Genomic DNA, 56,366 nt, shown 5'->3' with positions numbered 1-56,366 from the left:
TGGCATGTGGATAGCACGCCGTTTCCTCTTTCCCATCCAGACTATACTGTCGGCTTTGGAATCTCACCAAATCCACCGTTATAATAACGGGTCACGGACTGAAGACAGCTAAGCTGCCTATCACCGCCGGTCGGGAATTTCACCCTGCCCCAAGAGAAAACCTATTCGATTGCTTACAACATTAACATATTCTTTATCGTGTTGTACAGAGAGAAAATTATCTGAAAATTATATTGACTCTATCTGGAAAGATCAGTAAACTGAGTCTGTAAAATAAAGTTGACCGTTTAAAAATTGTTTACAGAGGAGTGTACCGATGAAACAAGTATTGGCATTAACCACTTACGAACAGCTAAAAGCAATTAGTGACCCGCTGCGAGCAGAGATTATTATGAAACTGGTAGAAACCTCTTATACCGGGCAGCAGCTTGCTGCCCTGCTTGAAATCAGCCGGCCAAAAATCCATTACCACTTGAAAGAACTAGAGAAAAATAGCTTAATAGAGGTTATTCGCACCGAGGAGAAAAATGGCATTATGCAGAAATTTTATCGAGCGACAGCCAGAGGGTTTTATCCGTCAGAAGATTTGCTTCCGTACGCAGAAGCATTGAGTGAATCGACGCGGCAGCTATTTGTGCAAATGGCGAATAAAACGAAAACAGCGATACTAAGTGCTCCCGAATCTGCTTTTGCTAAAGCTGCTGGATCTACTGACCCAAAAGATTGGGAAGCAATCGGCAGTATTTGGGAAATTAGTGCTACAGAAGCGGATTTTAAAGCGTTCACGCAAGGTTTATTTGATTTGATGCAAGAGCTTCGTCAAAAAAGCGATGCAGCCGAAAAAGACCCAAATGGGAAACTTTATTACTTTTCTGCCTTTGGATTTGAAATTGATGAACCGTCATTTGATCAGGTAGATTTAAACGGGGAGGAGTAAGAGGTATGCACGCTATCTTGAAACAACGAAACTATGGTTTGCTTTTCTCTGGTCGAATTGTCACGAACATTGGTGACAGCATCTACTTTATTGCTGCCATGTGGCTTGTCTATGAACTGAGCGGCAGTGCTTTTTACACAGGGCTGGCCGGATTTCTGACACAAATTCCGAATGTGCTGCAATTCTTAATTGGTCCGCTCGTCGACCGATGGCCGATACGCGCGACCCTGCTGTGGACCCAGGCGCTCCAAGCTGTCCTTGTTCTGCTGATTCCGCTTGCTGCTTGGTTTGATTTCCTATCGGTCACTCTCGTTCTCATTCTCATGCCGATACTAACTTGCATCGACGCTTTTGCTTACCCGACAGAGGTAAAAGCTTTGCCGATGGTCTTGAAAAAAGAAGAGCTTCCTTCGGGAAATGCTTTATTCTCTTTTGCTTACCAAGGTGTAGATTTAATCTTCAATGCTATTGCCGGCATACTGACTGCCGCTTTTGGCGCTGCTTTATTATTCATCATCGATTCTTTCACTTTTTGTATTGCTTTCCTTTTGTTCAGCTTCCTTAGAATCCCACACCAAAAAGCGCAATCCCAAAATACTGAAAATACGCGTACTGTGCTGCACACCTACTTTACAGAATTAAAAGAAGGTTTGTCTATTTTATTTAGCACAATTATGGCTGCCACGCTGCTGGGTGCTATTCTTTGTAACTTAGCAATAGGGGCAGCATTGGCAGTTATGCCAGCATTTGCAGATGAGCGGCAAGGAGCGGCTGTTTATGGTTTTTATCTTGCAGCCATGTCCTGCGGTGCGTTAATAGGGGCATTACTCGCTTCTTCCTTTAGCAAGCTGCCAATCGGAAAAGCAACAATTGTAACTGTCTTATTAGCCTCTGCAAGTTGGGCTGCTGCTGCTTTTGTTCCATGGACGTGGCTGAGCATCACCCTTTACGGTCTGGCTTGGGTGCCGATCGGCTGTATTAATGTCACCTTTGCCACTATCATACAGACTTTGCTCCCTGTTTCGCTAATCGGCCGAGTTACGAGTGCCAGTGCAAGCTTCAGCACCATCGCCATGCCTATTGGTTCCTTGGCCGGCGGCTATGCTGCTACCTTCATCCCCGTTGTCTGGGTATTTTGCTGTGCGGGCATAGGTGTAGCGCTGCTTTCCGTGACATGGCTGCTTCACCCGAAATTACGCAGTCTGGGGCCATTAGCATCTCTTTCACCTGAATTGCTTGGTTTCAAAGATTATAAGGAGAAGGAAACAAGCTGATTACGGCTTGTTTCTCCGGAGCACGGGACGCAGCGCGACCCAATAAAATGCATAACCTAACATCGCGCCTAACACATTTAAAATCACATCATCGATATCTACCGACCTATAATTATAACCGACAAAGTAGTTTAATAAGCCTTGGGTAGATTCGATGGCTGTACTAAAAAGCAAGCCGCAGAAAACTACCACAAAAAAGGATCTCGTTTTCCGAATAAGCAGCGGCAAATAAAAGCCGAGCGGAGCAAACAACAGAATATTCCCCCCGAGATTTTTCAGAGCTAGTCCATAACCGAAGCCCTCGATTTGCGTTGTATGCCAGATTTGCATGATAGAAGCAAGCGGTGATGTATTCCAGCGATAACTTGTTTCGAGTTGCTGATTCTCTTCGATGAGGTTTTGATCAACAGGCAGCGGGAAAAATGTGAGACAAATGACCGCAATCACATAAATTGCGAAAGATGCCATTAACAAATGCTGTTTCTTGGTAATACCAAATGTCTGGTGAAACGGAATGATAGACAATAAATAGACAAACGCCAGAAAGACAGCCGGCGCTACGTAATTTAACATAATAATTATTCTCTCCTGTATTCTAAAAGTCCCTTACGTGGAGTAAGTGGACATATACTCTTTAGTCTACATGATTTTTTGTATATTGTGAACGAATAGATAAAGAAAAGAAACCGCCTATTTCGGGCGGTTTCTCCTGTTTCAGCTTATTTCTTCATTACAGCAAGCATTAACGCTTTCTGAGCATGAAGTCTATTCTCGGCTTCCTGAAAGACTGCCGATTGCGGGCCATCAATAACAGCCGTTGTCACTTCTTCACCTCGGTGTGCAGGAAGGCAATGCAAAAAGATGGCTGCAGAATCAGCAGCTTGCATAAGTGCCTCGTTTACCTGATAACCTTGGAAGGCACTTAATCTAGCCTGCGTCTCCTGTTCCTGGCCCATACTAGTCCAGACATCCGTGTAGATAACATCCGCACCAGCAGCCGCTTCTTCCGGACTTTCGGTAATGAGCAGGAACGCGGGATCCGCACTGATTGCTTTTGCTTTTTCTGCAATTTCGGGGATTGGCTGATAACCGGCAGGCGATGCAATACGAATTTGCATGCCCGTCTTTGCCGCAGCAATCATCAGACTGTTAGACACATTATTGGCATCACCAATATAAGCAAGTTTAACACCTTCCAGCGTGCCCTTATGTTCCAAAATTGTCTGCAAATCTGCCAGTGCCTGACATGGATGATACAAATCTGTCAGACCATTAATGACTGGAATTGTCGCATGAGCTGCCAACTCCTCCACCATCTTATGTGAATTGGCACGAATCATAATCGCATCCAGATAACCCGAGAGCACTTTCGCAGTATCCGCTACCGGTTCTCCGCGTCCCAGCTGCAGGTCATTTGCATTTAAGTAGAGTCCCATTCCGCCAAGTTGGTAAATACCTGTTTCAAAGGAAACGCGGGTACGTGTGGATGATTTTTCGAAAATCATCCCGAGCGTTTTTCCTGCCAGCGGCTGGCTTAGCTCGCCTTTTTGATGCTGGCTCTTCAGCTCTGCTGCCAGCTCTAGAATCGATAGAATTTCTTCCTTTGTTAAGTCTTGAAGAGATAGAAAATGCTTCCCTGCTAATGTGTTTTTATCTGCTAACTGTTTCATTAAACACGCTCCTTCTTCGCTTGCTCCAAATAGTCCGACATCGACCGGCATGCAGCCAAATTATCTTGACTTGCCAGCCAATAGCTCTCCATCGTAGCCAGACTTGTCATACACGGTGTTTCTGTCTTCCAAGCTGCTTCGCGAATACCTTGGAAACCTTTCCGAGTACTGCATACTGCTGTTATCTTTTGATCTTCAATCAACGTGATTGCTTGCTCATACGATACAGTCTCATACGCTGTACTGCCTGGCAGAAGCGCTGCTGTCTCATGCGTCAGTACAACAGATGTTTGCAGCTGCTCTAGGAGACTTTCAAGCTTCGGTATATCTGACGCGTCTAAGTCTAGGAGTACTTGTGTCTCTGCTGTAAGCTTGCGGAGTGTCTTCTCTTTCCAGCCAAACGCTTTTTGAAGTGCTTCTGCAACGGTCTCGCCGATACCGATTGCCTCTCCTGTTGATTGCATATCCGGACCGAGAAGCGGATCAACACCTGCTAATTTTGTTGTTGAGAAAACGGGCAGTTTCACCGCATAAAAAGGCATTTCCTTTTGTAATCCTAGCGGGTAGCCCAGATTTTGCAGGCTCTCTCCCATTTGTATTTTTGTCGCTAAGTCTACTAACGGAATACCCGTTACTTTGCTGGAAATCGGAACTGTACGCGACGCACGCGGGTTCACTTCCAGTACATACAGCAGCTCCCGATTTTCACTAAATACGAATTGAATGTTCATGATGCCCTTCATATTCAGAGCGGCTGATATTTTTTGGGCATAGGAGACAATCTGTTTCTTCTCTGTTTCATTCAAGCTTGGTGCTGGGAAGATAGCTGTACTATCTCCGCTATGAATACCTGCTGGTTCAATATGTTCATAGATTCCTGGAATAAGAATGTCCGCACCATCGCACACAACATCCACTTCCACTTCCATACCTGGTACATATTTATCCAGAAGCAGCGGGAATAAGCGTGACGGGTGAATCTGCTGCTGTAAATCTTCTAAGTAATTATTCAGCATCTCTTCGGAATACAGAATAACCATCCCTTGCCCGCCAATCACATAGGATGGGCGAATTAAAATTGGATAGCCGATCAAACGAGCTTCTTCGTGTAGAGTTGCAGTATCCATCACGGTCGTACCAGGAATATGCGGAATGTTTAAGTTATGAAGCAATGCATAAAAAGCTTCCCTGTTTTCTACGCGATCAATAGATGCTGTACTTGTTCCGGCAATCGTAACGCCTGCTTCCTCCAGCTCCGCAGCCAAATTGATCGCAGTCTGGCCGCCAAACTGAACAAGCACCTCATCCGCCTGCTCTTTTTCGATGATATGGAGTACATCTTCTTTCGTAAGCGGTTCAAAATATAGATGATCTGCTGTGTTGAAATCTGTACTGACCGTCTCGGGATTATTATTAATGACAATTGAACGAATGCCTTGTTCGCGTAAAGACAAAGCAGACTGCACAGAACAAAAATCAAATTCCACGCCCTGCCCGATTCGTATTGGACCTGATCCGAGCACGACAACCTTTTTATCAGCTGCTGGTAATGGATCTACTTCATCTTCTTCTGTCCAGCTTGAATAGAAGTATGGTGTTTGCGCAGAAAACTCTGCTGCACATGTATCCACCATCATATAAGATGGTTTGAGCTCCTGTTCTTTGATTAAGCCTTCCACAGCTGCTAACGGCTGCTCAACTATCCGCGCTAGCGCAACATTACTGAAACCAAGTATTTTCGCGTGTCGGAGAAGTTGGGGATCTGGCTGCCAGCCTTCGTTGCGCAACGCTTGCTCTACATCGATAATTCGTTTCATCTCATGGAGGAAGAATGTAGTGATTTCTGTCCATTCATGGATTGTTTCAATACTTATTCCGCGGCGAAACGCTTCAGCGAGCAAAAATAGTCTGCGATCATCCGCTGCTTTTAACCCGTGCTCCAGTTCTGCATCTGACAATGCTTCTGCAGACGGCAGACGAAATTCTTCCAAGCCAATTTCCAAGGAACGAATGGCTTTGTTCAAGCCTGCCGGAAGATTACGCGACAATGCCATCACTTCACCAGTCGCTTTCATTTGTGTGCCAAGCAGCCGGTCAGCTTGGGTGAATTTATCAAATGGCCAGCGCGGAATTTTTACGGCAACGTAGTCGATAGCTGGTTCAAAGCTAGCAAATGTATCACCTGTTATTGGGTTAGGCACCTCATGTAAATGATAGCCAAGTGCCAGCTTAGCAGCGATACGGGCAATGGGATAGCCTGTTGCTTTAGAAGCCAGTGCACTCGAACGGCTTACACGCGGATTCACTTCGATAATGACATATTCATCACTATCTGGGTTCAGCGCAAACTGAATATTACAGCCGCCAACAACACCTAACTCACGAATTACTTTACAAGAAACTGTGCGCAGCATTTGGTACTGTCTATCTGTCAGGGTCTGGGAAGGAGCAACCACAATGCTGTCTCCTGTATGTATCCCAACGGGGTCGATGTTTTCCATATTGCAAACAATGATGCACGTATCATTGCTATCCCGCATCACTTCATACTCAATTTCCTTCCAGCCTTTCACACTTTGCTCGATAAGCACTTGGTTGATTGGGCTCGCCTGGATGCCGCTTTTCACATAACGCAAAAGCTCTGTCAAATCATTTGCAATACCGCCGCCCGCTCCGCCTAGCGTATAAGCAGGACGAATAATGATTGGAAAACCTGTCTGTTCAGCGAAAGCTTTGGCTTCAGCTATGGAGGTGATTGGAAGACTTTCTGGTACAGGCTCATTTATATCCTGCATCATTTGTTTGAATAGCTCCCGGTCTTCTCCGCGCTGAATGGCATCTAGCGGTGTACCTAATAACGTCACGTTATATTGTTGCAAAACACCTGCTTGATCCAAACTGACTGCAAGATTAAGCCCAGTCTGCCCGCCTAATGTCGGCAGCAGCCCATCTGGCCGCTCCTTCTCAATAATGTTCGTCACGGACTCGCAAGTGAGCGGCTCCAGGTATACTTGATCAGCAAACGCTTGGTCAGTCATTATTGTTGCCGGGTTGTTATTAACAAGAATAACCTCGACGCCTTCTTCCTTTAAAGCGAGACAAGCTTGTGTTCCTGCGTAATCGAATTCTGCCGCTTGCCCAATAACAATCGGACCAGAACCAATTACAAGGACTTTCTTAATTTGTGGATCTTTAGGCATACGTCGTCACTCCTCCGTTCCGAACCGAATTCAGGAATTGCTCAAATACATCGTACGTATCACTCGGGCCGGGATGTGCTTCCGGATGGAATTGGACACTCATAATCGGCTTGGAACAATGCTGCAAACCTTCTACGGACCCGTCGTTTACGTTGTTATAAAGGATATTCCATAACGACTCAGAAATAGACGTTTCATCGACTACATATCCATGATTTTGAGAAGTAATGGAAACTTTCCCACTCGGTACATGCTGTACAGGATGATTGCTTCCACGATGGCCATAAGGAAGGCGCATCGTATTGCCGCCAAATGCAAGTGCCAGCAGCTGATGTCCGAGACAAATACCTAACGTTGGATAATGCTCTGCTATCCGCTTAATTTCATCTGCCAGGTAACCTAAAGATTTCGGATCTCCAGGACCATTTGAAAGCAAGACGCCATCTATGCTTGCTTCCTGCAATGTTTCCAGCTTCACATCAAACGGAAAGACGGTAACACTGCAGCCGTTTTGCAGCAGCATTTCCCGGATAGAATGCTTATATCCATAATCAATAATTGCTACATGTGCTGTCTGTGAATCATTTGCCGGGTAAAACTGCGCATCTTTTACAGACACACTTTCCACAATCTTCTCTGATACTTTTGCTTGAGCCGGAATATTCCCTGGTGTTTGGGTCATCTTTCCGTACACATCCCCATGCTTACGGATAATTTTTGTTAGCTTGCGTGTATCCACTTGCGCCAAGATTGGAAAGTTATGCGTATTGGCAATATCCTGTAATGTCTGCGTTGCTTGATAGTGAGATGGTGTCTCACACGGTGTAGAGATAATAAGTCCATGAATAGACGGACTGTGGCTTTCTTTATCTTGTGCATTAAATCCGTAATTCCCAATTAACGGGTACGTCATGGTTACAATCTGACCAGCGTAAGATGGATCTGTCATTACTTCTTGATAGCCTGTCATCGCTGTATTAAATACCAATTCCCCATCTGATTCTGTTGTCTTTCCAAGCCAGACACCTTCCAGAACATCTCCAGTGCTTAGCATCAAGTAGCCTTTTGTCTCTTCCATTTATGCTGCTCCTTTCGGAAACGGAGTTATGTTTATTCTTACAAGTTAATAATTATGCAGATAAGTGCAAAGAAAGAGTGAGCAGCTGCTCACCCTTCGAGTTTGGAAGCCTGCTCTTCTGTCCAATTTTTATTTGCTGCAAGCAAGGCTTCTATATTGTCCACCTGCTCCTTCACCCGTTCCTTCGCAGTTCCTCCAGGTATATTTCTGGCTGCTACGACCGTTTCCGGGGCAAGTGCCTGATAAATATCTTCTTCGATTAAATCAGAAAACTGCTGCAGCTCTTCTAGTTTCAAATCCAATAAGTACTTTCCTTGTTCGATGCTGAACAGAACCGTTTGCCCGACAACAGCATGTGATTCTCGGAAAGCCATCCCTTTTTCTACTAGATAATCAGCAAGATCCGTCGCATTGGAAAAATCATTGCGGACAGCTTGGTACATATTATCCTGTTTCACATGCATCGTCTCAATCATTGGAGCGAAAAGCCCAAGTGCACCTTTCAGTGTCTCTACCGTATCAAACAAGCCTTCTTTGTCTTCCTGCATATCTTTGTTATATGCAAGCGGCAATCCCTTCAACGTTGTGAGCATCCCCATTAAATGACCGAAAACACGTCCTGATTTCCCTCGGACCAGCTCTGCTACATCAGGATTTTTCTTCTGCGGCATCATACTGCTTCCAGTTGAGAAGGCATCATCCAATTCTATGAAATTGAATTCCGCACTAGACCATTGCACCAATTCCTCCGAAAGCCGGGAAAGATGCATACTGATCAGGCTGGCAACGGATAAGAATTCCACGACAAAATCACGATCACTCACACTGTCCAGACTGTTCTCGGTAATATCGTCAAAATGCAGCTGTTCAGCTACAAACTGCCGATCAATCGGGAATGTTGTGCCCGCTAAAGCTCCAGCTCCCAATGGCATTTTGTTCACACGCTTCCAGCTATCCTGCAGTCGTTCTACATCGCGCTGCAGCATATAAGCGTATGCCATCAGATGATGTCCAAACAGCACTGGCTGCGCACGCTGCAGATGTGTATATCCAGGCAGGATTGTATCCAAATGCTGTTTCGCTTGTTCTGTCAGCGCTGTTTGCACAGCTCCAAGCAAGCCAACTATGTCGACAATTGCTTCTCTCAAATACAAACGCATATCCAATGCCACCTGATCATTACGGCTTCGGCCAGTATGCAATTTGCCGCCTACCGGACCGATATGTTCAATCAGCAATCGCTCCACATTCATATGGATATCTTCATCCGCTTCCGAGAGTGTCGCTTCTCCTGCTTGGATTTTGTTCAGCACTTGCTTCAAACCATCAGCAATAACACCGGCATCATCTTGTGAGATGATGCCGCATTTGCCAAGCATTGCTACATGCGCCAAACTGCCTTGAATATCATATTTTGCTAGTTTCTGATCAAAGCCGATGGAGGAAGTGTAGGCGTCTACTAATTCATTGGTCGGCTTCGTAAATCTTCCTCCCCACAGCTTCATTGTTTCACAGCTTCTTTTTTATCAATTTTCAATAATGCAGATGCTTCTGGTGCAGCCGTCTGCTGACGGGCTACTTCTGCTTGCACTTTTGTCGGAAGGCCCCAAAGCTGAATGAATCCAAGCGCTGCATCATGATCGAACTTATCTTCTGGTTTGTATGTTGCCAAGTCGAAGCTGTATAGCGATTCAGCAGATTCACGACCAACTACCAACGCATGTCCTTTGTACAGCTTCACTTTCACATTCCCGGAAACTGTCTGCTGCGTCTCTTCAATGAACGCCTGCAATGCTTTTGTAAGTGGTGAATACCATAAACCGTCATAGATTGTCTGTGCCAGCTTTTGTTCGACAACCGGTTTGAATTGGGAAATTTCACGCGTCATTGTTAACGCCTCAAGCTCCTGATGAGCAGCAATTAATGTGACAGCAGCTGGGCATTCGTAAATTTCACGCGACTTGATACCTACTAATCTATTTTCCACATGATCAATACGGCCCACGCCGTGTTTTCCGGCAATAGTATTTAGTGTCAGAATAAGTTCATCCAATGGATATGCCTCTCCATCAATTGCGACCGGTTTTCCTTTTTCAAAGCTGATTGTTACGATTTGCGCTTCATCTGGCGCCTCCTCTGGATCAACAGTCAATCCGAAAGCATCACTTGGCGGCTGTTCCCACGGATCTTCAAGAATACCGCACTCATTCGAACGGCCCCAAAGGTTTTGATCAACACTGTATGGACTCTCTTTACCTACAGGAACCGGAATATTATGCTGCTGTGCATATTCAATTTCTTCATCACGGCTCATTGCCCATTCACGAACAGGAGCAACAATTTTCAAGTCCGGGTCTAGTGCTGTAAAACTGACATCAAAACGCACTTGGTCGTTTCCTTTTCCTGTACAGCCATGCGCTACAGCAACAGCACCTTCTTCTTTCGCAATATCGACAAGTACTTTTGCGATTAATGGACGGCTAAGCGCGGAAACAAGCGGATATTTGCCTTCATAAAGCAAGTTCGCTTTCAATGCTGGAAGCACGTATTCTTCTGCATAAGCAGCTTTTGCATCTACTGTATAAGATTTGATTGCTCCAACTTGCAGTGCTTTTTCCTGAACGAAATCCAAATCCTTGCCTTCACCGACGTCCAAGCCAACTGCGATAACATCATAATTATATTTATCCTGTAACCATTTGATTGCTACAGAAGTATCTAAACCACCAGAATATGCGAGTACGATTTTATCTTTTGCCATTTTTTATATCTCCCTCTCCGTGCTGTATGCTCGATTTATCTATGTGAATTATTATGCAATAATACTAATATAAATTCAAGCATTATTTTGTTAATTTTCCGACCTGGTATCCTATTACCTACATCAGCAGCAAGTGCCTGCCCACTTTTGTCCATAAAAAAAAGACGAGTCAAAGGACTCGTCTTCGGTTTATACACCGCGTTTATTACCCCATACAAGTGTATGAAGCTGCGGCAATACACGAACATGATTCAGTTCATTAGATGCTGATACTTGATCAATCAGCCATTCATATTTCGATAGCAGTGCATCCTTTAATGCAGCATCGTCATAGGTTGTCGTATCATCATTTCCGACTTGTACATAAAAATCCACATCTGGATATCGTTTATGCACATCTGTCGCATAACGCAAGTCTGCTTCATCAAAAATGACAACCTTCAAGCTTACATGATATAGACGCCCTGCTTCTCTTAGATTGTCAATTATTTCATCAAGACGATGAAAGTCTGTTTTCATTAAGGAGCTTGGCGGCTTTGGAGAGATAGTTAGATCATCAATCTCCAAGAACCAAGGCTGATATCTGCTGCCTTGTGTTTCCAAAGCAATGCGAATATCCTTCTGTTTTAGAAACTTGGTGAACTCGCCAAGATTTTTTAACAACGCTGGGTTACCGCCAGAGATCGTCACATGACGGAAACGATCGCCGCCGGTTTCCTGCAGCTCATCCCAAATTTGCTCGGCTGTTAACTGCCGAATATCTTCTTTCGCTGAACCATCCCATGTAAAGGAAGAATCACACCAGCTGCAGCTGTAATCACAGCCAGCTGTGCGGACAAACATGGTCTTTTGTCCGACAACCATTCCTTCTCCTTGTACGGTAGGACCGAATACTTCTAAAACCGGAAATTTACTTGCCATCTTCTATTCCTCGCTTTGGTCGATATATGCAGTAGCTAGTAGGTGTCTCGCGCAAGAAAACTTGCAAGCACTTCGGCTGATGAGGCAGCTGGTCCAGCTCGTTTTGAATCAATTCATAGATTTTCCGAGCCATTACTTCGGTTGTTGGAAAATCGTTTTCTTTCAATACATCAGTATGGTCGTTCAAATACGTGTGATCGAATTTTTTATGAATTAGTGATTTGATGGTAGAGAAATTGAATAAAAATCCGCTGTCATCCAATTCATCTCCAGCAATTGTGATATTGGCAAAATACGTATGCCCGTGAACCTGCTGGCACTTGCCAGCATCAGGATGCTGAATGCTATGCGCAGCAGCAAAATGCAAATCTTTATTCAATTCATAACTAAAGTCATGCGGTACTTGCGGGTAGATTTGCTGAATCATACTTGTGCCGCCTTTTTCGATTCGTACTGATCTAATCCGTTTTGACGCAGCTTACATGCAGGGCACTCGCCGCAGCCTGCCGCAATAACACCGTTATAGCAAGTGAGTGTTTTTTCCTTCACATACTCTAATTGACCGAGCTGGTCTGCCAATTCCCACGTTTCGGCTTTATCCAGCCACATGAGCGGTGTATGAATAACGAAATCTTTATCCATTGATAGATTGAGAGAAACATTCAACGATTTCACGAAGATATCGCGGCAGTCCGGATAGCCGCTGAAGTCTGTTTCACATACACCTGTTACAAGATGCTTGGCACCAACTTGATGCGCTAGAATGGCAGCGAAAGACAAGAACACAAGATTACGTCCAGGTACGAACGTAGAAGGAAGCTCTCCTTCCTGTTCCTCAATTTCAATATCATCTCTCGTCAATGCATTTGGTGCCAGCTGGTTAAGCAAGGACATGTCCAACACATGATGTTTGATTCCTTGTTCCTTGGCTATTTGTTCAGCCACTTCGATTTCCAAGCTGTGGCGCTGGTTGTAATTGAACGTAACTGCTTCCACTTCTTCGTATTGCTGCATCGCCCAAAACAGACAAGTTGTGCTATCTTGACCGCCGCTGAATACGACAATCGCTTTCTCTTTCTTCATTTGTATGCTCCTTTTTCCAGACTTCCCCATTAAAAAAAGCCTCTTTCTGTTGGAAAGAGGCTGACAATTATCCATAAAAAATAAAAAAGACTATACCCAAGGATATAGTTCCTTAGTTTTTTATAGAGGGTTGTGCTAGAACCTCTCCCAGGATGGCCTGGATTTTTTATTTTATTCTGTTGCTTATTGTATCATAGGTGCATTATTTTGCATACAGAAATCACTCGTCAGGTACAGCACCAAACAAAAAATCCAACCCTATGCACCAAGGCATACGATTGGATTTCACTTGATTAAAATTCATCATCAGTCTAGATCAAAGTTGCTCAAACGCTGCGCTACTTAACTCGTTGTCGCGTTTATGACGCTCCATAGCAAGCTGAATGAGGCGGTCGATAAGGTCTGGGTAGGAGATTCCTGTGATATCCCAGAGTTTTGGATACATACTGATTTTCGTGAAGCCTGGCAGTGTGTTTACTTCGTTTACGACGAATTCGCCTTCTTCTGTCAGGAAGAAGTCAACACGTGCAAGTCCTTCAACATCTAGTGTTTGGAACACTTCGACTGCTAGTTTTCTTGCTTGTTCGGTAACGTCCTCGGAAAGAGGTGCCGGGATTGCCAATTCGGCGCCTGATTCATCAATGTATTTGGATTCGTACGAATAAAACTCTGTTTGCGGAAGGATCTCGCCTGGCAGAGAAGCCATTGGTTCTTCATTGCCTAATACTGCGACTTCAATTTCACGACCAACAATCGCTTCCTCCACGAGCACTTTCGTGTCATAGCGGAAGGCTTCTTCCAGGCCTTTATAGAACTCTTCTTCTGTTTTTGCTTTGCTTACGCCGACAGAAGAACCTTGATTGGCAGGTTTAATGAAGACTGTGCTGCCTAGTGTTTCGGCTACTTCTTCATAGCGGATAGATGCTAACTGGCGCTTCTTGAAGGTAAAGCCATTTGCAACACGTATTCCTGCTTCTTTTAATAGACGTTTCGCTATATCTTTATCCATACAAACGGCCGAACTTAGGACATTTGGACCTACATATGGAAGGTTCGCTATCCGCAGCATCCCTTGCATGCTGCCGTCTTCACCGAGTGTGCCATGCAGGATACTGAAAATCACATCCACTTGATCCAGCACCGCACCTTGGCTCGGGCTGACAAGCTGCTTCTCTTTAAGCCCTGGTACAACAGCAATGCCTTGTTCGGAAGGCTTTAATTCGATGTGCTTTGGATCTTGCGCATTCAGCAAATAATCTGCCTTATCATTTAGCTGCCATTTACCTTCTTTATCAATTCCAATTAAAACGACATCATATTTATCTTTATCGATTGCATCAGCAATATTTTTTGCGGATTGTAAGGATACTTCGTGTTCTGCGGATTTACCGCCAAAGACGATACCTACTTTTGTTTTCCCCATCTGTATCATTCCTTTCTAACGTGAGACCATTGTTTTTATTTTATCACAAACGTGTAAAACTGCCTCTATGTCCAGTATAAAAATTGGTTTCATCGGCATCACTTTCGGTAACTATATACATTAACAACAGAGACAGGGGGAAGGAAATGGGCTATTACGATCATTTTGATGAATCCATTGATTATCGTCAGCAACCTGAGAAGTATCGCGTAGGACGCGGCGAGCAAGGTGTGCTGATGGTGGAACCATATAAAAGTGAGCTCCTTCCCCATTGGCGCTTCAAGACACCAGAAATTGCAGAGGAATCGTGCCACAAGCTATCCGAGATGTTTGAAGAATACCGAAAGCAAGATGATTTTGTCGGAATGGACATGGCACGCAAATATATCCAAATGGGCTATACGAGAGCCAGACGGTATGCCAATTATAAAGGCGGCAAAAAATATAAGGATAAAGATAAGAAAGAAATAAACGAGCGCCAAATTGATAAAGAGAAAGCTGCTTCGGCACAAATATTCAAGCGCAAGTGGGATGCAATTAGAGAAGATGAAGATTATCTTTCTCGAAAAAAGGCGCATCAGAAACAATACGGATAGCCATTATCTAAAGATTCTAGTATGCTTTTAAAGACTAACTTTTGGAGGCACAGCTAGAATGAAAGGAATTACACATTTATTAATAGGTGCTGGCGCCGGTTTCGCCAGTGCTACCGCTTTGGATGCTGATGGTGCTGTCACCGTCACGATGACTTGTACGGCAGCAGTTGCCGCATTGGTACCTGATTTAGACACAGGCGGACTTCTCTCAAACCGCATCACATTTTCCCATAAAGCGATTCGCAATATTACTATTTTTATTGGATTATTGCTCATTTTATATAGTATGTGGAATCTTTACGGTCAGGATCGCTATATCGGTTTGGCGATTGGAGCAGGAATTATGGTTCTTTCCCGCGTAATAAATAAGAAGTTCATGCTTCTGATTACCGGCATTGCCGTATGCTTAACCGGGCTGTATGCAGGGCATACTTGGATAGTGATGAGCGGGTGTTATATTAGCGTTGCATCTTTTCTTTCCCACCGAACTTACACACATTCCTTATTGGGACTGCTCTATTTCTACATAATGATGACATTCTTTGAACAAGAGACAGCCCTTTTCGGAACACAGCTTGCTGGTACAGCTGGTTATGCAAGCCATTTGCTGGCGGACAGCCGTATATTCCCGGTAAATAAGCGAGGAGTAAAACTGCTCCTTCCTATAATAAAAAAAGAATTTTAAAGGAGACGATTGCATGAATCCATTGCACACAGCAGAATTGGCAGAGAAAGTGAAAGCGAAGGAAACCGTCCATCTGCTGGATATTAGACAGGAAGCGGATGTCCAGGATTGGGCAGTCGATGCTGAAAATATTATCCGCTACAATATTCCTTTCGCTGAGATCAAGGCAAATCCGACGAAAACCCGGAACATATTGCCCGATAATGATCCTGTTTATGTCATGTGCTACAAAGGCAAGTCCGCACAAACAGCCGTCTCCCTTCTAGAGGCTGCAGGAATGGATAAGGTCGTGCATGTCGTTGGCGGTATGCAAGCTTGGGGAGAAACAATGAGTCCGCGAAAAATTGGCGACCTTACTTACGGGGGAGCAATTTATCAATTCATGCGCATCGGCAAAGGCTGCCTGTCTTACATGATTGTCTCGAATGGGGAAGCAGCTGTCGTTGACCCAGCTAGATTCACAGAAGTTTACACTTCTTTTGCGAACGATAATGGCTGGCAAATCAAACATGTGTTAGATACCCACTTGCATGCCGATCATCTGTCCGGCGGCAGGAAATTGGCAGAGGAAACAGGCGCAACCTATTGGTTCCCTGCTGACGATGGCAAAGAAGCAGCGTTTGCGTTCTCTCCGCTCAAGGACGGTATAAGCATTCCATTTGGTCAGCAAGAAGAAGGCGTGCGCTGCGTTGCCTCACCTGGTCACACAGAAGGAAGCGTTAGTTTTGTTGTGGATGATACGTTCTTGCTGTCTGGCGATATTTTGTTTACGGAATCGATCGGTCGCCCCGACTTAGCCGGCCAAGCCGAACAGTGGGTGCAAGATCTGCACACTACTTTATATGAAAAGTATCCCATGTTGTCGCTGGATTTAATTGTCCTGCCTTCCCATTTTTCCGAGCTGTCGGAAATCGGCTCTGATGGAACTGTTCAAGCAAGAATGGAAGATTTGTATCGAAAAAATCCACGGCTCCAGATGCAAGATGCAGGTGCGTTCACTGCTTCTGTTCTCGGCAGCATCCCTGACGAGCAGCCGAATAGCTATCAGTTGATCAGAGAATCCAATCAAGGAAAAGAAACGATTGCAGACGCTGAGGAAGCTATTGTAGAATCCGGTCCAAATCGTTGCGCTGTTAACAGCTAACTATACGACGGAAGCCAGCCCATTTACGGACTGGCTTTCTTTATGCTTTTGAGAAAATGCCAAGCTTCTCAATCCGCTTTGCAGCTTCTATTAATCTTTCTTCCGAATCCAGCAGTCCCGCACGTACATATCCTTCCCCGTACGCACCAAATCCGTTTCCAGGTGCTACTGCCACATGCGCTTCTTCTAGCAATAGGTCAGCAAATGCTTCAGAAGTATATCCCTTTGGAACGGGCAGCCACACAAAGAATGTTCCTTTTGGTTCTGGCACCTCCCAGCCGATCGTACGAAGATGGCCAAGGAAAGCATCCCTTCTCGATTCATATGTATGAAGAAGCTCCTCTACACAAGTCTGATCCGATGTCAGCGCATAAGCAGCCGCTTCCTGCATCGCACCAAACAAACTCACATAAACGTGATCTTGAATCAGATTAATACTTTCAATAACAGATGCATTACCAACAGCAAAGGCGATACGCCAGCCTGCCATATTATACGTTTTCGACAACGTGTACATCTCAATGCCGACTTCCTTGCTGCCTTCAGATTGCAAAAAGCTTTGCGGCTTCTGCCCATCAAATCCAAGCGCCCCATATGCAAAGTCATGCAGTACACATATTTGATGTTCCTTTGCCAGCTCTACTGTCTTATCGAAAAATGCCTGATCTGCAGTTGCTGCAGTCGGGTTGTTCGGATAGTTAAGAAACAGCAGCTTTGCCTCTTCTAAATCCTTGTGAGCAATCGTATTATAATCTGGCAAGAAATCATTTTCAGCATGTAAAGGCAGCAGCGTTGTTCTCGCTTGTGCCAGCTCAATGCCAGACATATAATCCGGGTATCCCGGATCTGGAAGCAACGCCAAATCTCCTGGATTCAATAGACATTGGCTGATTTCCACTAAACCTGTCTTCGATCCGAACATAATGGCCACTTCCGTCTCAGGATCCAATTCCACATTATACTCGCGCGCATAAAAATCACAGACAGCTTGTTTAAGAAAATCAAAGCCTCGGAATGGCGAATATTTATGATAAGCCGGATTATCAGAAGCTTCTTTTAACTTGTCCACAATATGCTGTGGTGTCGGCAAATCAGGATTCCCCTGTCCCAGTTTAATGATATCGTGCCCTTCCTGCTCCAGCAGACTTACTTTATGCACCAAGCTGGCAAAAAATTGTTCTGGCAGTCGTTTTAATGCATCCGAAATTGGAAAATCCATGTTACTCACGCTCCTGTTGTTACGCCTCTATTTCTGACTATTACCAATCTTGACAGTGTTGCAAATAGAGTGCGATAATGAACAAATCATACAGCAATCACACACTCTTATCAAGAGAAGGCGGAGGGACTGGCCCGATGAAGCCCGGCAACCGGTGCAGCGATGCACACGGTGCTAATTCCAACAGCAGCAAGCTGAGGGATAAGGGGAAGAAATGACACAACCTTTCCCTCTTCCATATTCGCTTGGAAGAGTTTTTTTGTGTTAATAATGACCGAGGTGATCACATGACCATTCAAATAAAAGGCGCTCCCAACTATTACGCCTGTGAAGAAAATATATTAGAAAGTCTGCCTGCAAAGCTAGCAGAAATGGCTTGGACAAACGGTCTGCTTATACATGGCGATGCATCGTGGAAATCCGCAGCTCCGTTTCTTGATCCTATTGACTTGCCCGTTACACGCGTTGCCTATAATGGGCAGTGCACACATGCAGAAGCTGCACGTCTAGCAGATGCAGCACAAGAGCAAGAAGCACAGTTCATCATTGGCGTTGGCGGCGGAAAAGTTTTGGATACTGCAAAAGCAGCAGCTAATGATGCTAACCTGCCAGTTATCTTAATTCCAACCATCGTCTCCAACTGTTCGCCATGGGCTTCTCTTAGTGTTTTCTATGATGAAGCAGGAAACTTTGTTGAATATACCATCTTCCCCCGCAGTACGTTTATGCTGCTTGTAGAGCCCAAGCTCCTGCTCACAACACCTGCTCCCTATTTAATCGCGGGAATTGGCGATACATTAGCGAAGTGGTATGAAGCAGATGCACTTACCGAGAAAATGACCGATCAGCCCCTTGCTGTCCAAATTTCCCGCAGTGCAGCTAGATTATGCCGCGATATTTTAATTGCAGAAGGGGATGCAGCGATTTGCTCACTGCAAAATCATCGTGCAGACAGTGCCTTTTTACGTGTTGCAGAAACCGTTATTATGGCCGGCGGTATGGTAGGCGGTTTTGGAGATGAATATGGACGCATTGCCGGTGCACATTCTATCCATAACGGCTTGACACGAGTAGCAGAAACACACGAACAGCTGCACGGCAATAAAGTCGCTTACGGTATTCTTGTACAGCTGGCTTTGGAGGAGAAATTTGATGAGATTTTAGTGCTGCTTCCTACGTACCGCAGACTTGGTTTACCTACTGTCTTAAAAGAGCTTGGTATTAAAGATAATATAGAAACTGCGATGAAAACTGCTGCGGACGGCGCAGTTGCTCCCGGGGAATCGATTCACTTTATGCATGTCTCCTCTTCCGAACAAGTAGTAGAAGCTATGCAGCGTTTGGAATCATTCATAGCAGAAAATCAAGGAGTGAAACAATGAAACTAGCGCTTGTACAGCACAATGTTGTCTTTGGTGATCCTGATACAAATTACGAACAAGTTGAAGCGTTAATTAAAGAAGCTCAGAAAAACGCCGACGTGATTGTGCTTCCTGAGCTGTGGACAACGGGTTATGATTTGACAAGACTTGATCAAATTAGTGATACGCACGGCGAAACAACAAAACACTTTATCCATGATTTGGCGAAGACATACCAGGTACACATTGTTGCTGGCAGTATTGCAAAACGTACAAAATCCGGCGTTTATAATACGATGCTTGTTTATGGCCCAACTGGTGACCTGCTGCATGAATATGATAAGGCACATCTATTTCGTTTAATGGATGAGGAAAAGTATCTACACCAAGGGGACAAAACGGCATCGTTCTCTTTAGGGGCAGTACAAGCTGCCGGCGTCATTTGTTATGATATTCGCTTCCCTGAATTCATCCGCACACATATGATTAACGGACAGCAAGTTCTGTTTGTCGCCGCAGAATGGCCAAAACCGCGGCTGGATCATTGGCGCGCCCTTCTGTTAAGCCGCGCTATTGAAAACCAATGTTATGTTGTTGCTTGCAATCGTGCCGGCAGTGATCCTGCTAATACGTTCGCCGGCCACAGCGTCATCATTGGCCCATGGGGAGAAATAATCGCAGAAGCAGGCGAGGAAGCGACAATCCTATATGGTGAAGCCAATCTGGAGCAAGTGGATGATGTGCGAAACCAAATTCCCGTATTCCAGGACAGACGGCCAACAATTTATGACGTGCAAGGATAATTTGACAAACTTATGACAAGTTCTCCCTAAGAGTGGTAAAGATGGGCAAGCTTGCTTATACTATTAACAAATAGTTTCTGGGAGGGCTTTCATGGAAGCGACACTAAAATGGTTCCGTATAATCGGCTTTTTGGAAGGAACGTCTTTGCTTCTGCTGCTAATCGTAGCAATGCCGTTGAAATACATGATGGACATACCAATCTTCGTAACCTATATCGGCGCCATCCACGGAGGACTATTCGTTCTGTATGTAGCCTGGACTGGCTACACCACATTGAAAGTCGGCTGGGGATTGAAATGGGCTTTCTTCGCCTTGATTGCATCCGTTATTCCGTTCGGTTATTATATTTTCGATATGCGACTACAGAAAACAGAATATGCATAAAAAAAGCGAGCAAAGATGCTCGCTTTTTTCTTTAGACAAATGCTGCGATAAAGAACCAAATAATCATAATAAGCTGAATGACAATCTTGGCTATCGATCCACCGAGGAAACCTAGCAACGATCCGATTGACGAATATAGTGCTTCCTTCGGCGTTCTTCTTTGGACTAACTCTGTCACCAAGACAGCAATAAACGGGACAACAATGATTCCGATAGGCGGGAAGATAAACGAACCGACAATAACACCAATAGCTGCGATTCGTTCTCCCCATTTGCTGCCGCCGAATTTCTTCACAAAGTAACTATTCGCAATAATATCCGATATGATCAAGATGACCGTCAAGATTACCATTGCAATCCAGAATAGAACAGACAAATCGCCATCACTTAGCATGAATTGGAACACAAGGAAACCAATCCAGAGCATTAGCGGCGATGGGATAACCGGGTAAATAATTCCTGCAAAACTAGCAATGAATGCCAACCCAATAATAATCCACGCAATAATATCTAATGCCACAAATAATCCTCCATATCTTATCTTGATAATTCGTATTATGACACACCGAACAAGAAATGAACATTAAAGCCTTAGCTTCTCAAAAAACGCCGCATTATGCTGGACACTCGGATGATCTGGATGATAAGAAACAGCTTGAAGATGGGCAGACTTCGCTTGTTCCATCAGTCCTAGCCGAGAGTAACAAAGCGTCAGCTGAACATATGGGTACCACGTCGTATACGCAGGTACACTAAAGCCTGGCAGTTCCTTTCCTTCATAATCCAAAGCTTGCCGGTACCAATACGCGCCTGCATCATAGTTTTGTTCTTCTGTAAAAAAGTCTCCAATAAAACAGCAAAATTCCGGTCGCGGACGGTCATATTGAAAAGAACGAAACAGATGCATACGATAAGCTTCGGTATCGCCTGTAGCTTTACAGCAATCCGCTAAATACTGACAGGCGCGAATATTATCTTCTACCCAGCCCTGTTTGGAACGTAGAAATTCCATATAATAAGACTTTGCCTGTTCAAGCTTTCCATGGTCTTTCAATTCATTTGCATAATAAAACATGTCTCTTGGCGTCAGTTCTCTGCCAGAGGCCACGTAGGATTCATAGATACGCAAATTGCGGTCAGAGAGCACATGGGACTTTTCACTTTTACGATGTGTGACCGCTATTTCTGATGCAACAATATTCCCTCCAAATTCCAAGTACTCATGCACTGCCCCGCGCCAGCGAAAGTTTTTGCTGCGCTTCACAATCCGGTTGCGTCTATACAAAAATAACGGACGCCCTGCTTCATCCAAGGCGGTGTGGTAATACATAGACACCACATCCACATCATCATGTATTCCACTCCATAAATCACGAAGCGCTGCTTGATCTTTTGACAATAGGACATCATCTGCATCCAGCCACATAATATAGTCACTTGTCGCTTTACTAAAGCTGTAATTTCTAGCCGCAGAAAAATCGTTGATCCATTCAAAATCAAAAATTCGGCTTGTAAACTGGGAAGCAATCTCCTTGGTCTTATCTGTTGAACCCGTATCGACAATGATAATTTCATCTACTAAATCCTGCACACTCTCCAAACAGCCAGCAAGGACTTCTTCTTCGTTCTTAACGATCATACAAAGACTGATAGAATGCATACGTCACCTCGGCATTTTGTTGATACTTTAACGTATGCACAAGGGACACAGAGTATTGCTTGAATGAATTATCGTCGTGTTACTTTCCATACCCACCAAATTAACAGCGGCTGGAAAAGCAAGCGGATATATAGAATTGCCTGATTTGTCTCCTCCATACCAGGAGCCGGTATATCATAAACCGCACTATAAATATTTGCCGGGAAAATGGCAATTAAATAAATGATTGTTACAATGGCGGTGAACCGTCTAGTCGAAGGTACTAGCAGACCAATAGCTAATACGATTTCTGCAATTCCAGTCAAATAAATTAAGAAATAGCGCAGCGGCACATACGCAGGAAGCATAGCGACAAACCCGTCATCTAATACAAAGTGTGCAATAGCGGCCGCGATAAACATAGCACTAAATAGATACAAACCAATCTTTTTCATTGCCAGCGACACCTTCTTTTTCCTTATGTAATACCCTGATTAACTTCTTAAAAACACCCCTTCTTCACTTCCCAATCTGAATAGACGACCGTTTCCAGCGGCAGTTCACCTGAACGAAGCCAATTTACTGCTTGTGTTACTAAAGGAGAACTGTTTGCGGCGGATATCTGAATGATTGGTATCCAAGTCGCCCCTTTCGCATCTTGCCCGGCAAACTGCTCGGGAACCTGCAAGTCTCCCGTCACCTCTGCAACATACAAAACAGCTGTATGATGCACATGGGTAAAGTTCTTCCACTTCCATGGAAGCACGAAATCAACCGCTCCAATTTGCCTAGAAATAGTTGCTGACAAGCCTGTCTCTTCTTTTACTTCAAGAATAACAGCCTCCAGTAAGCCCTCTCCTTCTTCCAGACTGCCTCCAGGCAAATCATATCGGTTACAATACGGACCTCTCCCTTTATGAATAACGAGTAATTCTCCTTTTTTATAGATGACAGCATAAACACCAAATGCACGATGATACACCATTTTCAAGACGCTCCATTCGATTTTTATTGAATATAATATTCCGATAATATAGAATATTACTGAGGTGATAATATGAAGATAATTCAGTCTGGGTTTAAAGCAAATAATGATTATACCATTCATTTCGAATCATCGTTACTCTGGGAAGCGGCTTTAGGTATTGCCGCGATAACGAACACATCACTTTCTGGTACGCTTGAGCATATTGATAAGATGTGGGATAACCCAGAAAATGGCTTTTCAGATCAACTTCAACGTTCTTTAAAGATTGTACATGAGCGGAATACATGGAAAGCACTGCTCCAATTACTCCATCATTCTAATGCGCATAGCTTAGCTGATTGGTCAGAAGAAATTAAACAGTTGTCTGCTACCACGTTGCGTGAACAGTGCCTCCCGTATATCGGCAGTTCGTTCGAAGAAACTCGAAAAGAAGCTGCGTCTGGTGATAAGCATAGCATTGCAAAACTTCAAGAAATAACCGCGGATAATCCTTTCTTTCCAGACTATATTGCTTTTATTGCACAAACAGACAGTCAGTTCCTAAAAGAGCATTTGCTTTCCGTCATGACGGATTGGTTCCAGGAAGTGATCAAACCGCGCGAAGAAGGATTACAGGATATGCTGGCACGAGATACGGTAGATAAAAAGCGCAAGCTGGAAACGATGGAAAAGTTAGATTTCATGCGCTGGATAACACACAGTCCAAGCTTTAAGCCAGATGAGTCCATCCATACCATTCTATTCATCCCGCATTACTACTACAGACCGTGGACAATAACCGCTGACTTGCCAGGCACAAAGGTGTTTTATTATCCGGTCCATGCAAATAGCATCGATCCAGAAAACAGATATAATCCGGATACGATGCTCGTACGTAAATATAAAGCGCTCGGCGATGCCATGCGCCTTCATTTGCTAAAACGATTAAACGAAGGTGAACAAACACTGCAGCAGCTGGCAGAGCAAATGCCTGCCGCTAAATCAACACTGCATCATCACTTAAAAATGTTGAAATCTGCAGGACTGATTGATTCCAATAAACAAGTTTACTATGTAAACAAACAAAGTATTGCTCCCTTGGATAGTGAACTGTACCACTTTCTAAAGGAGTAGGTTCTATGACAGAACAGCGAATTACGTTAACCCATCCATTATCCCGCCTGATGATGAGTACGACGATAGCCAATATGGCCGGACAAGTGTACAGCATCCTTCTTCCGCTACTCGTGCTGGAAGTGACATCTTCTCCCATCGCTGTTACGGCCACCATTGCTGCCGAACGAGCATCGATGGTGCTGCAGCCTTTCGTAGGACCTATTTTAGACAGAGCCAATTGGAAAGGTATATTGCTGCTGGCTGACATTGTTCGATTTGCTTGTTTTCTGCTTCTCAGTGCGTTGGCTGCATCAGGTCACTTGTCGATGTTGTTCTTAATCGCACTTTCTTTTGTCATTGGATTTGCTGCTATCTTTTATCAAGGAGCACAATTTACCGCCATCCCATTTATCGTCACTGCCAGACAGCTTCATTTTGCAAACAGCCTCGAGAGCGCTCTTTATCAGCTGAGTATTGTGATCGGTCCCAGCATCGGCGGCGTTGTACTTTTATTCTTCCATATGCAGTCTAGCTTAATCGTCATGAGTACCCTTGCTTTCTTCGCAGTTTGGCTGATTTTTCTCCTGCCTTACCAGCAAAAGCCTGCTAGCGCTAAACCGTTTTCGCTCTCTGTTTACACACAAGAATTAAAGGAAGGCTTTGCATTCATATACTGCAAAAAAGAAATCTGGTTTACAAATCTGATTCTATTAATCTCCAATTTTGGTATTCAATTTCTTATTGTCTTGCTTGTCATCTATGTGAATAAGCTTACACATGATCCGCTGTTAATTGGTATCGTCTTATCTGCCGGTGGTATTGGTGCTGTATCTGGCACAGTGCTCGGTTTTTATGCAGATCGAGTAGGTACTTACAGACAGATACTATTTACCGCCAAGTTAATTGGCGGCTTATCCATCATCTTTATTAGTCTGACAGACAACATCTGGCTGATAGCTCTCCTCAATTTAATTGGGACATCATCTGCCGGAGCAATTAACCCAATTATTAAAACTATACGTCAGCAATACACACCACAGCATTTATTAGGACGTGTCCAAGCATCATCCCGGTTCATCACATTTACATTATTGCCAGTCGCCTCTATTTGCGGCGGTTTGCTGTCAGAGTGGATTGGTATGGAATCAACAATCATGCTCGGCGGAGGGATTGCCACTATCTCCGTGCTATTTATTTGGAAATTACCTCGCGACCTATAAAGAGAAGAGGCTGGGACCAAACAAGATTAATTCATCCTAAAAGCGAACGATGAATAGATTCATACTTTTAATGCAGCCCTCAAACGGCTGTTGCTTTCCAAATTTAGCTGTTATCTTCAGACAAGAATGGCTTTTGAAGTAGACGCCGACAAGAAAATCGCTTTTTATTTTCGAGGAGTCTACGTATTCTGTCTATACTAGTAAGGGTTCTCATAACAAGAATTAGCGTAGGAAATACACGGAGACTCCACAGCTGCCCGCAGGAAAGCGGAGTGTATTTACGAAGCGATACTTTCATATTCGTATATAATGCAAAAAATCCAAACAACACTGCTTTTAATTGCAGTATTGTTTGGATTTTATATAGCTTAAACAGTTATGTCCCAGCCTCTTATTCAAGACATTTTATTGAACAAGTGGGAAACCGAAACCTGAAGCATAATCATCGCCTCTTGCTGCTCCGTAACCGCCAAGTATGTCGTTAGATTGCGCACGTGCTTGCAATGTTTGTCGCACTTGCGAGCTGCTTAAGCTTGTATTTTCAGACCAAATTTTTGCTGCTAATCCGGAAATATGCGGAGTCGCCATGGATGTACCTGTTAAAGACGCATACCCATTTCCAGGATAAGTGGAAATAATTGCTGACCCAGGTGCTGATACTTCCACATCGCCTTCCTGGATCCTATAATCACCGTCTGTTCGGCTGTATCCTCTGGAAGAAGAATCACCCACGCGGTATGTACCATTTTGCTGGCGATTTTCCAGATTGGCTACACCGACTGCTCCCGGCAATGCAGCTGGATAACTAATTGATCCTTCATAAGGACCGGAGTTACCTGTTGCAGCTATAACAAGCGCTCCTCTGCTGTTCGCATAACTGACAGCACTTTCTATAAGCGGATCTTTTTTGCCGCCAAGTGACATGGAGATAATGACTCGCTCGCCACGGTTTGCCCCCTCATCAGCAGCTTTTTGAATCGCGTTAGCTATATCATCAGAAAAACCGCGACCATCATCGCCAAGCACTTTGTAAGCCCAAAGGTCAGCTTCGGGTGCTACACCGTAAATTCCAGAACCATTGCCCCCATTAGCCAGCGCACTTCCGGAAACATGTGTGCCATGGCCATCACGGTCGACACAACTCCCGTTCACTTGTCCACTGTAATATTGCGTAAAGTCAATGCATTGCTCCACATTGGCTGCGAGGTCAGGGTGATTAACAGATGTACCTGAATCCAAAACGGCAATATTAATATTATCACCGCCGGACGTGCGGGTAATGGATGGATTGTTATAAATTGCTTCTATACCCCAAGGTGTACGATTGGATATCGCCTGAGCGGAGACGTCTCGTTTTTTCGTCACTTCCTGTTTGGTATACACGCTTACTTCTGTGACTTCCAAAGCTTTATCAGCTTTCAGTTCTTTGAGTTCTTTTTTGGATACTTCCGTTGTAAATCCCTGATTGCCAAAGCTGTTTCGGACACCGTGCTCCTGCTTCACTTTATCTGTAGCTTGCGCTGTGAAGACACCGTCCTTCTGTTTTACCAGTACTCGCACTTCCTCATGCTTTGCCGTTTGATCTGGTGCAGCGGAAGCTTGTAACGGCTGGAAAGCAGCTAATCCTAACATAGCCACTGCAGCGACACTTGCCAGTTTTCTTTTCATTTGATCACCTCGCTAGTTTTTATAGTCACTGAAAAGTTCGTCCCTCTCTGTCTGTGACTCTCAGAAACTATTACAGTAAATCTAGCATAGGCTTACATGGAAATGTATTGGGAAATCAAACAGCATAAGCATACAGAAAAAGACATTATTCCAGTGTTTATTTCCTTTTCTCAGCAGAATAGTTGCCCAGAAGCTATTCTCTGTGAGTTAAGGTGGAATAATGTCTTTTTATTAATGATTTAGAATCGCAAACTAGACATAATTGCAGCGTACAAAAGTCCCGAAGCAGCACATGCAGCTGCCAAGGCAAAGCTAGCCCTCGCTCTTTTTTTGCAAAAATAAAGAATGCTCCCTAAAAATAGTCCCGCTCCAACAAAGCAAACAATCCCAGTTATGCTCATATACCAGGTTGCGACACTTCCAGCTGTCACACGTTGAAATATACTGCCGAATATCGGTGCAGCTCCAGCATTTCTTAACGCTTCTGCTATATCTGCGGGTGCTGCCGAAGACCCCAGCAGCGCTGAACAAGCAAACACAATAGCTAAAAGAAACGCCTCTGCCCGGATCCAATTTAACGGCTGAAAGTGAGGATGCTGCCGCACTTTTCTCACCAAAAACAGGTTAATAACAGTAAAGACAAGCACGGGAATAAACACAATATGCTTGATGAGTAACATCTGTCCATACGTCAGCATTAACGCATTGCCGTAATCTTGTATATCCATGGCAAACAACATGACAATAATGCCGCTTCCTATCACTGCCATAACAAGCACTGCAGCAAATGGGGCGAACCATTTTAGGAAACTTTCCCAACTAAAGTGTTTGGAAGTGTAAAAACACACGTGTACCAGCACACCTACCCAAAACACAGCGGCACTTAAGTGCACAAAGTGAGCCAACGTATCCATTACACTTCCGCTTGAATGGCTCCCATAAGCATGAAGAAACAACATGCCAAGAAAAAGAACGAGCGTAGTCACTGGCAGTTTATTCACATACAACAGCACCCAAACGCAAATAGCCAGCAAAAAGATCCCAAGCCACACATGACCAGCAGTTGTCTGAAATAAAACGGTTAACAACGCTTTTCCATAACCGTCTTTTGCTCCGATAAGAGAAACCAGGTTAATAACAGGACCGCTTGTGACAAGTGCAGCGGACGCCGCACCAGCCAAGACATCACTTCGCGGTGTCTGAACTGCCGCTTCTTGTTTGCGAACAAGACGAAAGACAAGATAACCAGCGACAAAAGAGAATGCAATGTACGATAGCAATTCCATTAACGGAACAAGAATCATGCTGAATTAGTCCTTTTATATATAAATAATGCCTGCAGCTTCATTATCCACAACTCCAATTTTCTACATATCTCTTTCATCGTATAAAAGAATCAGACGAGCGTATAGAAGGAATTGTGACTAAATTTGAACACTTCTTTTGTATCGCAAAAAAGACATGTCCCAATCCGACATGTCTTCATCATGCTTATTTACCGCAGCACTGTTTATGTTTTTTTCCGCTTCCACACGTACAAGGCTGATTACGTCCAGTTTTTTTGTATGTTTTCAGATCCACTACATTGGAAGGGTTTCTGCGCAGCTGTGTAGGCACATAACCTTTCAACGTCCATTTTGGTGAGTTATTGTTTAAAGCAACCAGTAAATCAACAACTTCTTGAATAATCTGTTCTGAGTCAACCTCAAATTCCATGATAAACATTTGTACCATGTTTTGAAGCGGAATATCTTGTTTTACCATACCCAAGTACTCATCCAGCAGGTCGTGAATTTCTTCATTACTGATGGAGTAATTTTTCTGCATATACGTTTTAAACGCACGGAGTGGTTTATTTACTGCTAGATAGTCTTCTTCTCCAGCCTGTATAATCTGTTCCTTTGTATATGGATAATAGTCTAAATCAGACCTGCTTTGTATGGTGCGCAGCAGCGCTTCTGGATCCTCAACACGCCAATCAGCCAATCCACTTGCAGCAAATCGGATATCGTCATAGTACAGGGCAGCATTGTGAAGCACATCAATGTAATAAGTGTAATCAAAAGAGCCGCTAGTCAGCCTTTCCACATGCGAAATTAAATCTCGTAAAGAAAGTACGCCGTAATGATACAGCAGTCCTCGTGTAAGCGTGATGTACGCAGAATTCTGCTTTACCTGTTTCACATAGGTCGGCGAATCAATTGTTCTGAATACTTGCATACACTCTTCAGGGATTACAAGGAAAGGATTGTTATCCCTATCAATTGGAAACAAAATTAATTTGTAAAATAATACGTCTGCCCTGCCTGCTTCGAATGCCGATGCTGAAAGATAGCCTTGATTATGCATTGCCTGCTTGATCAGCTTGTATTGTTCTTCATTCAATGTTGCAAAATTTAGTGCTAACTTTTCGGGAAGCAGTTCTGCCAATTTGGGCACCAAGTCACGTTTACTCAGCTGACTGATTCCCTTTATTTTATAATCTCTTCTAATTTGGTCCAGATCACTTTTCGTATATAGAGCAAGTACTTCTGCTAAAGAGATTGGTTTAAGATTTTTAATCATTTGTTCACTCCATTTATAAGACTTGTCTCTATCTTATTGCAATTTCTGCAAATTAAAAAGAGTGCACACAATTGTGCACCTTTTTAATCTTCATAGCTTCAGCAGGTTTACAGCCCCTTGGATATCTGCCGCTTTCGTTAACACGGAGATGAAGGAAATGCCATCTGCTCCAGCTTCCCGTACAGCTCTTGCATTTTTATGATTAATGCCACCGATGGCTACGATTGGGGAGTTGCCAAGCTGCTTTCGTATTCGCTGAAGACCTGTTAAGCCAATTGGGCATCTGGCATCCATCTTCGTGCGCGTTGCTGCAATCGGTCCAACACCGACATAATCAGCACCCTCTTTGATTGCCTTATTGGCTTCTGCTGCATTTGTTGCACTCACTCCAATGATGAAGTGTACTGGACAGCGTTTCTTCACCTGCTGCATTGCTTCATCATCTTGTCCGATATGTACACCGTCTGCTCCGATAGCGATGGCCAAGTCTACGTCATCATTCACGATGAAAGGGACACTGTATGCACGGCATCTCTCCTGAAGTCGTTCGGCCAGCTGCCTTTTTTCCTGACTGATTAGCGCTGCTTCACCTTTTTCTCGAAACTGAAACATTGTAATACCTGCTTTTAGTGCCTGTTCCAGTATCTCTTCTGGATTTTTGTGCGGGCAGTTCTGACTTCCCATAATAAAATATAATGCTAATTTTTCTTTCATTGTCTGCTCCTTTCTCCTCGACATTATTCGTATATAGCTACTTCCAGCGCACCTCCCAAATTAGGAAAAAGTGTGAAATACGGATACTACAATCCAAACTGTGCAAAGTAAATGCAAGCTTTTTATTTTTAAAAGGAGATGATTATGTTGAAATGGATGAAAGCTGGGGCAATTGTTATCGCACTTTGCTGTGGTTTGGTTGTATGCAATCCCGCTGCCTCATTTGCTGCTGACAAAGCTGTGGCGGACGTGCTGACAGCAGAGCAGAAACAGGAAATAGCTTCGCTGCAGAAGGAAGCTTTAGAACAGGAAAAAGAGATCATCCAAAAGTACGTAGAATTTGGCGTTTTCTCTGAGAAGAAAGCTGACCAAATTATAAAGCATCTGGATGACCGCTTTGCACAGCTTGAAAAGGATGGCTTTGTTCCAAAGCCACATCCGCATGGACGTCCTCTCCAACCGAACAAGTAATACAATCTAATCAGCAGGATTTTCCTGCTGATTATTATTATGCCAGCTGTTTCACCTGTTCTAGAACAGTCGCTTCATCCTGCAGTAAATACAGCTGATCTAAAAAGGCAACTTGGAAACTTCCTGGAGCTGCTGCTTGTTCGGCTGCTTTTTCAGACGCAATCCCATAGAAAGCAAGCGCTCCGATGCATGCTTCTAATACATTTTCCGACGCCCCTGCACATGCTGCCACTACTGCTCCAAGCAAACAGCCAGAACCCGTGATTTTCGTTAACATGCGATGACCATTTGCTACGCTGAATGTCCGCTTGCCATCTGACAGAATATCTGCTTCGCCCGTAGCAATGACAACTGCTTGCAAGTCGTTTGCAATTTGCTGTACCTGATGATGTGAGATACCTTCCTTGTTTCCATCTACCCCTTTCACTTGGGCAGATGTTCCGCCTAGAACAGTGATTTCGCCTGCATTCCCCCGAATTACCGTGACATCTACTTCTGCCAAAATACGGCGGGCTGCTTCCGTTCGATAAGCTGTTGCTCCAACACCTACAGGGTCAAATATAACTGGAATACCAAGTCTATTCGCCTCTTTGCCAGCAAGAATCATTGCTTCTATATCTGCAGCAGCCAGTGTTCCGATATTCAGCAAAAGCGCCTTGGCATGCTGTACCATTTGCGCTGCTTCTTCCTTTGCCGAGGCCATCACCGGTGAAGCACCCAGTGCAATCAAACCGTTTGCTGTAAAATTGATGACAACATGATTTGTTATACAGTGAATCAACGGGTTTGTGTCTCGGACTTGATGTATTACATCAGTATATGCCATTATGCAGTTCCTCCTGTACTGGTACGCTTTGCAGCCGGTAACCCCAATGGTTCGTCGGGCCGTTTCCGTTTCCAAGCTGCAGCGAATATTTGATAGCTGCTGTCACATAGTCTTTTCCGACTTGCACGGCTTCCTGCAAAGATTTTCCTTTTGCTAGCTCCGCCGTAATTGCTGCTGAATACGTACAGCCCGTTCCGTGTGTATGCTTTGTTGGAATGCGCTCCGCTTTATAAGAAGTGAAGCCCTCGCCATCATACAGCCAATCCGCTGCTTCATGCCCTTCCATATGGCCGCCTTTTAAGAGGACAGCTTTCGCCCCGTATTCTTGGACAATCTTTTTGGCTGCTTGCTTCATAGCAGCTTCATCCTCTATTGTCATGCCTGTCAGTTCTTCTGCTTCTGGCACATTTGGCGTGACAAGCGTTGCCAGCGGAACAAGGTATGTCTTCAATGCATCTCTTGATTGCTCGCCCATGAGCGCATGCCCGCTTTTGGCATACATGACCGGATCCATCACATAGGCTGCTGCTGATTTTTCCAGCACGCTGGCTATAACACGCATCATCTCTTCAGAGGCAATCATGCCTGTCTTAACCGCATATGGCTCAATGTCTGAGTAAACCGATTGCAGTTGTTGTTCAATAAATGGTACAGGAATATGATGAAGTGCGTGCACACCTGTTGTGTTCTGCGCAACGAGGGAGGTAATGACACTCATGCCATATACCTCGCGCTCTTGAAATGTTTTTAAATCCGCCTGTATCCCCGCACCGCCTGAAGGATCTGTCCCTGCTATCGTTAGTGCACTTTTCACGTTAGACATGGGCGGCCCCTTTTTCGAGCGGTACCAGCCAGTTTTGTTCTGTAATGGCCATTTCCCAAAAACTATGTTCCAGCATACAGCTCTTCAAGAATGCTTTCCGCGCGCGTTCCTTGGCAGCCGAACCGGCCGTTTCAGCCCATTTATCCAATCTTTTGCAAAGTTCGGCTGTCACATCCGGCATTCCATCTTCATTGTTTGCATAAAACATAATCCACTCTAAAAATGGATTATTCTGGTCCGGCGCCTTTGTTTCGATAATATGCTCTGCCAGTGCCTGATACGTCCATGGACAAGGTAACAGCGCCGCCATCAGTTCTCCCATATCTCCTTGTACAGCGCTGTTCATCATATGAGAAATATAGTGATCGGCTGCGGGAGGGGGTGTCATTTTCTGCAAGTCCTCATAGTCCACACCTGCCACTTTACAAAAGACATTATGCGGATGAATCTCACTGTGCAGAACAAAGTGGATTTGCGATTGAAAGAACGCCATCTCTTCTCTTGTCTCACATTTGCTGACTGCCAAGCCATAAATTCGAGCAAATGCAGTCAAGTACTCATAATCCGCCTTCACGTAATGGATTAATGCTTCGCGCGGCACCTGTCCATTCGCCACCCCTTCAACAAAAGGATGCTGATAAATTGCTTCGAAAACCGGGTTTGCTTCTTCTCTCAACTGTGCAGAAAACATATAATTCTCCTCCTCATTGGAGAAAGCCCTGTTTCGGGTGATTGGCGCCGGGACTATACAAAAAAGCCGCTCCAGAAGTATGGAGCGACTCGTTTACATTGTAATAGTATGTAAGATACACGAATCCGGCTCCACTTCCCTACGCTGGTGTTAACCAGATCAGGTTCAAAGGGATTAAGATTACTCTTATCTCAGCCTAACGGCACCCCTAGTGGACTTCCTCGAAATTCAATTGTCTCCTTTACTATCACATGCACAGATAAGATTGTCAACGGATGTATCAGGTAAAATATTCAATTCGTGACTGCGGAAACATTTTATAAATATTACTGCCAATCACGTCTTTGATTTCTTCTTGTTCATCATTTTGATACACATACTTCCCAATACCATAGCGGCCCCATTTGTACTTCCGCTTATTTTCATCCAGCTCCAGCTTCGACATCGGGTAATTCTTCTGAATAACACGTTTTGCCGGCTTCGTGAAACGATGCTGAATCAATTCAAAGGTCAAGTTCTTTTTGGCATGAGCAGGTAATGCTGCTTCAAGATGCTCCAGCATTTCCGGATATCCTTGCTGCCAGCCTTCATGCAGGTATATCGGGGCTACAATAAAACCTAATGGATATCCAGCTTCGGCTACCTTCACAGCCGCCTCTATTCGATCCTTCAAGCGGGATGTACCTGGTTCAAAGTACTTTATAACATAATCGTCATTAATACTGAAACGGAATCTTGTCCGGCCTTTGTGATCTGCATCAAGCAAATGATCGACATGCGCAAACTTTGTGACAAAGCGCAGCTGACCATGTTCCGAACGGCCAAAGTATTCAATAGCATGCTTGAGTGTATGGGTTAGATGATCAATCCCAACGATGTCAGACGTACAAGAAGCTTCGAAGCGCGTCTCCTCCGGCGCTCTCTCCTTCATATACTGCTCAGCGGCATCAAAAATCTCATCTGTATTTACATACGTACGAATATACGGTTTGGATCCCATCGTCGTCTGCAGGTAACAATAATGACAATGCCCCATACAGCCTGTTGCAAACGGAATAGCATATTCTGCCGATGGCTTGGATGTATCGAATTTCAATGTTTTCCGCACACCAACGACTAATGTTGATTTGGCTGTCCGGTATTTTTGAAAATCGTTATCACCAGGCAGGTTACGCACCTGATTATGAGAAGTTGTTTCGCGTATCTCTACTCCCATATCTTTGAACTTGTCTCGCAGCTTCACACCGAGCGGATATTCCAATGCTCTCGGTTCAATGTAAACAAGCTGCGGTACGAATGGCTTAACCATAATAACCACCTTCGGATAAACCAAAAGCAGACACATAGGCTTCTTCCGCTTCACCAAGATCTTGATAGACCGCCACTTCATCCGTTAACGGATAGTACGTTTCATAAACAAACAAAGCCAGTTCACCAGGTTTCTCTGGATTATGAACAACCGCCGCTTCTTGTATATTGGCAACTCCCTGTGCATGGGGATTGCGAATGATTACATATACAACTTCACCTGCTTGAAAAGTTTCCATTCCAATTGCCTCCTTTGTACATACTGCAACTAGTTTGTACAAGATGACTGCAATACATGTAAAAAAATGAACCCTTTTCCAAGAAGAATTCGTCTACTTCTTAGAGGAGGGTTCCAATGTGAAAAGCTTGATAGCTGTTTTTTTGTTACTAATCCTAGCTTTTATTGGTTACTATTTATTAACCAATTAACTTATACACGAAAACGAGCAATGGAAGTTTGCAATTCTTCTGCTAAGAATGCAAGCGAACTCGAGGAAGCGGCAATCTCCTGCATGGCTGCCAGCTGTTCCTCAGTAGCTGCTGAGACACTCTCCGTTGATGCAGCTCCTTCTTGCGCTACCCCGTTTACTTCCGCAAGAGAACGATCAACAATCTCAGAACCACCGATTAGCCCTTTCAATGCTGCGCCCACTTCTTGGAAATCTTCCACCAAACTTGCTACTGCTGTCTCAATTTGCGTAAAGGAACGACCAGCTTGATCAACAACCCGTGTACCCGCTGTCACTTCATCCGCTGCATGCTGCATCAGTCCGATTGTTTTTGTCGTATCTTGCTGAATATAACTTACTAACGAAGCAATTTGCGCGGCTGCTCCATTTGTCTCTTCCGCAAGTTTCCGTACTTCATCGGCAACGACCGCGAACCCTTTTCCATGCTCACCAGCACGAGCTGCTTCAATCGTCGCGTTCAGCGCAAGTAAATTCGTCTGTGCAGAAATGTCCGTAATCACGCCTGTAATATCACTTATTTCCTTGGAACGCTTATTCAAACTCTCAATCGATTCTGACAGATCCTGTACATGAGATGTAATGGTGTTCATTTGCTGATTCACATCTTTTATTGCACGGCCACCTTCGACTGACAACTCGGATGTCTTTTCAACAGCCATTTCCACATTTTGCGAATTCATAACCAATTTATCTGTATGCTGTTTCATATCGTCCATTGTTGCAGCCGTTACCGTGATAAGTTCCAGCTGCTGGCCTGAACCTTCCGCCAGCTCCTGCATCGTCTTGGCAACATGCTCGGAAGATGTACTGCTTTGCTCAGCACTTGCACTTAGTTCCTCTGAGGAGGCAGCTACTTGCTGTGATGTGTCATGCACGACACGAATAATGGAACGCATGCCATCGGCCATCGTCTCATAGGATTGCATGAGCTGCCCTAATTCATCTCGTGATTGATAGGTACTGCTTGAAGTAAAGTCACCCTCCGCTGCTTTCCCTAATAAATTACGCATCTCCTGAAGTGGATTGCTAATTAGTTTGATGATGAATAATCCCAGACAGACCAGCAATACAATCGCGGCAGCACTAATACCAATCATAATAAATGTGGCATTTCTCACATCATTTACCGCTTGTTGATATGTATCTTTAGCTTCCTTTGTGTTAACTGTTTGAAGGTCCGCTAAAATACCGTTAATTTTATCACGCTGTGGAACTTGCTGTTCTGTATACAATGTAAAAGCATCTTCATTCTCATTTTCCATCGTAAGACGCACGACTTGATCTCGTATATCTTTTAGTTTTCCTCGTTCTGTCTTATACTGCTCGAGCAGTTCCTTACCTTCACTGGATAACTCACTTTTCTCCAAACTATTCACCGATGCTCCAATTTCCTCCATCGATGCTGTTAGTTTTTCATTCAGTTCTTTATTCCGCTCATCATCAGCAGTAAGCATCAACGCTAGAATATACCCATCATTTGAGCGGTTATTAATTCTAATTTCACTAAGGGATAGGTTTGGGACAAGTTTGTCTTCATAAATTTCTCTAGCATCACTAGCAACTTCTCGCATGTTAACAATACCAGCCAAACCGACTCCAACAAGTGCAATAACCCCAACCAAGATAAGAACGAACATCTTTGTTCTAATCTTCATATTCCTTATCACTTTCATCACTCTATCTCCCTCGATATTAGCTATTACACATCCCTAAGTCTGTATAATGACTTTCAATATATCGGCATCCATCATACAAGGTGAAGCACTTTTATAGTTTTTTGTAAAATAATTTGCTTGCCGTCACAAACTTTTCCTTATTAACGAAAAGAACCCTCTTATTAAGCGAATATAATATCACTTAATAAGAGGGTTCTCTTGCTGCTCAAAGAGAAAACAGAGAATCATTAGAAATAGGTTTGGGGTTAGGTTTCCCGATGAAGTAACCTTGTGCTAAATCAATACCTATCTGTTTACAATAGTCTAATTCTTCCTGTCTCTCAATACCTTCTGCAAGCACATTCGTTCCCAGTTCTCTTGCAACCTCGATTACCTTATACAGGAATTCTTGTTTTTCTACGTCTCGGTCACAATAAGATATGTATGCTCTGTCAATTTTAACGAAGTCTGGTTCCAGTTCTTTAAAAAGATCGAGTGTCGCATATCCGGCTCCAACATCATCCAAGGCCACTAGCATTCCTTCGTGTTTGTACCGTTTGAATATACGCTTCAAACGAGCAACATCATCCACCTTTTCCGTTTCCACAACTTCAAATACAAGATCACTTGGATCGATGTGATACTTGTCAACAGCCTGAAAAGTTTGTCTCAAACAAAAGTCAGGATTATAAATAGTAGACGGCAGAAAGTTGATAAAACTCTTTATCCCTTTCGCAATCCTTTCTTCTGCTCTTTTCTTTACTGCTGTCTGTCTCGCACGCTGATCCAGCATAGAAGTGAGGCCTGCTTCTGAAGCAAAAGTAAACAGTGCAGCGGGGGATACTTCAGGCTTATCCGTACGCAACAGATGTTCATATCCGTAAACCTTCTCATTTTCTATCGAGATAATAGGCTGTACATAAGAATGGAACGCCTGTTGATGGATAATCTCTGTGAATTGCGGATAAAGGATACGATGAAGCAGCTCCTCGACAGAAATCATTGGATAGTGATGGGTTACTTTCTCAGCCACCGTACAGACTGCACCACTCACATTCTGGTGACGCAGCGTAAGGAGCATTTGTTCCAGCTGCTGCAATGTAAAGTATTGAAAAATAGAATATGTATCTGTCTGTTTATGCGGATTTCCAATTGCTAAGTTTTTATTTGCAGCAGGCAGCTTCAGCAGCAATTCCCCAGCATGAGGGATATGGAGGACAGTTCCGCACATTGCGCACGCATAGGATTGCTCCATTATGCTTCACTCTTTTCGGCTGCTATAACCTGTACCGCATACGTACGATTTCTAGGTCCATCAAATTCACAGAAGTAAATGCCTTGCCACGTACCGAGGACAAGCTTACCTTCTGAAAGAGATACAACTTGGGCGTGTCCGACAGTACTTGTCTTTAAATGGGCTGCTGTGTTCCCTTCCATATGCCGGTCCTTAGGATGTTCCCAAGGATACACCTCATCAAGCCGGCGCAAAAAATCAATCTTCACATCCGGATCTGCATTCTCATTGACTGTGATGCCCGCAGTGGTATGCATAGAAGAGATATGTACGATTCCCTCCTTGATGCCAATAGATTGAATATAACGCTGAATAGAGTCCGTAATGTCGATCATCTCGTCGTGATGCTTTGTTTCTAAAGGGAAAATGTTCATCGTTCTACCTCCTAATCTATCTCTATACCCAAATTCATTCGACATTCTTCTACAAAATCCTTCTTTAATTAAAAAAAGTGTTCGTTGCGTTCATTTTTGTGCAGCCACAAGAAAAAGCAGCCTGCATTAGCAGACTGCTCTTATAAACTGCGCTGTTTATCAAGTATGGAAGCGAACGATGCGGCAAACTCCTGGCAATTGCGTATATCTTCGTCTTCAGGTGAAAGATCCACCTTGAGACTTTCAGAAACAATCTCCGCTCCGCGCTCCTTAAATTTTTCTTTAAATGTGTCAATAGCGGCACCAAAGCTTGTATAAATGGAGTCACAAGACCCGAAAAGGGCAACGGGTTTGCCTTCTAAGTCGATGTCATCTAATTCATCATAGAAGTCCTCTATTTCATATGGAATGTCTCCATCTCCCCACGTGTAAGTGCCCATTAAGATGCCATCATAATCTGTCAATGTAAATACATCAACCTCATCTATATCAATCTGGAGCTTCGTTACATCCGCTCCTTGCTCTTCTAACGTCTGTTCCATAATGTCAGCCATTTCTTCTGTATTGCCTGACATACTGGTGAATGCAATCAGAACACTTGCCACCTTCATTCACTCCCCTTCATCTGCTCTCATTTTAATTGATAACCATTCTCAATGTCAAATCGAGCGCTTAGGGAGTTTCAGCTTCCTTTGATGGCTTGGTAAGCAAGCTTGAAATTCTTTTTGGTATCTTCACCAAAGAGATTAAGGTCTCCTTCAAAGATTTGATCCACTGTTAGCTGATAAGCTTCCTCGACAGTACAGCCGCGGGTATTCAGCAGCAGGCGAAAGTAGGATAAGAAATATTCCTCACTCAAAATTGCTGCGTTCTTCATCATATTCATACTACCTTTCCTTATGAAACCATGTCACTAGCGTAACACAGGTTCTGGGGTATAATACAGGATACAGCAATATATGCGAAAAGAGAAGGTTTGTTCATGAAGATATATCTTGCAATCGGGTGTGGCGGCAGCATCGGGGCACTGCTTCGCTACCTTGTCGGAGTAGTTATTCCGCAAACAGGAAATTTCCCCATTGGTACACTTATCATTAATACCATCGGCTGCTTCCTAATGGGGTATTTCACTAACCTGGTTAAGCAGCGTTACTTTGCTCAAAAACAAGCGCTGGCAAAGGCACTGACTACTGGAATGGTCGGTGCTTTCACAACATTCTCGACAGTCAGTCTGGAAGCTGCTTTGCTTCTACAAGAAAATATGGCAAGTGTAGCACTAATTTACTTGATAATCAGCTCTGCGGCTGGATTGGGAGCACTTATGTTTGGCTTGCAGCTAGCACCAAATCCAGCACAAAGGAGGCGGTCAGCATGACTATCATTTTCGTGCTCCTCGGAGGTTGGCTCGGTGCCATTGCGCGCTACGAGATCAGCAGGCAAGGACAACATATATGGAAGAAAGACTTCCCGCTTCCGACTTTGCTGACAAATGCAGCTGGTTCCTTTTTGCTTGGGCTTGTGTACCAGTTAAATTGGGGTGCAGAATGGCAAAACTTCCTCGCCGTAGGTTTTTTAGGTTCTTTTACAACTTTCTCCACTTTCCATCTGGAGCTTGTACAATTAGGGAGTAAAAGAAAAATCGCTGCAGCTATCAGTTATGTGCTAGGCAGCTATGCAATTGGTATAACACTAGCAATAATCGGCTTATCCACGTAAAAAGGGGCACTGCTCTTGGCAGTACCCCTTCCGTATCAGTAATTGTCTATCGTGTTGCTGTCTTGCGCGTTGTGCTGATCTATCGGTTTTCGGACGATTGCCAAGATACCTGCAACCAAGTAAAGAATGGACGTTACAAACGATCCAAACAAAGTTAAAATTGCTGACAGCACCGCTGTAACAATAAATACTACACCAGCAGCTGTTGATCGGCTGTTGCGGCGTAACAAAACAATACCAACGATACCGAGAATAGCTGAAATCGCACTAACAACAACGAAATACCACCCTAAACCGCCTAAAAAGCTGCTCATAATATCTGCATCTTCCGTTGTAATCGTAGGATCATTGTATAATTCCTGCGAGATGTCATCTCCAGCTACACCAATCAATATCCCAGTTAAGATAGCACCTAATGCATTAAGTACAACACCGATAATTCCCAAAACCTTTTCTGCAGTACGTTTAATCATGCTGTTTCTCCTCTCTTTTCGTCTATTCGATATGCTGTGCTGGTCTTCTAGCCAATACCATCACACCAGCAATAAGATACAACATTCCGCCGATGAATCCGGCTAAAAATGTTGCAATGGATCCTACTAACGATACGATGATCAACATAACTCCTAGGCCTGTTTGCTTGCGGTTAGCCTTCAGTTTAACCGCTGCAACAATACCGAGAACGGCACAAATCAGACCTACGGCAATAACAAATGCGCCTAAGGTATTTGCCATATCCGCAACCATTCCAGTATCAACCGCCTGGTCTACGCCGCTATCCAGAATTTCCTGGCGAGCAGCTTCCGGGTCGTATGCAGCCAAACGAATCCAAGTCGAGATTGCAGTATAAAGGAAGACGACCGCACCAATGGTGGCAAGTACTTTCTCCGCTGTACGTCTTAGCATGTTCCTCCTCCTTCCTGCAATTACTTCTTAATAAGTTTCCCCTCTATCATTATATTGCTCAACTGGCTTACGCACAATCGCCATGATGCCAGCAATCAAATAAAGTATGCCGCTGATGAAGCCCATAAAAATAGATAAAACAGTTCCAAGTACTGCTGTAATGATAAGCAGGATACCTGCGCCCTTCGCAGGTTTATTATTTTTCAGCATCGCCAGGGAAACAAAACCGAGAATTGCACAAATAACGAGTACGATGATCATCCATATTGATACGCCGCTCATTAGATCTGTAAATGCTTCCGCTTGATCTTGTGTTAAATCACCTTGGCTTGTAAGCTGGTTTGTCGTGGTCTCTTCTGAAGCACCTAATCCCAATGCAGTCCAGCCACCAACGATTAGAAATAATACCGCTCCGATAATAACTAACACTTTTTCCGCTGTTCTTTTTACCATAAAAATTCCCCTCTCCTATTGATTTAATTACCTGCTACATCACGTTTTGTGAACAATACCCAACCTATTACAAGGAAGACCAGATAATACACAATAATGGTTACAACCGAGAATGTAAGGGTCAAATCCTCAATAATCTTATACCCTGTTGTAAATTGAGTTAAGTCAAGATTTGAGAATAAAACATATTTCCCAAAAGCTTTATCGGAAATAAACGGAACAACAGAGCTTCCAACAAACATTAAGAAAATTGCTGTTCCAATAGCTAATGCCCCATTACGCAAAGCAGCAGAAATCATAAAGGCAAATGTTGCCCAGACAACCAGTTTCACTAGCTGCAAGCCGTAGTCTTGTGCAATCCGAATCCAGACAGATGTTTCGACAACTTCTCCGTCCTTCACTTGGAGCATGACTCCGTCTCCTCCGAGACCGAAGAACAGCATGCCGAATAACCAAGAAAAGATGAATAATACAATCAGTGCAGTTAAAGCAAACAGGAGCACGCTTGTATATTTCGCAAAGAAAATCTTTGTCCTTGATGCAGGACGTATTAATAACAGTTTAATAGTACCCCAACGAAATTCATTCGCTATGATGCCGCCTGCAACGATGATCGTCAGCAAGCTGAGCACACTTGTCATGAAATTACTTTGATAAAGAAAATCCCAAGCTGTTGTTCCTTCAGGTTTCAAATCATTTTCTATTCGGTAGTTGTTAATTAAGATCTGGGTGCCTGTAGCATCATATTCTGCCAAATCCTGATTTTCCTGCTGCAGATCCTGCTTCCAAGTTGCATCATCATAATTTGCGATAAATCCATCTGCAGTCCGCATAATGAGTGCAAATCCCAATACGACAACTACAAGTATGCCAAGCATAATCCAAGTTGCTACCTGGCTGTACAGTTTGGTCTGCTCATTCCGCACCAGTTGGAAAAAGTTACTACTCAATGACATTCTCTCCAATCACGTGTAAGAATTTATCTTCCAGTGTCTTCCGCTCAACTGCAACCCCATACATCTCAATATCAGCTACGGCTAAAGCCTTAATAATTGATGGTATCTGATCACGGGAGATCGGGAATAACAGCTGATTATTATTGTCAACCGCCGCAATACCAAATTGCTCTTGAAGCAGCTGTTTGGCCGTTTGAAGCTGCGCTGCTGCACAATCTATCTTCACCATTTCTTCTGGCACGTCTCCGTCCGTACTACGGACTTCCTGGATAGAAATCAGTTCGCCATTCTTTAAAATACCGATACGATCACACATTAACTCCATTTCCGAAAGCAAATGGCTGGAAACGATAACTGCCACGTTTTCTTCTTCTGCTAATTTGCGAATATAATGGCGGATTTCACGGATACCGGATGGATCTAATCCGTTTGTCGGCTCATCTAGTATTAATATTGATGGTCTATGTAATAATGCCTGTGCAATACCAAGACGCTGCCGCATTCCTAATGAATACCGCTTCACTTTCTGGTTAATGCTTTTTTCCAATCCAACGAGCTTCACAACTTCATCAATACGGTCTCTCGTTATTCCTGGAATCATGCGGGAAAAGACAAGTAAATTCTTGTAACCAGACATAAATCCGTATAATTCTGGATTCTCTACAATTGCCCCTACATGCCGGATAGCACCTTTGAAATCTGATTTAATACTTTTCCCCTGGATTCGTACGTCTCCTTCCGAGATACGAATAAGACCTACCATCATGCGGATTGTTGTTGTCTTACCCGCTCCGTTTGGACCTAGGAATCCAAATACTTCACCCGGCTGAATATCAAAGTTCAAGCCTTTTACAATTAATTTCGAACCAATCTGCTTTTTCAAGCCAATCAGCTGCATGGCCGGTTCTGCCATTTTTTCACCCTTCCTGTAACAATTTTGTCATCCTTCCATAATATGTACGGAGCACCTTGGCTGTTTGTTTCACTTTTCTATAAAAAAACACCATGAATCATAGAATTCATGGTGCTGTACGTATCAATTAGAAAGTTTTTTGCGTCGATTCCATACATAAAGAGCTGCCCCAGCTGCCAGTAATGCAATACCCCAAGCAAAGATATTACCAATTGGAGATGCTGTATCTGGCAGACGCTTACCTTCTTGTTTTACCGTTTCTGCAGCAACCTTAGCTGGCACTGCTACTGCCTTTTCTTTGACTGGAGCTTCGTGTGTGTACAAAGGCACTGCCGCTTCAGTCTCTGGAACTTCCAACACCGGCGCCTTTGTGACTAAATCAGAACCAAAAAGCTCACCCGTAATTGTGAAGTTAAGCAAATGGTTTCCTTGCGTATCAAGCAGATCTACTAGCAAAACACGATTCTCTAAATCTGTCACTTTGAGTAACTCTTCCATTGTTACTGCCGTTTTTGTGTCGCCATCAACCAAATAGAAAACGGCTTTCATTTGGAAAATCCCCATCAGGTCATCCCAGATTGCAATCAGCTCTTGTCCTTGCGCTTCCGTCAATTCTGTGGAAGTCTCGAAGTTGCCGAGAGCTTCTGCGCGTGCAGCAATATCCTCCAAACCTGTAATAAAGGCTTCCGGATCATGCAGCACTACTTCTTCCATATACGCATATGCTCGGAAGAATTCCCCTTTACTTATGCCGATTAAATCAAGAAACGAACCAGCCATTTCCCAATAATCATCTATTGAGATTTCGCCGTAGCCTGTTGCTTCGTATACAAATTCAGCGAGTTCATCATAGCTTTGGAAGTCTTCCAGCTTTTTATCATTATCAGCTAATAGCTGATTGAATGCTTCCTGTGTCAGTTCGATTTCCTGTAAGAGAAAATGCAAGGACACACCGTTGACTTCGTTATAAATTACTTCATATATGTCATCCATGCTGATATAGCTATGCAAATCCAGTCCGTTTGCAGCAAACAAACCCGCAAGTTCTTTCTCCGTTAATCCGAGTTCCTCCGTTAATCCTTGAAGGTTTTCAGAGGTTGCAGGGTCTCCCAATAACCAGTTCAAATCGGAATAAAGCAGAATATCAGCCGGAGTATATCCTTTTTCAGCCAAACCCACTTCTGTCAACGCTTTCGTGATATCTTCTACTGTATAACCTGACTCATCCAAGAAAGTCTGAAGGTTCTCTTCTGTGACAGGCTCTCCTAACCATCCCCGTAATTCTTCCATCGAGCTAGCTTCATATTCTTCGATGGTCCCCCACTCAAAATCTTTTAAATACTGGTTCAAACCTTTTACATCTGTTCCAAGCGCAGCCGCATAGGCTTCCAGCTCTTGTTTGTTAATGGCAGCAAACGCTGTCTGCGGTGCCACCGCTTGCAAGCAAAGCAAAACCATGATTATTCCAACCAATAGCTTCTTTGTCACGTACGTTTCCTCCTGGAAATTTATTTAAGTAATTCCAGATAATTATAATCTTGAGGTGACAGCTTGGCTACATTTATTTTCACAAGATCTGATTTATTAATCTAAAAATCGAAAAACCCCTTCGCAAAGGGGTTTTTCGACAATTATTTCAAAGATATACCCATGCGTTTGGACCGGACTTGCATCCCCATTTTGACATAGAAGTCTTCCGCTCGGTTATTGAAATTCCATACATTCAATTCAATTTCGGTGGCGCCTATCTTTTTACCGTGACGTTTGATTTTCTCGAATAAATGGCCGCCGATTCCTTTCCCGCGCATATCAGAGCGAACACAAAATTCCTCGATAAAAATATGGGCCTTATGCGAAACTGTTTCGCTCGTAATCCGTATAGTAGCAAAAGCCATTACTTCCTTCGCTTTTTCTACGAGAAAAACTTTCTTGTTATCTAAGTATATATTACTCTCGAACACATGCTGATCCAGCGGTTCTGCCTTTTTGGCGAAATACTCCGGCTGATGCTCATAATGTGTGTTATATAATTCCTTGTAAAGAATCGCAATTTGCTCATAATCTGATAACTTAGCTTCGCGTATCTTAAACATAGGCTTCACCTCTGCAGCTTGTAGTCTCGCTAACCAGTTTATCATGTTCATCCCCCTCCGTCATAAAACTAATTGAAATAAACTGTCTCTAGCAGAGAAAACGCTTCTTATAAGCCATTTCTCCACAAGATAGAGGAATCCCTGCGCCACTTTGACAAGTTCCGGCGTGTATAGGAAAATAGAAGGAATGAAAGGAGGTGAATGCAGATGTTTTACGCTTTTTGGAACGTATTCGCTGAAGATTTTACTTCGTTGGTTTTCTATATCGGGCTAACGATGACTGTTATCTTGGCCCACAAGACGACAACTAGTGTTGCCAGCCATTTTCGCTCCTCAGAAGCGATGCATTGGCAATATATTTGTCCAATAGATAATCGGTACTATCATATGCCGGAGCATATTGCGCACAGCAGACCAATTATCTGTTGGCTGATTCGCATAACGATGCGAAAAGATGGTCCAGATGATGATAGTGAAGCGGAGTCCTTGTTGTATGTAAAGAATAACCATTCGATACAACAAGGAGGAAATCAAATATGCAACGCACATCTGTATTCACTTTCTTTAAAAAGTACGGTATTATATTAAGCTCTCTTACCCTCGTACTCTTGCTGGCAGGATGCCAAGGAGAAAATGGGGCGCCATCTGATGGCAGCTGGTTCAATCACTATTTTGTAGATCCCTTTTCTTACTTGATTAAATTAATTGCCAGCTATATGCATGATGACTACGGAATCAGCATTATCTTCATTACATTAGCAGTTCGGCTTGTCTTGATGCCCTTTATGCTGATACAGCAGAAAAAAGGGTACGAAACGCAGGAAAAGATGAAGCTTTTCAAACCTGAATTGGATGCAGTACAGGCGAAATATAAAAACAAGACAGATGCCGAGTCACGCCAGAAACAACAGCAGGAAATGATGCAATTGTACCGTAAGCACGGCATGAATCCATTCTCTGCTATGGGCTGTCTGCCTCTGCTGATTCAAATGCCATTTTTATTCGGCTTTTATTCTGCGATTCGCAGCACACCAGAGATTGCAACACATGATTTCCTATGGTTCAATCTCGGTACAGCCGATATCAGTCTTACCATTATTGCAATGGCAATTTATTGGCTGCAGTACCGCGTTTCTCAGATTGGTGTCGATCCAGCCAGACGACAGCAAACACGCCTGATCGGTATCATTTCACCGCTTATGATTGGGTTTATTTCATTCAGTTCTCCAGCTGTACTGCCTTTGTATTGGGCAGTTGGCGGTATCTTCGTCATCTGTCAGACATTATTGGCAAAAAAACTATTTCAAAAGAAAAATTGAGCATAGAAAAAACCACCTCTCCAATCTGGAGAAGTGGTTTTTTGTTTTTATTTATTGTACAACGTTAACTTTCAAATCTACATCGATGTTGCCGCGAGTTGCTTTGGAATACGGGCAGAACTGATGTGTTTTTTCTAAAAGATCTTCCGCTTCTTCCTGGGAAACGCCTTTCACGTCTACTGTGATAGCAGCAGCAATTTTAAAACCGTCACCATCTTTTAATAGGCTTACATCAACAGAAGTTTCTGTCTCAACGCGTTTACGTTCAGCTCTTGCTACATGGTTGAAAGCACCGTCGAAACAAGCAGAATATCCCGCTGCGAATAATTGTTCTGGATTAGAACCTTGCTGGTCTTTCTTGCTGCCCGGCTGGACAAGATCAAGATCAATCAATCCATCGTCAGATTTCACATGCCCTTCACGTCCACCAGTTGCTTTTGCGTGAGATGTAAATAATACGTCACTCATGTTCATTCACTCCTACTTCGTTTATTAGTTTTAAAAAAACTGCATACAATGTTATTACTTCCTTTTTACAGCTATTTTAAACATATTGCAACTGATGTGCTCACGCAGTTACGTCCCTTTTGATAAAGCTGAACCAAGTAATGGCTGTAATAATAAGGAAGTAGACTAGCATGACCACTATCGAAAAAGTCAATGTCATATCCGCAACTGGCGGTGTATTTCCGGGAGTGTAAGCAATTAAATCCACATTGTTGAAAAGAATATATTTTGACCAATCATATCTAGAAAGAACCATGCTGATTGTCGGGAAAAACATTGATATAAAGATAGAAAATCCGATTGCAAGTGCTGTGTTGCGGAACACTGTAGATAAAGCAAAAGCAATGGTTGCATATATCAATACTTGGATAAAGTTCAACCCGTAATCTCTTATTGTAGATACGAGCATATTGCTATTCAACACTTCTCCGTTTTCAATGATAATTTCTTTCGCGTCAAAGTTTGTAAAGCCAAAGAATAAACCTCCGACGATAAACGAAAATCCAATAAAGGATAAGAAGAAGATAATCATTGTGACTAGCATGCTCACATACTTAGACGTTAACACACTAAAGCGCGATGGTGTTTTTGTGAGCAGCAGTTTGATGGTTCCTGTACCAAACTCAGTGGATACCATCCCTCCTGCAATAATAGCAACAAACATAATAAGGAAAGCTGAACCATAGAACATAACCGTCTCCATATAGGCAGGCAATGTATTCTCTTGAACTGGCTGAATATCTTGATCAAGCTGATACTGAAGCAATGCTATATCACCTGCTACGTCCGCTTGCTCCAGCGTGCCTTCCTCTACATATTGCTGATAATCCTTGATTTGCTGTTCGTTCTCTGCACGCCAGTCGCTATTATTATCTGGCGCATAATAAGCTGTAAATGCTGCAATCGTAATAAATAAAACAGCTGCAATACCCAACATAATCCACGTCGACAAACGGCGGAATGTCTTCATATGTTCATTTCGTACCAATCCAATAAACTTAGACAATTTCCTTCCCTCCAGTCAATTCCAAGAACGTATCTTCTAATGTTTTTGTTTCTGCTTGGATGCCGTAGATATTAATAGCTTCCTTGGTGAGCTTGGCTGCAGCGACTGGGATTTCGTCACGTGTCAGTTCAATCAAAACTTTGTCATCCTTCATTTGTGGTTTCTTGCTGCCCATATCTCGAAGCACGATGGCCGCTTGTTCTGCTGGTTCAACTTGGAAGCTGACGATTTGTGTTTGTTCATTAGACAATTCATGAACTTGCTGCACCCCGAGCATCTTACCGTGTTGAAGAACACCAATTCGGTCACACATTAATTCCATTTCACTTAACAAGTGGCTTGAGACAATGACTGCGAGCCCTTCTTTTTCTGCTAAGTTCCGAATATAATGACGCATCTCGCGGATACCCGCTGGATCAAGTCCGTTTGTCGGTTCATCGAGAATAAGAACATCCGGACTGTGCAGCAATGCTTGCGCGATACCAAGACGCTGCCGCATGCCTAGAGAATAGGTCTTCACTTTGTCGTGGATTCTATTTTTCAGACCAACTAACTCAATTACCTCATCAATTCGTTGTTTATCGACGTTGTCACCCATTCTCGCAAAATGTACAAGATTCAGATATCCGGACAAATACTTATACATTTCCGGGTTTTCAACAATTGCTCCAATATGTTTCATGGCTGCACCATGAGATGTCTTAATACTATTGCCCTTAATCAGAATCTCGCCATCTGTAATGCCCATTAACCCGACAATCATTCGGATTGTCGTTGTCTTACCAGCTCCGTTCGGCCCCAGAAAGCCGAACACCTCCCCTGGATAAATAGAGAAATTGATATTATCAATAATTTTGCGACCGCGTATGACCTTGGTAACCTGCTTAATTTCAACTGCTGGCTGTTTTTGCATACTTTTTCGCTCCTTTGCTTGTTTTAATAGCTCTAAGGCTTCTTTACTCATAAATCGCACCCATCCATTCCAAAATGCCCTGCTGCTCATCGTAGCGAAGATCTTCGACATTACGATGATCAACGACAGCACCATCCTTCATTGCGATAACTTCATCAAGAATCATTTCCACTTCCATAATTTGATGCGTGGAGAGCAGAACAGTTTGTTTTTCTGTGTCCACAAATGTAATTAACCCTTTTACGATGGAATCACGCACAAGCGGATCCAAACCCGAAAGCGGCTCATCCATCAGCAGGACAGGCACTTCTCTCGATAACGTTAAGATGATCTTTAAACGTCCGCGGTTTCCTTTGGAAAGATGCTTCACCTTCGTATTGGCATCCAAATTCATATACGCTCGAATTTCTTCTGCTTTCTGTTTGTTAAAATCCTTAAATTGCGTTGCAAAGAAATCAATCGTCTGCTGGACAGTATAAAAGGCGTAATACTCATCCAGCTCTGATAAATAACTGACCTTTGATGCGATTCGGCGTGTCACTTTCTCCCCGTCAATTTCAATTGACCCTTTTGTTGGTACAGCAAGTCCAGCAATCAATTTCATTGTTGTGGATTTTCCCGCTCCATTTAACCCGACAAAGCCAATGATCTTCCCTTGATCAAGCTTCAGGTTAGCATCTCGTAATGCTGTTTTCGTCATGTATCGCTTTGTCACATTTTTGAACTCAATCATCACTTCTGCCTCCTTCAAGATACAATCGCAGCCCTGCTTGTATTTCCTCATTCTCATATCCCATGTCATGCATGACTTGGATGAAGTTTTCAATTTGATCTTTTTTTAATTTCTCACGAGTGGAGAATAAGATGTCTTCATTATCTGTTACAAATGTTCCTTGCCCTCTGCGTGATTCCACGATACCTGACGCCTCCAGTTCGCGGTACGTTCGCTGTACCGTATTCGGATTAACTTTTGATGAAACCGCCATTTCCCGAACGGAAGGCAGCTTGTCACCAGGCTTCAATTCACCGCTGACAATCTGCCTGTTCAGCCGATCTGCCAGCTGCAGATATATCGGCTGGGATGATTGAAATGTATCGGCCATTCTCTACACCTCTACTTTTTTGTCTAATATCCATGATGCGATGAAAAAGATGATAGAAACTGTAATAAGCTCTATAACATAATTACCAATGTAGATTTGCGTTTCTGTACCTTGCAAACTTGCAGCAACTTCTCTTGTATTCATGTCAAAGTTCAATGCCTGTGCTACATAACCAAGGTCGATACTTCCCCACTCCGTTATCGTCAAGTAAGCTTCTGACTGACCAAATAGCCAGAAGAAGAGATAAATAAATAACCAAGAGCCAATAAAAACGACCGTACCACTAAGGAAGGAAGCCATATATCTTTCTAGAAAGAGAAAAATGCAATAAGCAAGGATGATGTAGATAGAAAAGTCTATAGAAGCTAATACAATATGAATGAACGCTAACACACCTAACTTAAACCACGTTCCCTCTGGTATTTCGATAAAGTTCAGCCCACCTATATAGGCTGTAATACTAACTAGCAGCAAAGAAATGACTAAATAACCCGTACCTGTCACTAGCTTTGCAGTAAGTAATCCTCCTGCATGCATGGGGTTATGGAGCCAAAGATGCAATCTTTTCCTTTCGACACCTAGACTGTAAAGCATGTAAACCGTAATAAAAAAGAAATGCCCTGCTCCCCAGAAAAGACTCATAATACCAATTGCATCCATGGTATAGCCGAATCTATAACCAGTTATGCCTACAATCAACAATGCAACAATATATAAAATAACTGCTAGAAGAAAGATGGGCATTCCAACACGAAATTCTTTTTTCACTAACGAAAACCAAGCTTGCATAAACTAACCCTCCTGATGTACTGCTGTATTAATTAGATAGTACACTAGTACAGAAGTACACGTCAATAGGCAAAGAAAAAAAGCTGGAACAATTTTACTTGTCCCAGCTTTTCGTTTATTTTAACCTTCGAATCCGATTGTTTCTTTATAAGCCCTGGAATAAGCATCAGCAGCTTTAATGGCATCAACTACTTGATCAGCTGTGACAACGCCAGGCATGTTATGAATGGATTCACCTTCTTGTACTGCTTGTTCGGCTACTTTCTGCAAGTCTTCGTCGGAAACATCTTTTAGCTTGATGTCTTCTAGTGTAACTGGAAGTCCCAGTGCTAGATAAAAATCAATATACGTGTTAATTTCATCTAATGTGCGGTCTTCTAAGGCAAGCTGTACGAGTGTACCAAATGCTACTTTTTCGCCGTGTGTCAGGCTGTGAATGTCACCATGCAGAGCTGTGAATCCATTATGAATCGCATGCGCTCCTGCAAGGCCGCCACTTTCAAAGCCAAGACCGCTGAGCAAGGTGTTCGCTTCGATTACTGCATCTAGAGCAGGTGTTACAATTTTCCGTTTGTTCGATTCGTATGCAAGCAGACCGTACTCAAATAATACTTCTTCTGCTTTTTCTGCAATTGCTTGACCAGCTAGTGTTGCTTTTCCGCCTGCCATAGTAGTTCCTCTGCCTTCGATAGAAGCACGTGCTTCCACCCAAGTTGCCATTGCATCAGCAATACCGGAAGCTAGGAAGCGAGGCGGGGCTTGTGCAATGATTTTCGTATCTACTAATACCAGGTCTGGGTTTTTATCGTAGAACTTGTAACTTTCAAATGTACCTTCAGCAGAGTAGATAACACTCAAGCCGCTTGTCGGCGCATCTGTGGATGCTGTCGTCGGCATGATAACAACGCCAACCTGCAGCTCATCTGCAACTGCTTTCGCTGTATCAAGTGTCTTACCACCACCAATACCGATTACGACATCGCTTGCCTTTCCTTCGCCTGCAATACGTTGAATCTCTTCAGTAGATGCTTCACCGCCAAATACGACTTTTGTAGATTTCACACCTTCATTCTCTAAATTATCGAGAACTGCGTTACCGGCTAAATCCCAAACAAAGTCATCCGCTAGCACAAGCGCGTTATTACCGATTTTCTTCACGTACTCTCCTGCTTTTAACAGGACATCTTTACCTTGTACATATCGACTCGGGCTGGTAAATACTTTTTCCATCGTTGACCCCTCCATCACTTAAATTTGCTTACCTAATCTTCTACCCTGTTTACCAATTTAACTAACATTAAAATCAAGGCAAAAGTACAGCCTTACTTGCATATATTTCAAATGGAGCTAGTAATGAAGAGGAGGCCAACCATTGACACAGCAGCCGAACAGAAAATACCGGCCGGTTCAGCCCGGTACGAATTTTTATTTCCCGCCTCAGCATCAGGACCAGCAGCCTGGTATTGAAGGACTCATGCAGCCGAGACCAATCATTGAGTCAGATAGCTATATAGGATCAGGAAAGTTAGAAGGAAGAACAGCGATTATAACCGGAGGAGACAGCGGGATTGGCGCAGCTGCTGCAATAGCTTTTGCTAAAGAAGGCGCAGATGTTGTGATTCCTTATTATTACGAATATGAAAATGAAGATGCCCAACGAACAAAAAACCGAATTGAGCAGCTTGGCCGTCGCTGCACATTGATTGTAGGCGATTTGCGCAGTGAAGAACATTGCCGTGCTGTAGTTGCCCGTACGATAAAAACATATGGAAAGCTGGATATCTTAGTGAACAATCATGGTGTTCAGTTTCCGCAGCATGCCCTTACTGATATCGCCACTGCACAATGGGATGCCACATTTCATACAAACATCTTTGCTTTCTTCTACCTAACGAAGGCTGCGCTGCCGCATCTGAAAGATGGCAGCACGATTGTCAACACAACATCCGTGACTGCGTATGAAGGCAGACCAGACTTAATTGATTATGTTAGCACCAAAGGAGCCATTGTCGGTTTTACTCGTGCACTATCCCAAAATCTAGCCACCAAAGGAATTCGAGTGAACGGCGTGGCGCCAGGACCTATTTGGACACCACTTATTCCATCCAGTTTTTCAGCAGAGCAAGTAGCTACATTTGGGCAAGATGTTCCGATGAAGCGTGCCGGTCAGCCGTATGAGCTCGCTCCGGCCTATGTTTATCTTGCTTCCGAAGACTCTTCTTATGTAACTGGCCAGATTATCCACGTAAATGGCGGTACAATGGTAAGTTCCTAAAAAAAGAACCTGCGCTGAGTCAGCGCAGGTTCTTTCCTGTTCTTAATAAGATGCTTTGTAAATTTCAAGTGAATCTTCTTTATTCAACGTACGATAACCGCCGAACTCTCCGTTTGCATAAGCTTTTTCAGCCATAAGCTCCAAGCTGTCGTCAGAGATATCGTAATCGCGAAGGGTAGCTGGTGCATCAATGCTATTCCAGAATGCGCGCAATGCATCGATTCCTTCCAGTGCCGCTTCTTTATCAGACTTACCAGCAGTATCAACTCCGAATACGCGCTCTGCAAGCTGCTTAAAGCGGGGAGCAGATTCTTCATCCAGCACATGTTTCATCCAGTTCGGGAACAAAATTGCCAAACCGCCGCCATGCGGAATGTCATGTACAGCAGACACTGCGTGCTCAAGGTTATGCGTTGCCCAGTCGCCATGGTAGCCCATGTTTAATACGCCGTTTAATGCCATCGTGCCGCTGTAAAGGATTGTTGCACGGTGCTCGTAATTTTCCAAGTCATCAAGCAGTTTCGGACCTATTTCCATAACTGTCCGCAACAAAGACTCACAGAAACGATCCTGCAGCTCTGTGTTAGTTGTCGTATGGAAATAATGCTCCAATACGTGTGACATCATGTCAACGATACCGTAAATTGTTTGGTCACGCGGCACCGTAAATGTGTTTTGCGGATCCAGAATCGAGAATTTCGGGAATGTATGCGCACTTCCCCAGCCGTACTTCTCGTTTGTTTCCCAGTTCGTGATAACTGAACCAGGATTCATCTCGGAGCCTGTTGCTGCAAGTGTCAGTACAGTCCCGAATGGAAGAGCATCGTCAGCGGACGCTTTCTTCGTTACGATATCCCATACATCTCCATCATATTTTGCACCCGCTGCAATAGCTTTTGTACAGTCGATTACACTTCCGCCTCCGACTGCCAATATCACATCGATGTTTTCGCTCTTACAGATCTCAACACCTTTTCGCGCTGTTGTAACACGCGGGTTTGGCTCTACGCCAGCAAGTTCAAATACTTCTGCATTAATTTCAGCTAATTCCTTTAACACATTATCGTACAGACCGCTGCGCTTAATGCTGCCGCCTCCATAAACAAGCAATACTTTCTTTCCGTAAGCAGGAATTTCTTCTTTTAATTTATCTAATTGATCTTTACCAAAAATCAATTTCGTTGGGTTATAAAACGTAAAGTTATCCAATCTAATCGCCTCCATGGCTTATTATGCTAAAGGGTCGGGATAGAGTAAAGCAATCCGCTCACAGATAACACTTTAATACAGTTATGCACGTTCCAACGGCAGCGAACAGCAGCGGAATGAGCCACCGGATTTTATGATTTCCGAGAAGTTCACTTCAACAACTGTGATGCCTTCATTTCGCAGCGCTTCATTTACTCGCTTGTTGGAAGGCAGACTTAACAGTTTATCTGGAGCAAAGGAAAGAACGTTTGTCCCCATATAAAACTGGTCTTCTTCCGATACCTCGATGGTCTTGTAAAGCTGACGGAACCGTTCCAGATCTTTCTGTTCAAAAGCATCCGGATAAAGGATCGCTAAGTCCTCACGCACCAGATTGAAGACACAATCTAAGTGCAGAATATCTTCACGAATCTTTACAGATATAACCTCATAATCCGGAAGCAGCTGTTGCACTTGCTGAACAGCTTTCTCCTCTGTTCGTTTGCTGAGCCCAATCCATACGCGCTTTCCATCTACTACCACATCGCCGCCCTCAATTGTTCCATCGGTAATGTCTTTGTATGTAAGCTCCTGATGTTCAAGCCACTCACGCAATATTTTTGTTTCTCCCTTGCGGATATCATCTTCCATATTCGACGCAAATAACACATCGCCTATACAAAAACCAATATCACGTGTGTAAACTTGCTCATTGAACGGTTCATGTGCCGGTAAAGACATGACATCCACTCCATGATCTCGAAGCGCGGTGACAAAGTTAGTATGCTGTGCCATTGCTAGTTCTCGGTCAATATTATGGTTCAAATAATGCTTTTGCGTTTCGTTAATCACTTTTCTAATTTCCATATATGCTGGCGGACAGACAACGACATGCTTGAGCTGTCCGAATTCTGACTGACACCTAGTTTGCGGTTTATGCTCTTCTTGTATCTTGGTCATATTATTCCCTCCAGTGGTTGGCTTTTAAGTTCATATCTCGTCTGCACTCTTTACCATTCCCTGTTTTCGGGTTTAATAAGCTGCCAAAAAAGGGATACTACCTGTAGAAAGTGAAGGAGGAGAGCGAAATGGAACAAGCAGAAGTCAAAAAACATGTGGAACAAATTCTGGATAAACAGAAGATTGGAACGCTTGCCACTGTCCAAGATGGCAAACCTTACAGCCGATACATGGCCTTTTTCAATGAAGGATTCACCTTATATTGCGCGACAAGCGGAAGCTCCCATAAAGTAGACGATATTGAGAGCAACCACAACGTCCATATCTTATTGGGCTATAATGGCGATGGTGTTGGTGATGAGTTTGTCGAAATCGAAGCAGACGCCAAAGTAAGCGAATCTCCGGAATTGAAACAGCAGCTGTGGAAAGACAGCTTTAAGGCCTGGCTAGATGGCCCAGACGATCCTGATTATGTTGTCTTGGAAATCAAACCAGATAAAATTTATTTAAAAAATATTAATAAAAGCGACGTTTATACAGTCGATCTTTAAACAAAAAAGCAGAACTGCTCATAGTTCTGCTTTTTTTACATACATGGAGATTGCCTGTTGCAGACTGCCCATTGTGTCAGCTTGCAACGTACCTTTTGATCCAAAGCCTTGAACCTGTGATGGAGAAAGTCCAACAATTATTGTCTTTGTTCCCATCAGCTGAATCGATTCAAATAGCTGTCCGAGCTTCTCTTTTCCAGCTATCGTTATCTCACCGACGCCATGAAAGTCGAAAAAGACTTGCTCATATTCTCCTTCGTCTATCTTCGCTAAAATGTTCGCTTCCATTACCTCCAGCTTATCGGCTTGCAGATCACCAAATAAAGGTATCAGACCAGATTCTTTATAAAGCGGAATGAACGGACCGCTAAGTTTAT

Annotated in this window: 63 protein-coding genes and 4 riboswitches (1 of these 67 only partly in view); of the genes, 17 read left to right on the top strand and 46 right to left on the bottom strand. The window is 43.6% G+C overall.

Features of this window, described 5'->3' with window-relative positions; all coding sequences use genetic code 11:
* Positions 1-20: 20 nt before the first annotated feature.
* Positions 21-161: riboswitch (FMN riboswitch) on the bottom strand.
* A 155-nt stretch (positions 162-316) separates the two neighbouring features.
* Positions 317-937: an ArsR/SmtB family transcription factor gene (locus KS242_RS02725; protein ID WP_217322916.1), complete on the top strand. Its 621-nt coding sequence runs from the start codon at positions 317-319 to the stop codon at positions 935-937.
* Between the two features lie 5 nt (positions 938-942).
* Complete coding sequence (locus KS242_RS02720) at positions 943-2,211, top strand: MFS transporter (protein ID WP_217322915.1); 1,269 nt, start codon at positions 943-945, stop codon at positions 2,209-2,211.
* On the opposite strand, the gene KS242_RS02715 is transcribed toward KS242_RS02720, so the two are convergent.
* The 10 genes from KS242_RS02715 to ddlA form a co-directional block, all read right to left on the bottom strand.
* A complete protein-coding gene (locus tag KS242_RS02715; protein ID WP_217322914.1) occupies positions 2,212-2,784 on the bottom strand; it encodes a VanZ family protein in 573 nt (190 codons plus the stop codon). It abuts the gene before it with no gap.
* A gap of 146 nt (positions 2,785-2,930) precedes the next feature.
* Positions 2,931-3,881 (bottom strand): ornithine carbamoyltransferase, encoded by a 951-nt coding sequence (argF, locus tag KS242_RS02710; RefSeq protein ID WP_217322913.1) that lies wholly within the window; start codon positions 3,879-3,881, stop codon positions 2,931-2,933.
* On the bottom strand, positions 3,881-7,081 hold the full coding sequence (gene carB / locus KS242_RS02705; RefSeq protein ID WP_217322912.1) for a carbamoyl-phosphate synthase (glutamine-hydrolyzing) large subunit: 3,201 nt from the start codon (positions 7,079-7,081) through the stop codon (positions 3,881-3,883). The genes argF and carB overlap by 1 nt, the downstream gene beginning before the upstream one ends.
* Positions 7,074-8,159 carry a carbamoyl phosphate synthase small subunit gene (locus KS242_RS02700; protein ID WP_217322911.1) on the bottom strand — a complete coding sequence of 362 codons (1,086 nt, stop codon included), beginning with the start codon at positions 8,157-8,159 and terminating at the stop codon, positions 7,074-7,076. The genes carB and KS242_RS02700 overlap by 8 nt, the downstream gene beginning before the upstream one ends.
* Positions 8,160-8,248: 89 nt before the next feature.
* The gene (argH, locus tag KS242_RS02695; protein WP_217322910.1) at positions 8,249-9,664 is read right to left on the bottom strand and encodes an argininosuccinate lyase; all 1,416 of its coding nucleotides are present in this window, start codon (positions 9,662-9,664) and stop codon (positions 8,249-8,251) included.
* The gene (locus KS242_RS02690) at positions 9,661-10,920 is read right to left on the bottom strand and encodes an argininosuccinate synthase (protein ID WP_217322909.1); all 1,260 of its coding nucleotides are present in this window, start codon (positions 10,918-10,920) and stop codon (positions 9,661-9,663) included. The genes argH and KS242_RS02690 overlap by 4 nt, the downstream gene beginning before the upstream one ends.
* A 189-nt stretch (positions 10,921-11,109) precedes the next feature.
* Positions 11,110-11,841 (bottom strand): 7-carboxy-7-deazaguanine synthase QueE, encoded by a 732-nt coding sequence (queE, locus tag KS242_RS02685; RefSeq protein WP_217322908.1) that lies wholly within the window; start codon positions 11,839-11,841, stop codon positions 11,110-11,112.
* Positions 11,831-12,268 carry a 6-carboxytetrahydropterin synthase QueD gene (queD, locus tag KS242_RS02680; RefSeq protein WP_217322907.1) on the bottom strand — a complete coding sequence of 146 codons (438 nt, stop codon included), beginning with the start codon at positions 12,266-12,268 and terminating at the stop codon, positions 11,831-11,833. Before queD ends, queE begins: the two co-directional genes overlap by 11 nt.
* Positions 12,265-12,924: a 7-cyano-7-deazaguanine synthase QueC gene (gene queC / locus KS242_RS02675; RefSeq protein WP_217322906.1), complete on the bottom strand. Its 660-nt coding sequence runs from the start codon at positions 12,922-12,924 to the stop codon at positions 12,265-12,267. Before queC ends, queD begins: the two co-directional genes overlap by 4 nt.
* Positions 12,925-13,030: 106 nt before the next feature.
* Positions 13,031-13,075: riboswitch (PreQ1 riboswitch) on the bottom strand.
* A 165-nt stretch (positions 13,076-13,240) separates the two neighbouring features.
* Positions 13,241-14,347 (bottom strand): D-alanine--D-alanine ligase, encoded by a 1,107-nt coding sequence (gene ddlA / locus KS242_RS02670; RefSeq protein WP_217322905.1) that lies wholly within the window; start codon positions 14,345-14,347, stop codon positions 13,241-13,243.
* Positions 14,348-14,493: 146 nt separating this feature from the next.
* Between ddlA and KS242_RS02665 the strand changes: the two genes are divergently transcribed.
* The 3 genes from KS242_RS02665 to KS242_RS02655 are packed head-to-tail and all read left to right on the top strand — an operon-like array spanning position 14,494 to position 16,772.
* Positions 14,494-14,943 carry a DUF4385 domain-containing protein gene (locus KS242_RS02665; RefSeq protein ID WP_217322904.1) on the top strand — a complete coding sequence of 150 codons (450 nt, stop codon included), beginning with the start codon at positions 14,494-14,496 and terminating at the stop codon, positions 14,941-14,943.
* Between the two features lie 58 nt (positions 14,944-15,001).
* A complete protein-coding gene (locus tag KS242_RS02660) occupies positions 15,002-15,628 on the top strand; it encodes a metal-dependent hydrolase (RefSeq protein ID WP_217322903.1) in 627 nt (208 codons plus the stop codon).
* Positions 15,629-15,641: 13 nt separating this feature from the next.
* Positions 15,642-16,772: an MBL fold metallo-hydrolase gene (locus KS242_RS02655; RefSeq protein ID WP_217322902.1), complete on the top strand. Its 1,131-nt coding sequence runs from the start codon at positions 15,642-15,644 to the stop codon at positions 16,770-16,772.
* Positions 16,773-16,812: 40 nt separating this feature from the next.
* Here the strand turns inward: KS242_RS02655 and KS242_RS02650 are convergent, their stop codons facing one another.
* Positions 16,813-17,991 (bottom strand): pyridoxal phosphate-dependent aminotransferase, encoded by a 1,179-nt coding sequence (locus KS242_RS02650; RefSeq protein ID WP_217322901.1) that lies wholly within the window; start codon positions 17,989-17,991, stop codon positions 16,813-16,815.
* A gap of 104 nt (positions 17,992-18,095) precedes the next feature.
* Positions 18,096-18,199, top strand: a riboswitch (SAM riboswitch).
* A gap of 79 nt (positions 18,200-18,278) precedes the next feature.
* On the opposite strand from KS242_RS02650, the gene KS242_RS02645 reads away from it, so the two are divergent.
* The 3 genes from KS242_RS02645 to KS242_RS02635 all read left to right on the top strand — a co-directional run bounded on the left by KS242_RS02645 (position 18,279) and on the right by KS242_RS02635 (position 20,540).
* Positions 18,279-19,373 (top strand): iron-containing alcohol dehydrogenase family protein, encoded by a 1,095-nt coding sequence (locus KS242_RS02645; protein ID WP_217322900.1) that lies wholly within the window; start codon positions 18,279-18,281, stop codon positions 19,371-19,373.
* The gene (locus KS242_RS02640; RefSeq protein ID WP_217322899.1) at positions 19,370-20,155 is read left to right on the top strand and encodes a carbon-nitrogen family hydrolase; all 786 of its coding nucleotides are present in this window, start codon (positions 19,370-19,372) and stop codon (positions 20,153-20,155) included. Before KS242_RS02645 ends, KS242_RS02640 begins: the two co-directional genes overlap by 4 nt.
* 91 nt (positions 20,156-20,246) lie before the next feature.
* A complete protein-coding gene (locus KS242_RS02635; RefSeq protein ID WP_217322898.1) occupies positions 20,247-20,540 on the top strand; it encodes a DUF3817 domain-containing protein in 294 nt (97 codons plus the stop codon).
* A gap of 31 nt (positions 20,541-20,571) precedes the next feature.
* Here KS242_RS02635 and KS242_RS02630 read toward each other — a convergent pair whose 3' ends face one another.
* The 4 genes from KS242_RS02630 to KS242_RS02615 form a co-directional block, all read right to left on the bottom strand.
* A complete protein-coding gene (locus KS242_RS02630; protein ID WP_254391785.1) occupies positions 20,572-21,060 on the bottom strand; it encodes a DUF456 domain-containing protein in 489 nt (162 codons plus the stop codon).
* A 63-nt stretch (positions 21,061-21,123) separates the two neighbouring features.
* Positions 21,124-22,200: a tetratricopeptide repeat-containing glycosyltransferase family 2 protein gene (locus KS242_RS02625; protein WP_217322897.1), complete on the bottom strand. Its 1,077-nt coding sequence runs from the start codon at positions 22,198-22,200 to the stop codon at positions 21,124-21,126.
* A gap of 68 nt (positions 22,201-22,268) precedes the next feature.
* Positions 22,269-22,634, bottom strand: coding sequence for a DoxX family protein (locus tag KS242_RS02620; protein ID WP_217322896.1), 366 nt, complete (start codon positions 22,632-22,634; stop codon positions 22,269-22,271).
* A gap of 47 nt (positions 22,635-22,681) precedes the next feature.
* The gene (locus KS242_RS02615) at positions 22,682-23,164 is read right to left on the bottom strand and encodes an NUDIX hydrolase (protein WP_217322895.1); all 483 of its coding nucleotides are present in this window, start codon (positions 23,162-23,164) and stop codon (positions 22,682-22,684) included.
* 72 nt (positions 23,165-23,236) lie between these two features.
* Here KS242_RS02615 and KS242_RS02610 point away from each other — a divergent pair, with 72 nt between their 5' ends.
* Positions 23,237-24,280 (top strand): ArsR/SmtB family transcription factor, encoded by a 1,044-nt coding sequence (locus tag KS242_RS02610; RefSeq protein ID WP_217322894.1) that lies wholly within the window; start codon positions 23,237-23,239, stop codon positions 24,278-24,280.
* Between the two features lie 5 nt (positions 24,281-24,285).
* Entirely contained in the window at positions 24,286-25,482 is a 1,197-nt protein-coding gene (locus KS242_RS02605) for an MFS transporter (protein WP_217322893.1), read from the top strand.
* 405 nt (positions 25,483-25,887) lie between these two features.
* On the opposite strand, the gene KS242_RS02600 is transcribed toward KS242_RS02605, so the two are convergent.
* From KS242_RS02600 to thiE, 4 genes are all read right to left on the bottom strand, one after another.
* Positions 25,888-27,150, bottom strand: coding sequence for a S8 family serine peptidase (locus KS242_RS02600; protein ID WP_217322892.1), 1,263 nt, complete (start codon positions 27,148-27,150; stop codon positions 25,888-25,890).
* Between the two features lie 239 nt (positions 27,151-27,389).
* Entirely contained in the window at positions 27,390-28,454 is a 1,065-nt protein-coding gene (locus KS242_RS02595) for a copper resistance D family protein (RefSeq protein WP_217322891.1), read from the bottom strand.
* Between the two features lie 187 nt (positions 28,455-28,641).
* Complete coding sequence (locus KS242_RS02590; RefSeq protein WP_217322890.1) at positions 28,642-29,715, bottom strand: YecA family protein; 1,074 nt, start codon at positions 29,713-29,715, stop codon at positions 28,642-28,644.
* A gap of 90 nt (positions 29,716-29,805) precedes the next feature.
* Positions 29,806-30,453 (bottom strand): thiamine phosphate synthase, encoded by a 648-nt coding sequence (gene thiE / locus KS242_RS02585; RefSeq protein ID WP_217322889.1) that lies wholly within the window; start codon positions 30,451-30,453, stop codon positions 29,806-29,808.
* A 132-nt stretch (positions 30,454-30,585) separates the two neighbouring features.
* Between thiE and KS242_RS02580 the strand changes: the two genes are divergently transcribed.
* Positions 30,586-30,900: a YckD family protein gene (locus KS242_RS02580; protein ID WP_254391853.1), complete on the top strand. Its 315-nt coding sequence runs from the start codon at positions 30,586-30,588 to the stop codon at positions 30,898-30,900.
* A gap of 37 nt (positions 30,901-30,937) precedes the next feature.
* On the opposite strand, the gene thiM is transcribed toward KS242_RS02580, so the two are convergent.
* The 10 genes from thiM to KS242_RS02530 form a co-directional block, all read right to left on the bottom strand.
* Positions 30,938-31,729 carry a hydroxyethylthiazole kinase gene (thiM, locus tag KS242_RS02575; protein ID WP_371747621.1) on the bottom strand — a complete coding sequence of 264 codons (792 nt, stop codon included), beginning with the start codon at positions 31,727-31,729 and terminating at the stop codon, positions 30,938-30,940.
* Positions 31,713-32,549: a bifunctional hydroxymethylpyrimidine kinase/phosphomethylpyrimidine kinase gene (gene thiD, locus KS242_RS02570; RefSeq protein WP_217322886.1), complete on the bottom strand. Its 837-nt coding sequence runs from the start codon at positions 32,547-32,549 to the stop codon at positions 31,713-31,715. Before thiD ends, thiM begins: the two co-directional genes overlap by 17 nt.
* A complete protein-coding gene (gene tenA, locus KS242_RS02565; protein WP_217322885.1) occupies positions 32,542-33,240 on the bottom strand; it encodes a thiaminase II in 699 nt (232 codons plus the stop codon). The genes thiD and tenA overlap by 8 nt, the downstream gene beginning before the upstream one ends.
* A 119-nt stretch (positions 33,241-33,359) precedes the next feature.
* A riboswitch (TPP riboswitch) is annotated at positions 33,360-33,460 on the bottom strand.
* A gap of 60 nt (positions 33,461-33,520) precedes the next feature.
* Positions 33,521-34,549 (bottom strand): spore photoproduct lyase, encoded by a 1,029-nt coding sequence (splB, locus tag KS242_RS02560; protein WP_217322884.1) that lies wholly within the window; start codon positions 34,547-34,549, stop codon positions 33,521-33,523.
* The gene (locus KS242_RS02555) at positions 34,542-34,787 is read right to left on the bottom strand and encodes a transcriptional regulator SplA domain-containing protein (protein ID WP_217322883.1); all 246 of its coding nucleotides are present in this window, start codon (positions 34,785-34,787) and stop codon (positions 34,542-34,544) included. The genes splB and KS242_RS02555 overlap by 8 nt, the downstream gene beginning before the upstream one ends.
* A gap of 191 nt (positions 34,788-34,978) precedes the next feature.
* The gene (locus KS242_RS02550) at positions 34,979-36,691 is read right to left on the bottom strand and encodes a methyl-accepting chemotaxis protein (RefSeq protein ID WP_217322882.1); all 1,713 of its coding nucleotides are present in this window, start codon (positions 36,689-36,691) and stop codon (positions 34,979-34,981) included.
* Positions 36,692-36,899: 208 nt separating this feature from the next.
* Positions 36,900-37,928 (bottom strand): EAL domain-containing protein, encoded by a 1,029-nt coding sequence (locus KS242_RS02545; RefSeq protein ID WP_254391784.1) that lies wholly within the window; start codon positions 37,926-37,928, stop codon positions 36,900-36,902.
* Entirely contained in the window at positions 37,928-38,341 is a 414-nt protein-coding gene (locus KS242_RS02540) for a secondary thiamine-phosphate synthase enzyme YjbQ (protein WP_217322881.1), read from the bottom strand. The genes KS242_RS02545 and KS242_RS02540 overlap by 1 nt, the downstream gene beginning before the upstream one ends.
* A 140-nt stretch (positions 38,342-38,481) precedes the next feature.
* Positions 38,482-38,946 (bottom strand): flavodoxin, encoded by a 465-nt coding sequence (locus tag KS242_RS02535; protein WP_217324034.1) that lies wholly within the window; start codon positions 38,944-38,946, stop codon positions 38,482-38,484.
* A 77-nt stretch (positions 38,947-39,023) separates the two neighbouring features.
* Positions 39,024-39,227: a hypothetical protein gene (locus tag KS242_RS02530; RefSeq protein WP_217322880.1), complete on the bottom strand. Its 204-nt coding sequence runs from the start codon at positions 39,225-39,227 to the stop codon at positions 39,024-39,026.
* Positions 39,228-39,323: 96 nt separating this feature from the next.
* On the opposite strand from KS242_RS02530, the gene crcB (KS242_RS02525) reads away from it, so the two are divergent.
* Entirely contained in the window at positions 39,324-39,716 is a 393-nt protein-coding gene (crcB, locus tag KS242_RS02525) for a fluoride efflux transporter CrcB (RefSeq protein WP_217322879.1), read from the top strand.
* Positions 39,713-40,057: a fluoride efflux transporter CrcB gene (crcB, locus tag KS242_RS02520; RefSeq protein ID WP_217322878.1), complete on the top strand. Its 345-nt coding sequence runs from the start codon at positions 39,713-39,715 to the stop codon at positions 40,055-40,057. Before crcB (KS242_RS02525) ends, crcB (KS242_RS02520) begins: the two co-directional genes overlap by 4 nt.
* 35 nt (positions 40,058-40,092) lie before the next feature.
* Here crcB (KS242_RS02520) and KS242_RS02515 read toward each other — a convergent pair whose 3' ends face one another.
* From KS242_RS02515 to KS242_RS02485, 7 genes are all read right to left on the bottom strand, one after another.
* Positions 40,093-40,530, bottom strand: coding sequence for a DUF4064 domain-containing protein (locus tag KS242_RS02515; protein WP_217322877.1), 438 nt, complete (start codon positions 40,528-40,530; stop codon positions 40,093-40,095).
* A 22-nt stretch (positions 40,531-40,552) separates the two neighbouring features.
* A complete protein-coding gene (locus KS242_RS02510) occupies positions 40,553-40,963 on the bottom strand; it encodes a DUF4064 domain-containing protein (protein WP_217322876.1) in 411 nt (136 codons plus the stop codon).
* Between the two features lie 27 nt (positions 40,964-40,990).
* On the bottom strand, positions 40,991-41,416 hold the full coding sequence (locus KS242_RS02505; RefSeq protein WP_217322875.1) for a DUF4064 domain-containing protein: 426 nt from the start codon (positions 41,414-41,416) through the stop codon (positions 40,991-40,993).
* Positions 41,417-41,439: 23 nt separating this feature from the next.
* Positions 41,440-42,366, bottom strand: coding sequence for an ABC transporter permease (locus tag KS242_RS02500; RefSeq protein ID WP_254391783.1), 927 nt, complete (start codon positions 42,364-42,366; stop codon positions 41,440-41,442).
* Positions 42,359-43,285: an ABC transporter ATP-binding protein gene (locus KS242_RS02495; RefSeq protein ID WP_217322873.1), complete on the bottom strand. Its 927-nt coding sequence runs from the start codon at positions 43,283-43,285 to the stop codon at positions 42,359-42,361. The genes KS242_RS02500 and KS242_RS02495 overlap by 8 nt, the downstream gene beginning before the upstream one ends.
* A gap of 123 nt (positions 43,286-43,408) precedes the next feature.
* Positions 43,409-44,773: a processed acidic surface protein gene (locus KS242_RS02490; protein ID WP_217322872.1), complete on the bottom strand. Its 1,365-nt coding sequence runs from the start codon at positions 44,771-44,773 to the stop codon at positions 43,409-43,411.
* 143 nt (positions 44,774-44,916) lie between these two features.
* On the bottom strand, positions 44,917-45,423 hold the full coding sequence (locus KS242_RS02485) for a GNAT family N-acetyltransferase (RefSeq protein ID WP_217322871.1): 507 nt from the start codon (positions 45,421-45,423) through the stop codon (positions 44,917-44,919).
* 162 nt (positions 45,424-45,585) lie between these two features.
* On the opposite strand from KS242_RS02485, the gene KS242_RS02480 reads away from it, so the two are divergent.
* On the top strand, positions 45,586-45,966 hold the full coding sequence (locus KS242_RS02480; RefSeq protein ID WP_217322870.1) for a hypothetical protein: 381 nt from the start codon (positions 45,586-45,588) through the stop codon (positions 45,964-45,966).
* Entirely contained in the window at positions 45,915-46,697 is a 783-nt protein-coding gene (gene yidC, locus KS242_RS02475) for a membrane protein insertase YidC (protein ID WP_217322869.1), read from the top strand. Before KS242_RS02480 ends, yidC begins: the two co-directional genes overlap by 52 nt.
* Positions 46,698-46,748: 51 nt before the next feature.
* Here the strand turns inward: yidC and KS242_RS02470 are convergent, their stop codons facing one another.
* The 7 genes from KS242_RS02470 to KS242_RS02440 form a co-directional block, all read right to left on the bottom strand.
* Positions 46,749-47,165, bottom strand: coding sequence for an organic hydroperoxide resistance protein (locus KS242_RS02470; protein ID WP_217322868.1), 417 nt, complete (start codon positions 47,163-47,165; stop codon positions 46,749-46,751).
* Positions 47,166-47,265: 100 nt separating this feature from the next.
* The gene (locus tag KS242_RS02465) at positions 47,266-48,210 is read right to left on the bottom strand and encodes an ABC transporter permease (protein WP_217322867.1); all 945 of its coding nucleotides are present in this window, start codon (positions 48,208-48,210) and stop codon (positions 47,266-47,268) included.
* On the bottom strand, positions 48,203-49,123 hold the full coding sequence (locus KS242_RS02460; protein ID WP_217324033.1) for an ABC transporter ATP-binding protein: 921 nt from the start codon (positions 49,121-49,123) through the stop codon (positions 48,203-48,205). Before KS242_RS02460 ends, KS242_RS02465 begins: the two co-directional genes overlap by 8 nt.
* Before the next feature lie 43 nt (positions 49,124-49,166).
* Positions 49,167-49,856 carry an ABC transporter ATP-binding protein gene (locus KS242_RS02455; RefSeq protein ID WP_217322866.1) on the bottom strand — a complete coding sequence of 230 codons (690 nt, stop codon included), beginning with the start codon at positions 49,854-49,856 and terminating at the stop codon, positions 49,167-49,169.
* Entirely contained in the window at positions 49,849-50,226 is a 378-nt protein-coding gene (locus KS242_RS02450) for a GntR family transcriptional regulator (protein ID WP_217322865.1), read from the bottom strand. Before KS242_RS02450 ends, KS242_RS02455 begins: the two co-directional genes overlap by 8 nt.
* A 3-nt stretch (positions 50,227-50,229) precedes the next feature.
* On the bottom strand, positions 50,230-51,015 hold the full coding sequence (locus KS242_RS02445) for a hypothetical protein (protein WP_217322864.1): 786 nt from the start codon (positions 51,013-51,015) through the stop codon (positions 50,230-50,232).
* 120 nt (positions 51,016-51,135) lie between these two features.
* Entirely contained in the window at positions 51,136-52,245 is a 1,110-nt protein-coding gene (locus KS242_RS02440) for a glycerol dehydrogenase (RefSeq protein ID WP_217322863.1), read from the bottom strand.
* 142 nt (positions 52,246-52,387) lie between these two features.
* Here KS242_RS02440 and KS242_RS02435 point away from each other — a divergent pair, with 142 nt between their 5' ends.
* Positions 52,388-53,290 (top strand): SDR family oxidoreductase, encoded by a 903-nt coding sequence (locus KS242_RS02435; RefSeq protein ID WP_217322862.1) that lies wholly within the window; start codon positions 52,388-52,390, stop codon positions 53,288-53,290.
* Between the two features lie 42 nt (positions 53,291-53,332).
* Here KS242_RS02435 and KS242_RS02430 read toward each other — a convergent pair whose 3' ends face one another.
* Both KS242_RS02430 and KS242_RS02425 read right to left on the bottom strand, forming a co-directional pair.
* A complete protein-coding gene (locus KS242_RS02430) occupies positions 53,333-54,499 on the bottom strand; it encodes an iron-containing alcohol dehydrogenase (RefSeq protein ID WP_217322861.1) in 1,167 nt (388 codons plus the stop codon).
* An 81-nt stretch (positions 54,500-54,580) separates the two neighbouring features.
* A complete protein-coding gene (locus tag KS242_RS02425; RefSeq protein WP_217322860.1) occupies positions 54,581-55,438 on the bottom strand; it encodes a dimethylarginine dimethylaminohydrolase family protein in 858 nt (285 codons plus the stop codon).
* A gap of 128 nt (positions 55,439-55,566) precedes the next feature.
* On the opposite strand from KS242_RS02425, the gene KS242_RS02420 reads away from it, so the two are divergent.
* Entirely contained in the window at positions 55,567-55,989 is a 423-nt protein-coding gene (locus KS242_RS02420) for a pyridoxamine 5'-phosphate oxidase family protein (RefSeq protein ID WP_077305350.1), read from the top strand.
* Positions 55,990-56,007: 18 nt separating this feature from the next.
* Here KS242_RS02420 and KS242_RS02415 read toward each other — a convergent pair whose 3' ends face one another.
* Positions 56,008-56,366: the 3' portion of an STAS domain-containing protein gene (locus KS242_RS02415; protein WP_217322859.1), read on the bottom strand. It continues 400 nt past the right edge of the window; 359 of the gene's 759 nt are visible here — the last part of the coding sequence; its start codon lies beyond the right edge, outside the window; its stop codon occupies positions 56,008-56,010.

The organism is Terribacillus sp. DMT04 (assembly GCF_019056395.1).
GTDB classification, from domain to species: Bacteria; Bacillota; Bacilli; order Bacillales; family Amphibacillaceae; genus Terribacillus; species Terribacillus aidingensis_A.
Note: the sequence above shows the minus strand (reverse complement) of the source record. Positions and strands in the feature narration are given on the sequence as shown.

Bases quoted from the DNA above. Each gene is read 5' to 3' on its own strand.
- KS242_RS02725 (WP_217322916.1), top strand. From the start codon at position 317: ATGAAACAAGTATTGGCATTAACCACTTACGAACAGCTAAAAGCAATT.
- KS242_RS02720 (WP_217322915.1), top strand. From the start codon at position 943: ATGCACGCTATCTTGAAACAACGAAACTATGGTTTGCTTTTCTCTGGT.
- KS242_RS02715 (WP_217322914.1), bottom strand. From the start codon at position 2,784: ATGTTAAATTACGTAGCGCCGGCTGTCTTTCTGGCGTTTGTCTATTTA.
- argF (WP_217322913.1), bottom strand. From the start codon at position 3,881: ATGAAACAGTTAGCAGATAAAAACACATTAGCAGGGAAGCATTTTCTA.
- carB (WP_217322912.1), bottom strand. From the start codon at position 7,081: ATGCCTAAAGATCCACAAATTAAGAAAGTCCTTGTAATTGGTTCTGGT.
- KS242_RS02700 (WP_217322911.1), bottom strand. From the start codon at position 8,159: ATGGAAGAGACAAAAGGCTACTTGATGCTAAGCACTGGAGATGTTCTG.
- argH (WP_217322910.1), bottom strand. From the start codon at position 9,664: ATGAAGCTGTGGGGAGGAAGATTTACGAAGCCGACCAATGAATTAGTA.
- KS242_RS02690 (WP_217322909.1), bottom strand. From the start codon at position 10,920: ATGGCAAAAGATAAAATCGTACTCGCATATTCTGGTGGTTTAGATACT.
- queE (WP_217322908.1), bottom strand. From the start codon at position 11,841: ATGGCAAGTAAATTTCCGGTTTTAGAAGTATTCGGTCCTACCGTACAA.
- queD (WP_217322907.1), bottom strand. From the start codon at position 12,268: ATGATTCAGCAAATCTACCCGCAAGTACCGCATGACTTTAGTTATGAA.
- queC (WP_217322906.1), bottom strand. From the start codon at position 12,924: ATGAAGAAAGAGAAAGCGATTGTCGTATTCAGCGGCGGTCAAGATAGC.
- ddlA (WP_217322905.1), bottom strand. From the start codon at position 14,347: ATGGGGAAAACAAAAGTAGGTATCGTCTTTGGCGGTAAATCCGCAGAA.
- KS242_RS02665 (WP_217322904.1), top strand. From the start codon at position 14,494: ATGGGCTATTACGATCATTTTGATGAATCCATTGATTATCGTCAGCAA.
- KS242_RS02660 (WP_217322903.1), top strand. From the start codon at position 15,002: ATGAAAGGAATTACACATTTATTAATAGGTGCTGGCGCCGGTTTCGCC.
- KS242_RS02655 (WP_217322902.1), top strand. From the start codon at position 15,642: ATGAATCCATTGCACACAGCAGAATTGGCAGAGAAAGTGAAAGCGAAG.
- KS242_RS02650 (WP_217322901.1), bottom strand. From the start codon at position 17,991: ATGGATTTTCCAATTTCGGATGCATTAAAACGACTGCCAGAACAATTT.
- KS242_RS02645 (WP_217322900.1), top strand. From the start codon at position 18,279: ATGACCATTCAAATAAAAGGCGCTCCCAACTATTACGCCTGTGAAGAA.
- KS242_RS02640 (WP_217322899.1), top strand. From the start codon at position 19,370: ATGAAACTAGCGCTTGTACAGCACAATGTTGTCTTTGGTGATCCTGAT.
- KS242_RS02635 (WP_217322898.1), top strand. From the start codon at position 20,247: ATGGAAGCGACACTAAAATGGTTCCGTATAATCGGCTTTTTGGAAGGA.
- KS242_RS02625 (WP_217322897.1), bottom strand. From the start codon at position 22,200: ATGCATTCTATCAGTCTTTGTATGATCGTTAAGAACGAAGAAGAAGTC.
- KS242_RS02620 (WP_217322896.1), bottom strand. From the start codon at position 22,634: ATGAAAAAGATTGGTTTGTATCTATTTAGTGCTATGTTTATCGCGGCC.
- KS242_RS02615 (WP_217322895.1), bottom strand. From the start codon at position 23,164: ATGGTGTATCATCGTGCATTTGGTGTTTATGCTGTCATCTATAAAAAA.
- KS242_RS02610 (WP_217322894.1), top strand. From the start codon at position 23,237: ATGAAGATAATTCAGTCTGGGTTTAAAGCAAATAATGATTATACCATT.
- KS242_RS02605 (WP_217322893.1), top strand. From the start codon at position 24,286: ATGACAGAACAGCGAATTACGTTAACCCATCCATTATCCCGCCTGATG.
- KS242_RS02600 (WP_217322892.1), bottom strand. From the start codon at position 27,150: ATGAAAAGAAAACTGGCAAGTGTCGCTGCAGTGGCTATGTTAGGATTA.
- KS242_RS02595 (WP_217322891.1), bottom strand. From the start codon at position 28,454: ATGATTCTTGTTCCGTTAATGGAATTGCTATCGTACATTGCATTCTCT.
- KS242_RS02590 (WP_217322890.1), bottom strand. From the start codon at position 29,715: ATGATTAAAAATCTTAAACCAATCTCTTTAGCAGAAGTACTTGCTCTA.
- thiE (WP_217322889.1), bottom strand. From the start codon at position 30,453: ATGTCGAGGAGAAAGGAGCAGACAATGAAAGAAAAATTAGCATTATAT.
- KS242_RS02580 (WP_254391853.1), top strand. From the start codon at position 30,586: ATGAAAGCTGGGGCAATTGTTATCGCACTTTGCTGTGGTTTGGTTGTA.
- thiD (WP_217322886.1), bottom strand. From the start codon at position 32,549: ATGTCTAACGTGAAAAGTGCACTAACGATAGCAGGGACAGATCCTTCA.
- tenA (WP_217322885.1), bottom strand. From the start codon at position 33,240: ATGTTTTCTGCACAGTTGAGAGAAGAAGCAAACCCGGTTTTCGAAGCA.
- splB (WP_217322884.1), bottom strand. From the start codon at position 34,549: ATGGTTAAGCCATTCGTACCGCAGCTTGTTTACATTGAACCGAGAGCA.
- KS242_RS02555 (WP_217322883.1), bottom strand. From the start codon at position 34,787: ATGGAAACTTTTCAAGCAGGTGAAGTTGTATATGTAATCATTCGCAAT.
- KS242_RS02550 (WP_217322882.1), bottom strand. From the start codon at position 36,691: ATGAAAGTGATAAGGAATATGAAGATTAGAACAAAGATGTTCGTTCTT.
- KS242_RS02545 (WP_254391784.1), bottom strand. From the start codon at position 37,928: ATGGAGCAATCCTATGCGTGCGCAATGTGCGGAACTGTCCTCCATATC.
- KS242_RS02540 (WP_217322881.1), bottom strand. From the start codon at position 38,341: ATGAACATTTTCCCTTTAGAAACAAAGCATCACGACGAGATGATCGAC.
- KS242_RS02530 (WP_217322880.1), bottom strand. From the start codon at position 39,227: ATGAATATGATGAAGAACGCAGCAATTTTGAGTGAGGAATATTTCTTA.
- crcB (WP_217322879.1), top strand. From the start codon at position 39,324: ATGAAGATATATCTTGCAATCGGGTGTGGCGGCAGCATCGGGGCACTG.
- crcB (WP_217322878.1), top strand. From the start codon at position 39,713: ATGACTATCATTTTCGTGCTCCTCGGAGGTTGGCTCGGTGCCATTGCG.
- KS242_RS02515 (WP_217322877.1), bottom strand. From the start codon at position 40,530: ATGATTAAACGTACTGCAGAAAAGGTTTTGGGAATTATCGGTGTTGTA.
- KS242_RS02510 (WP_217322876.1), bottom strand. From the start codon at position 40,963: ATGCTAAGACGTACAGCGGAGAAAGTACTTGCCACCATTGGTGCGGTC.
- KS242_RS02505 (WP_217322875.1), bottom strand. From the start codon at position 41,416: ATGGTAAAAAGAACAGCGGAAAAAGTGTTAGTTATTATCGGAGCGGTA.
- KS242_RS02495 (WP_217322873.1), bottom strand. From the start codon at position 43,285: ATGGCAGAACCGGCCATGCAGCTGATTGGCTTGAAAAAGCAGATTGGT.
- KS242_RS02485 (WP_217322871.1), bottom strand. From the start codon at position 45,423: ATGATAAACTGGTTAGCGAGACTACAAGCTGCAGAGGTGAAGCCTATG.
- KS242_RS02480 (WP_217322870.1), top strand. From the start codon at position 45,586: ATGTTTTACGCTTTTTGGAACGTATTCGCTGAAGATTTTACTTCGTTG.
- yidC (WP_217322869.1), top strand. From the start codon at position 45,915: ATGCAACGCACATCTGTATTCACTTTCTTTAAAAAGTACGGTATTATA.
- KS242_RS02470 (WP_217322868.1), bottom strand. From the start codon at position 47,165: ATGAGTGACGTATTATTTACATCTCACGCAAAAGCAACTGGTGGACGT.
- KS242_RS02460 (WP_217324033.1), bottom strand. From the start codon at position 49,123: ATGCAAAAACAGCCAGCAGTTGAAATTAAGCAGGTTACCAAGGTCATA.
- KS242_RS02455 (WP_217322866.1), bottom strand. From the start codon at position 49,856: ATGATTGAGTTCAAAAATGTGACAAAGCGATACATGACGAAAACAGCA.
- KS242_RS02450 (WP_217322865.1), bottom strand. From the start codon at position 50,226: ATGGCCGATACATTTCAATCATCCCAGCCGATATATCTGCAGCTGGCA.
- KS242_RS02445 (WP_217322864.1), bottom strand. From the start codon at position 51,015: ATGCAAGCTTGGTTTTCGTTAGTGAAAAAAGAATTTCGTGTTGGAATG.
- KS242_RS02440 (WP_217322863.1), bottom strand. From the start codon at position 52,245: ATGGAAAAAGTATTTACCAGCCCGAGTCGATATGTACAAGGTAAAGAT.
- KS242_RS02425 (WP_217322860.1), bottom strand. From the start codon at position 55,438: ATGACCAAGATACAAGAAGAGCATAAACCGCAAACTAGGTGTCAGTCA.
- KS242_RS02420 (WP_077305350.1), top strand. From the start codon at position 55,567: ATGGAACAAGCAGAAGTCAAAAAACATGTGGAACAAATTCTGGATAAA.